General features: G+C 51.9%; 52 protein-coding genes, 2 tRNA genes, 1 pseudogene and 1 riboswitch (1 of these 56 running past the window's edge). Of the genes and pseudogenes, 35 read left to right on the top strand and 20 right to left on the bottom strand.

The genetic code is table 11. The features are described from left to right. Positions 1-89: 89 nt before the first annotated feature. Both ACSF8W_RS16140 and ACSF8W_RS16145 read left to right on the top strand, forming a co-directional pair. Positions 90-166: transfer RNA gene (locus ACSF8W_RS16140), tRNA-Trp, on the top strand. A 357-nt stretch (positions 167-523) separates the two neighbouring features. Next, positions 524-600, top strand: a tRNA-Trp gene (locus tag ACSF8W_RS16145). 104 nt (positions 601-704) lie between these two features. Here the strand turns inward: ACSF8W_RS16145 and crcB are convergent. Continuing rightward, positions 705-1088: a fluoride efflux transporter CrcB gene (gene crcB / locus ACSF8W_RS16150; RefSeq protein ID WP_047873683.1), complete on the bottom strand. Its 384-nt coding sequence runs from the start codon at positions 1086-1088 to the stop codon at positions 705-707. A gap of 187 nt (positions 1089-1275) precedes the next feature. On the opposite strand from crcB, the gene ACSF8W_RS16155 reads away from it, so the two are divergent. From ACSF8W_RS16155 to thiH, 7 genes are all read left to right on the top strand, one after another. After that, positions 1276-1698 (top strand): universal stress protein, encoded by a 423-nt coding sequence (locus tag ACSF8W_RS16155; protein ID WP_500848244.1) that lies wholly within the window; start codon positions 1276-1278, stop codon positions 1696-1698. A 98-nt stretch (positions 1699-1796) separates the two neighbouring features. After that, positions 1797-1894: riboswitch (TPP riboswitch) on the top strand. A gap of 135 nt (positions 1895-2029) precedes the next feature. Beyond that, entirely contained in the window at positions 2030-3973 is a 1944-nt protein-coding gene (gene thiC / locus ACSF8W_RS16160; RefSeq protein WP_500848245.1) for a phosphomethylpyrimidine synthase ThiC, read from the top strand. Then, complete coding sequence (thiE, locus tag ACSF8W_RS16165; RefSeq protein WP_500848246.1) at positions 3973-5232, top strand: thiamine phosphate synthase; 1260 nt, start codon at positions 3973-3975, stop codon at positions 5230-5232. The genes thiC and thiE overlap by 1 nt, the downstream gene beginning before the upstream one ends. Further along, positions 5222-6004, top strand: a complete 783-nt coding sequence (locus tag ACSF8W_RS16170; RefSeq protein WP_500848247.1) for a HesA/MoeB/ThiF family protein — start codon at positions 5222-5224, stop codon at positions 6002-6004. The genes thiE and ACSF8W_RS16170 overlap by 11 nt, the downstream gene beginning before the upstream one ends. Next, positions 6004-6213: a sulfur carrier protein ThiS gene (gene thiS / locus ACSF8W_RS16175; protein ID WP_500848248.1), complete on the top strand. Its 210-nt coding sequence runs from the start codon at positions 6004-6006 to the stop codon at positions 6211-6213. Before ACSF8W_RS16170 ends, thiS begins: the two co-directional genes overlap by 1 nt. A gap of 1 nt (position 6214) precedes the next feature. Further along, positions 6215-6985, top strand: a complete 771-nt coding sequence (locus ACSF8W_RS16180; protein ID WP_047873689.1) for a thiazole synthase — start codon at positions 6215-6217, stop codon at positions 6983-6985. 11 nt (positions 6986-6996) lie between these two features. Next, the gene (gene thiH, locus ACSF8W_RS16185) at positions 6997-8109 is read left to right on the top strand and encodes a 2-iminoacetate synthase ThiH (protein ID WP_500848249.1); all 1113 of its coding nucleotides are present in this window, start codon (positions 6997-6999) and stop codon (positions 8107-8109) included. Positions 8110-8225: 116 nt separating this feature from the next. Here thiH and ACSF8W_RS16190 read toward each other — a convergent pair whose 3' ends face one another. Beyond that, positions 8226-10013, bottom strand: coding sequence for an aminopeptidase P family protein (locus ACSF8W_RS16190; RefSeq protein ID WP_500848250.1), 1788 nt, complete (start codon positions 10011-10013; stop codon positions 8226-8228). 488 nt (positions 10014-10501) lie between these two features. Beyond that, a complete protein-coding gene (locus ACSF8W_RS16195; RefSeq protein ID WP_500845256.1) occupies positions 10502-11539 on the bottom strand; it encodes an IS110 family RNA-guided transposase in 1038 nt (345 codons plus the stop codon). Between the two features lie 213 nt (positions 11540-11752). Between ACSF8W_RS16195 and ACSF8W_RS16200 the strand changes: the two genes are divergently transcribed. Then, the gene (locus ACSF8W_RS16200; RefSeq protein ID WP_500848251.1) at positions 11753-12958 is read left to right on the top strand and encodes a multidrug effflux MFS transporter; all 1206 of its coding nucleotides are present in this window, start codon (positions 11753-11755) and stop codon (positions 12956-12958) included. A 135-nt stretch (positions 12959-13093) separates the two neighbouring features. On the opposite strand, the gene ACSF8W_RS16205 is transcribed toward ACSF8W_RS16200, so the two are convergent. Next, a complete protein-coding gene (locus tag ACSF8W_RS16205) occupies positions 13094-14020 on the bottom strand; it encodes a DMT family transporter (protein ID WP_500848252.1) in 927 nt (308 codons plus the stop codon). Positions 14021-14263: 243 nt separating this feature from the next. Here ACSF8W_RS16205 and rmuC point away from each other — a divergent pair. From rmuC to tatC, 7 genes and pseudogenes are all read left to right on the top strand, one after another. Continuing rightward, positions 14264-15784 (top strand): annotated as a pseudogene (gene rmuC / locus ACSF8W_RS16210) (DNA recombination protein RmuC); the annotation flags it as partial. Between the two features lie 300 nt (positions 15785-16084). Beyond that, on the top strand, positions 16085-16840 hold the full coding sequence (gene ubiE, locus ACSF8W_RS16215; protein WP_500848253.1) for a bifunctional demethylmenaquinone methyltransferase/2-methoxy-6-polyprenyl-1,4-benzoquinol methylase UbiE: 756 nt from the start codon (positions 16085-16087) through the stop codon (positions 16838-16840). A gap of 7 nt (positions 16841-16847) precedes the next feature. After that, a complete protein-coding gene (locus ACSF8W_RS16220) occupies positions 16848-17459 on the top strand; it encodes a ubiquinone biosynthesis accessory factor UbiJ (RefSeq protein ID WP_428475835.1) in 612 nt (203 codons plus the stop codon). Continuing rightward, entirely contained in the window at positions 17456-19093 is a 1638-nt protein-coding gene (ubiB, locus tag ACSF8W_RS16225; RefSeq protein ID WP_500848254.1) for a ubiquinone biosynthesis regulatory protein kinase UbiB, read from the top strand. Before ACSF8W_RS16220 ends, ubiB begins: the two co-directional genes overlap by 4 nt. A 69-nt stretch (positions 19094-19162) precedes the next feature. Beyond that, a complete protein-coding gene (gene tatA / locus ACSF8W_RS16230) occupies positions 19163-19417 on the top strand; it encodes a Sec-independent protein translocase subunit TatA (protein WP_428475837.1) in 255 nt (84 codons plus the stop codon). A 3-nt stretch (positions 19418-19420) separates the two neighbouring features. Continuing rightward, a complete protein-coding gene (gene tatB / locus ACSF8W_RS16235; protein WP_500848255.1) occupies positions 19421-19762 on the top strand; it encodes a Sec-independent protein translocase protein TatB in 342 nt (113 codons plus the stop codon). 11 nt (positions 19763-19773) lie between these two features. Further along, complete coding sequence (tatC, locus tag ACSF8W_RS16240; protein ID WP_500848256.1) at positions 19774-20526, top strand: Sec-independent protein translocase subunit TatC; 753 nt, start codon at positions 19774-19776, stop codon at positions 20524-20526. A 403-nt stretch (positions 20527-20929) separates the two neighbouring features. Here the strand turns inward: tatC and ACSF8W_RS16245 are convergent, their stop codons facing one another. Next, a complete protein-coding gene (locus tag ACSF8W_RS16245; protein ID WP_500848257.1) occupies positions 20930-22297 on the bottom strand; it encodes a YjiH family protein in 1368 nt (455 codons plus the stop codon). Between the two features lie 486 nt (positions 22298-22783). Between ACSF8W_RS16245 and ACSF8W_RS16250 the strand changes: the two genes are divergently transcribed. Genes ACSF8W_RS16250 through ACSF8W_RS16265 form a run of 4 tightly spaced genes read left to right on the top strand, consistent with a single transcriptional unit; the run spans position 22784 to position 25920 of the window. Next, positions 22784-23473 carry a hypothetical protein gene (locus ACSF8W_RS16250; RefSeq protein WP_500848258.1) on the top strand — a complete coding sequence of 230 codons (690 nt, stop codon included), beginning with the start codon at positions 22784-22786 and terminating at the stop codon, positions 23471-23473. Next, positions 23454-24179: a leucine-rich repeat domain-containing protein gene (locus ACSF8W_RS16255; protein ID WP_500848259.1), complete on the top strand. Its 726-nt coding sequence runs from the start codon at positions 23454-23456 to the stop codon at positions 24177-24179. Before ACSF8W_RS16250 ends, ACSF8W_RS16255 begins: the two co-directional genes overlap by 20 nt. Positions 24180-24207: 28 nt before the next feature. Continuing rightward, the gene (locus tag ACSF8W_RS16260) at positions 24208-24495 is read left to right on the top strand and encodes a hypothetical protein (protein ID WP_500848260.1); all 288 of its coding nucleotides are present in this window, start codon (positions 24208-24210) and stop codon (positions 24493-24495) included. 21 nt (positions 24496-24516) lie between these two features. Then, positions 24517-25920 (top strand): leucine-rich repeat domain-containing protein, encoded by a 1404-nt coding sequence (locus tag ACSF8W_RS16265; RefSeq protein ID WP_500848261.1) that lies wholly within the window; start codon positions 24517-24519, stop codon positions 25918-25920. Positions 25921-26049: 129 nt separating this feature from the next. On the opposite strand, the gene gorA is transcribed toward ACSF8W_RS16265, so the two are convergent. Beyond that, a complete protein-coding gene (gene gorA / locus ACSF8W_RS16270; RefSeq protein WP_500848262.1) occupies positions 26050-27405 on the bottom strand; it encodes a glutathione-disulfide reductase in 1356 nt (451 codons plus the stop codon). 228 nt (positions 27406-27633) lie between these two features. Continuing rightward, the gene (locus ACSF8W_RS16275) at positions 27634-28473 is read right to left on the bottom strand and encodes a 23S rRNA (adenine(2030)-N(6))-methyltransferase RlmJ (RefSeq protein WP_428475844.1); all 840 of its coding nucleotides are present in this window, start codon (positions 28471-28473) and stop codon (positions 27634-27636) included. Between the two features lie 213 nt (positions 28474-28686). Here ACSF8W_RS16275 and prlC point away from each other — a divergent pair, with 213 nt between their 5' ends. Continuing rightward, complete coding sequence (gene prlC, locus ACSF8W_RS16280) at positions 28687-30729, top strand: oligopeptidase A (RefSeq protein ID WP_500848263.1); 2043 nt, start codon at positions 28687-28689, stop codon at positions 30727-30729. Between the two features lie 263 nt (positions 30730-30992). Here prlC and gppA read toward each other — a convergent pair whose 3' ends face one another. Together gppA and rhlB are read right to left on the bottom strand one after the other, a co-directional pair. Continuing rightward, entirely contained in the window at positions 30993-32483 is a 1491-nt protein-coding gene (gene gppA / locus ACSF8W_RS16285) for a guanosine-5'-triphosphate,3'-diphosphate diphosphatase (RefSeq protein WP_500848264.1), read from the bottom strand. Positions 32484-32501: 18 nt separating this feature from the next. Then, entirely contained in the window at positions 32502-33812 is a 1311-nt protein-coding gene (gene rhlB, locus ACSF8W_RS16290) for an ATP-dependent RNA helicase RhlB (RefSeq protein ID WP_500848265.1), read from the bottom strand. Between the two features lie 113 nt (positions 33813-33925). Between rhlB and trxA the strand changes: the two genes are divergently transcribed. The 6 genes from trxA (at position 33926) to fre (ending at position 39990) form a co-directional block, all read left to right on the top strand. After that, entirely contained in the window at positions 33926-34252 is a 327-nt protein-coding gene (trxA, locus tag ACSF8W_RS16295; RefSeq protein ID WP_500848266.1) for a thioredoxin TrxA, read from the top strand. Positions 34253-34449: 197 nt separating this feature from the next. Next, positions 34450-35712 (top strand): transcription termination factor Rho, encoded by a 1263-nt coding sequence (gene rho, locus ACSF8W_RS16300; RefSeq protein ID WP_500848267.1) that lies wholly within the window; start codon positions 34450-34452, stop codon positions 35710-35712. Between the two features lie 174 nt (positions 35713-35886). Next, complete coding sequence (locus ACSF8W_RS16305) at positions 35887-36927, top strand: hypothetical protein (RefSeq protein ID WP_500848268.1); 1041 nt, start codon at positions 35887-35889, stop codon at positions 36925-36927. Positions 36928-37059: 132 nt separating this feature from the next. Beyond that, a complete protein-coding gene (gene ubiD / locus ACSF8W_RS16310) occupies positions 37060-38943 on the top strand; it encodes a 4-hydroxy-3-polyprenylbenzoate decarboxylase (RefSeq protein WP_500848269.1) in 1884 nt (627 codons plus the stop codon). A 39-nt stretch (positions 38944-38982) separates the two neighbouring features. Then, positions 38983-39270, top strand: coding sequence for a 2Fe-2S iron-sulfur cluster-binding protein (locus ACSF8W_RS16315; protein WP_500848270.1), 288 nt, complete (start codon positions 38983-38985; stop codon positions 39268-39270). A gap of 9 nt (positions 39271-39279) precedes the next feature. Next, positions 39280-39990 (top strand): NAD(P)H-flavin reductase, encoded by a 711-nt coding sequence (gene fre / locus ACSF8W_RS16320; RefSeq protein WP_500848271.1) that lies wholly within the window; start codon positions 39280-39282, stop codon positions 39988-39990. 210 nt (positions 39991-40200) lie between these two features. On the opposite strand, the gene ACSF8W_RS16325 is transcribed toward fre, so the two are convergent. Then, positions 40201-41076, bottom strand: a complete 876-nt coding sequence (locus ACSF8W_RS16325) for a carboxylate/amino acid/amine transporter (RefSeq protein WP_500848272.1) — start codon at positions 41074-41076, stop codon at positions 40201-40203. Between the two features lie 268 nt (positions 41077-41344). Next, positions 41345-41767, bottom strand: coding sequence for a universal stress protein (locus ACSF8W_RS16330; RefSeq protein ID WP_428475856.1), 423 nt, complete (start codon positions 41765-41767; stop codon positions 41345-41347). 295 nt (positions 41768-42062) lie between these two features. On the opposite strand from ACSF8W_RS16330, the gene ftnA reads away from it, so the two are divergent. The 4 genes from ftnA to ACSF8W_RS16350 all read left to right on the top strand — a co-directional run bounded on the left by ftnA (position 42063) and on the right by ACSF8W_RS16350 (position 45548). Then, positions 42063-42590, top strand: a complete 528-nt coding sequence (ftnA, locus tag ACSF8W_RS16335) for a non-heme ferritin (RefSeq protein ID WP_500848273.1) — start codon at positions 42063-42065, stop codon at positions 42588-42590. 77 nt (positions 42591-42667) lie between these two features. Further along, positions 42668-43006, top strand: coding sequence for a universal stress protein UspB (gene uspB, locus ACSF8W_RS16340; RefSeq protein ID WP_500848274.1), 339 nt, complete (start codon positions 42668-42670; stop codon positions 43004-43006). 84 nt (positions 43007-43090) lie between these two features. Then, positions 43091-44176, top strand: a complete 1086-nt coding sequence (locus ACSF8W_RS16345; protein ID WP_500848275.1) for a mechanosensitive ion channel family protein — start codon at positions 43091-43093, stop codon at positions 44174-44176. Positions 44177-44360: 184 nt separating this feature from the next. Next, on the top strand, positions 44361-45548 hold the full coding sequence (locus tag ACSF8W_RS16350; RefSeq protein ID WP_500848434.1) for a BaiN/RdsA family NAD(P)/FAD-dependent oxidoreductase: 1188 nt from the start codon (positions 44361-44363) through the stop codon (positions 45546-45548). Positions 45549-45679: 131 nt separating this feature from the next. Here ACSF8W_RS16350 and ACSF8W_RS16355 read toward each other — a convergent pair whose 3' ends face one another. The 4 genes from ACSF8W_RS16355 to ACSF8W_RS16370 all read right to left on the bottom strand — a co-directional run bounded on the left by ACSF8W_RS16355 (position 45680) and on the right by ACSF8W_RS16370 (position 49829). Beyond that, positions 45680-46696 (bottom strand): substrate-binding domain-containing protein, encoded by a 1017-nt coding sequence (locus tag ACSF8W_RS16355; protein WP_500848435.1) that lies wholly within the window; start codon positions 46694-46696, stop codon positions 45680-45682. A 184-nt stretch (positions 46697-46880) separates the two neighbouring features. Next, positions 46881-47516, bottom strand: a complete 636-nt coding sequence (locus tag ACSF8W_RS16360) for a bifunctional 4-hydroxy-2-oxoglutarate aldolase/2-dehydro-3-deoxy-phosphogluconate aldolase (protein WP_500848276.1) — start codon at positions 47514-47516, stop codon at positions 46881-46883. 10 nt (positions 47517-47526) lie between these two features. Beyond that, the gene (edd, locus tag ACSF8W_RS16365) at positions 47527-49323 is read right to left on the bottom strand and encodes a phosphogluconate dehydratase (RefSeq protein ID WP_500848277.1); all 1797 of its coding nucleotides are present in this window, start codon (positions 49321-49323) and stop codon (positions 47527-47529) included. Beyond that, the gene (locus ACSF8W_RS16370; protein WP_500848278.1) at positions 49320-49829 is read right to left on the bottom strand and encodes a gluconokinase; all 510 of its coding nucleotides are present in this window, start codon (positions 49827-49829) and stop codon (positions 49320-49322) included. The genes edd and ACSF8W_RS16370 overlap by 4 nt, the downstream gene beginning before the upstream one ends. 156 nt (positions 49830-49985) lie before the next feature. On the opposite strand from ACSF8W_RS16370, the gene ACSF8W_RS16375 reads away from it, so the two are divergent. Both ACSF8W_RS16375 and ACSF8W_RS16380 read left to right on the top strand, forming a co-directional pair. Then, complete coding sequence (locus tag ACSF8W_RS16375) at positions 49986-51362, top strand: GntP family permease (RefSeq protein WP_500848279.1); 1377 nt, start codon at positions 49986-49988, stop codon at positions 51360-51362. A gap of 340 nt (positions 51363-51702) precedes the next feature. Further along, positions 51703-52242, top strand: coding sequence for a DUF3332 domain-containing protein (locus ACSF8W_RS16380; RefSeq protein ID WP_500848280.1), 540 nt, complete (start codon positions 51703-51705; stop codon positions 52240-52242). Between the two features lie 72 nt (positions 52243-52314). Here the strand turns inward: ACSF8W_RS16380 and ACSF8W_RS16385 are convergent, their stop codons facing one another. The 3 genes from ACSF8W_RS16385 to ACSF8W_RS16395 all read right to left on the bottom strand — a co-directional run bounded on the left by ACSF8W_RS16385 (position 52315) and on the right by ACSF8W_RS16395 (position 54911). Continuing rightward, a complete protein-coding gene (locus tag ACSF8W_RS16385) occupies positions 52315-52929 on the bottom strand; it encodes a tRNA-uridine aminocarboxypropyltransferase (RefSeq protein ID WP_500848281.1) in 615 nt (204 codons plus the stop codon). 82 nt (positions 52930-53011) lie between these two features. Next, positions 53012-53812: a Cof-type HAD-IIB family hydrolase gene (locus ACSF8W_RS16390; protein WP_428475864.1), complete on the bottom strand. Its 801-nt coding sequence runs from the start codon at positions 53810-53812 to the stop codon at positions 53012-53014. Between the two features lie 97 nt (positions 53813-53909). After that, positions 53910-54911, bottom strand: a complete 1002-nt coding sequence (locus ACSF8W_RS16395; protein WP_500848282.1) for an alpha/beta fold hydrolase — start codon at positions 54909-54911, stop codon at positions 53910-53912. A gap of 348 nt (positions 54912-55259) precedes the next feature. Between ACSF8W_RS16395 and ACSF8W_RS16400 the strand changes: the two genes are divergently transcribed. Then, on the top strand, positions 55260-56480 hold the full coding sequence (locus ACSF8W_RS16400) for an EAL and HDOD domain-containing protein (protein WP_500848283.1): 1221 nt from the start codon (positions 55260-55262) through the stop codon (positions 56478-56480). On the opposite strand, the gene ACSF8W_RS16405 is transcribed toward ACSF8W_RS16400, so the two are convergent. Both ACSF8W_RS16405 and ACSF8W_RS16410 read right to left on the bottom strand, forming a co-directional pair. Further along, on the bottom strand, positions 56477-57331 hold the full coding sequence (locus tag ACSF8W_RS16405) for a LysR family transcriptional regulator (RefSeq protein WP_500848284.1): 855 nt from the start codon (positions 57329-57331) through the stop codon (positions 56477-56479). The genes ACSF8W_RS16400 and ACSF8W_RS16405 overlap by 4 nt on opposite strands. Positions 57332-57431: 100 nt before the next feature. Beyond that, on the bottom strand, positions 57432-57671 hold the 3' end of the coding sequence (locus ACSF8W_RS16410; protein ID WP_500848285.1) for an AbgT family transporter. It continues 1362 nt past the right edge of the window; only the last 240 of its 1602 coding nucleotides appear in the window; its start codon lies beyond the right edge, outside the window; its stop codon occupies positions 57432-57434.

Here is a 57671-nt window from a genome sequence, read left to right on the forward strand (position 1 = left end):
TACCGGCCTGTCACGCCGGGGGTCGCGGGTTCGAGTCCCGTCCGCTCCGCCACTTTATTCAGACAAAGTTAAGTCTTTAAAACAACTACAGGGGTGTAGCTCCAATTGGCAGAGCAGCGGATTCCAAATCCGCGTGTTGGGAGTTCGAATCTCTCCACCCCTGCCACATTTAAAGCCTCAGCAGAAATGCTGGGGCTTTTTTACGTTTGGTGTTTTGTGGTGGCGAATATTTCAGAAATTGGCAGAGCCGAGGATTCCGCCATACCAAACATCAGCGCGTGTTGGGAGTTCGAATCTCTCCACCCCTGCCACCTTCGAAAGCTTCGATAGAAATTTTAAATCGGCGGTTGGGAAAAATCGCGCCCTTGGTTACTCGCCTCGTTCTTTCTGCCTATTTCAATGCTATGGGTGGTACCTGCATCAGTACGTTGTCTATATTGCGACTTTCTACAGATACTGTGAGTGAGCCCTCGAATTTTCATTTGCAGTTTGAGTGTGGATCCGTAAGATACACTCATACATTAGGGGTGTAGCTCCAATTGGCAGAGCAGCGGATTCCAAATCCGCGTGTTGGGAGTTCGAATCTCTCCACCCCTGCCAGATTTTAAAGCCTCAGCAGAAATGCTGAGGTTTTTTTATACCTAAACAAAAGGCTCTCGTCGTAAGACGAGAGCCTTTTGTTGTTTCTAAGCATACAGTGTGGGTTAGCTTTTCATCATCAGTTGGTAACCGATAAAGCAGGCGGTAATGCTGAGTGTAACGTTGAGCAGGATATTGAGGCCGGCTTTAATGAAGTCACCTTGTTGCATCAAAATCACATTGTCCATGGAAAAGGTGGAGAACGTAGTGAGGGCGCCAAGAAAGCCTAAGCCAATCAGTGGGCGGGCAGGGACGGCTCCTATCATGCCCTGGTTGAGGGCTGACATCATCAAGCCCATGATCATCGAGCCTACCACGTTGACCACCAGTGTGCCGTACGGAAAACCGCGTCCGAACAGGGACACACAAAGTTCAGAAATTAAATAACGGGAGCAAGCACCGAATGCCCCGCCCAGGGCGATCAGCCCCAGAAAAATGAACTGGTTCATTGGGATCTCATTGGGTAAGTAAAGAATGCCATACTAATACCATGTTCTGGCCGTCACGATTACCTTCAGACGGTGATATTTTTGCAATCATTGATTGAGCTGTATATTGCTATGCCGTCTCGGGTGTACGCTGCCTGTTAGGTATAGCATGGTGTTAAGCATATTGTTGAGATTAAAGGAGAGAATCATGGCACTTTATCCCACAGTCTTAGTGGCGGTTAATCCTGATGATAACGAAGCCCATCGGTTAGTGGTGAAAGCGGCTGTGGTCGCCGAGCAAAACAATGCCGAATTGCATTTGGCCTTTGTGGAGCCGGGTATGGGGAATGTGAGTTTTGCGGATGCAGAATTAGAGCTGGATGCCGTGCACGACACTTTGGCGAAACAACGCCGACAACAACTTATGGCGCTGGCATCACAGTCACCGTATCACGTGAGTGGTATTCATTTAGCTAACGGGGATGTGATCAAGCATTTGGTCGCCTTGACTGACACACTGGAAGCCAGCTTGGTGATCATTGGATGCCGTAAATCTGGCATTCATTGGTTGGGAGATGTGGGTCATGCCCTGTCTCAGCATATTCGTGGTGATGTGCTGATGTGTCAGTGATCACAAACAAAGTGCGAATGTCGTAGGGTTTGTGACTGAGAGTCGGTGAAACGGGTCTTTCCGGTTGATGATGCTGATTGGCTTACTTATACTCGAGACTCAACTTGTCGGAGTGCCACTTGGCTGAGACCGCATTGCGGGATCCGTAGAACCTGATCAGGCTAATACCTGCGAAGGGAACAAGAGAATGTTATCTGTATTGCCATGTAATTTTACTTACCCGATCAACATGGCTGCAGTTTCAGATGATGCTACACCCCCTACGTGTAGCCTCTTGTTTACGCACCCATCCGTCAAGCAACTTTCCCTAATGGATTAACAGGAAATTGCTATGTCGAATCGCAAACAAGCGAGACTGGAAGCGAAACAATTTATTGAATCATTAACGATTCAGCCTTACCCCAATTCGCACAAAGTGTATGTCACCGGTAGCCGTGACGATATTCGTGTGCCGATGCGTGAAATCTGCTTGGCCGACAGTTTGGTCGGCGGCACGAAAGATGTCCCCCTGTTTGAACCGAATGAACCGGTGCGGGTGTACGACACCTCTGGTTTTTATACCGATCCTAACCATGAGATCGATATTTATACCGGTTTACCTCAAATCCGTGAAGCCTGGATTGCGATGCGGGGTGATACCGAGTTTTTGGATGAGCAGAGCTCGGCGTATTCCAAAGAACGTTTAGCCGACAAAACCTTGGATGACTTACGCTTTGGTGAACAAGCCCGTATTCGTCGCGCCAAACCCGGTGCCAATGTCACCCAGCTACACTACGCCCGCCAAGGCGTGATCACCCCAGAGATGGAATACATTGCGATTCGGGAAAACATGGGGCGGGCCAAATACCGCGATGAAGTCCTGAATCAGCAACACCCGGGCATGGCATTTGGTGCCACTCTGCCGGCAGAGATCACCCCTGAGTTTGTCCGTCAGGAAGTGGCCGAAGGCCGCGCCATTATCCCCGCGAATATCAATCACCCTGAATCGGAGCCAATGATCATTGGCCGTAACTTCCTGGTTAAAGTGAATGCCAATATCGGCAATTCCTCCGTCAGCTCCTCCATTGAGGAAGAGGTGGAAAAACTGGTGTGGTCGACCCGCTGGGGCGGCGATACGGTGATGGATCTGTCGACCGGCCGTAATATCCACGAAACCCGTGAATGGATCATCCGTAACAGCCCTGTGCCAATCGGGACGGTGCCGATGTATCAGGCGCTGGAAAAAGTGAACGGAATTGCGGAGAACCTCAATTGGGACGTGTTCCGGGATACCTTGCTCGAGCAAGCTGAGCAAGGGGTGGATTACTTCACTATTCATGCCGGTGTGTTACTGCGTTATGTGCCGATGACCGCGAAACGGGTGACCGGCATTGTGTCACGAGGCGGCTCTATCATGGCCAAGTGGTGCTTAGCCCATCATAAAGAAAGCTTCCTCTATGAGCACTTCCGTGAGATCTGTGAGATCTGTGCCCAATACGATATCTCCCTGTCATTGGGTGATGGGCTGCGTCCCGGCTCGGTGGCTGATGCCAATGATGAAGCCCAGTTCAGTGAATTGCGTACCTTGGGTGAGCTGACCAAAATTGCCTGGGAATACGATGTGCAGGTGATGATTGAAGGCCCTGGCCACGTACCGATGCACATGATCAAAGAAAACATGGAAGAGCAACTCAAGCACTGCCATGAAGCCCCTTTCTATACCCTCGGCCCTCTGACCACGGACATTGCACCGGGTTATGATCACATTACGTCCGGGATTGGCGCCGCCATGATTGGTTGGTACGGCTGTGCCATGTTGTGCTACGTCACCCCGAAAGAACATTTAGGCCTACCGAATAAAGAAGACGTCAAAGTCGGGCTTATCACGTACAAGCTGTGTGCCCATGCGGCTGACTTAGCCAAAGGGCACCCCGGTGCACAGGTCCGTGACAATGCCTTGTCCAAAGCGCGCTTTGAATTTCGGTGGGAAGATCAATTTAACCTCGGCTTGGATCCGGAAACCGCGCGTGCTTACCACGATGAAACCCTGCCGCAAGAGTCCGGCAAAATCGCCCATTTCTGTTCAATGTGTGGCCCGAAATTCTGCTCAATGAAAATTTCGCAGGAAGTGCGTGAATACGCCAAAGATTTGGATCAACAAGCCGCCCAAGCGGTGGCCATTGAGGTGATGGACGATTCGGCGGTGGCGATTCAGCAGGCTGGTATGCAGCAGATGTCGGCAGAATTCAAAGCCCGAGGGAGTGAACTTTATCACCCTGCTAAAGAGGATAGTTAATGAACGCAGTCTGTTTACCCGATCATCTGACGCCGCTATTGATGCACTTAGAGCCGCTGCTGGCAGCGGCGGAGCATTATGCACTGGGCGAGCCTGTGCAACTGGCGTGGAGCGAATCGGCAGTGGTAGACATGGATGTGGACGGGCGACGTTTTACGGTGGCGTTTGATGCGCCAGAGCCCGTCAATCAAGAGGATGACGTGACGGGTTATGTGGTGCATGACCAGTGGTTAGCCCCGTATCCGACGTTAACGGACATCCAGCAGCAGGTCGCAGTGACCCCTTCGATGGTGGTGTGTGGCCTGCCGACCGAGCAAGGGTGCGTCGATGTGTGGCATCACGACGGCGAAGCCCGTGCGGTGTATTGCCACCATACCGGTGCGTGTGATGCGCAGCGGGCCATGCTGCTCGCGGCATTAGCATTAGATTACCCGTTGGAAGATGCGGTGACGTTGGCGCGTGCCTATGCCCGTCGCTATGTGTTTGCGACCGATGGCGATGCGGGGCCGACATGGCCGGTTGACCACCGTTTGTTCCCGCGTCCGCTGACCGCCAATCATCCGGAAGTGGCCGACTTGGGCTGGCAGTGCAAAACAACAGCGGTTACTGCGTTTGCCTCGGTTGATCGCACCAAACTGGCGCTGTATCCGGTGGTGGACTCGGCCGAGTGGGTGGAAAAGGTGCTGGCAAGTGGCGTGATGACGACCCAGCTTCGGATCAAAGATCCCCAAGCGCCGACCTTATCGGCGCAAATTGCCCGTATTGTGGCAGCCGGAGAAGCCCATCAGGCGCAGGTGTTTGTGAATGATTACTGGCAACTGGCGATCGAGCACGGCGCGTACGGTGTGCACTTGGGGCAAGAAGATCTGGAAACCGCCGACTTGGCAGCGATTGCCGAGGCCGGTCTGCGTTTGGGGCTCTCAACGCACGGTTACTATGAAATCCTGCGTGCGGCCGAGTTCTCGCCGAGCTACATCGCGTTGGGCCATATCTTCCCGACCACCACCAAAAACATGCCGTCCAAACCGCAGGGGGTGAACCGTTTGGCGTTGTACCAAAAGTTGATTGGTGATGCGTTTCCGACCGTCGCGATCGGCGGGATTGATTTGAGTCGTGCCGAAAAAGTGTGGCGTACCGGAGTCAGCAGTGTGGCAGTGGTTCGGGCGATCACCGAAGCCGAAGATACCGCTCAAGCCGTGGCAGATTTTCAGCAGGTGTTGGTGCGCGAGGTCAAAGGAGTGCCCGACCATGATCAGTGATCAGGCGTTTTTACGCTATAGCCGGCAGATCATGCTGCCGGAGATCGGCGAGCAGGGGCAGACGGATCTGGCCAATGCGCAGGTGCTGATCGTGGGCGCGGGCGGACTGGGCTCTGCCGCCGCCTTGTATTTGGCTGGTGCTGGTGTGGGGCAGGTTGTGATCGCGGATGACGATCGGCTGGAAGTGTCTAATTTACCGCGTCAGGTGCTTTACCGGGAGGCCGATATTGGTCAACCGAAAGCGGTGCAGGCGGCGGCGCAATTGCAGGCGCTTAACCCGTTGGTGCGGGTGCGAGCGGTGAATGCCCGTTTGGCGGGCGAACGTCTGGCGCTGGAAGTGGCACAAGCGGATGTGGTACTGGATTGTTCGGATAATCTGGCTACCCGCCATGCGGTCAATCAGGCGTGTTATCGCGCCCGTAAACCGCTCATTGCCGGGGCGGCGATCCGCTGGCACGGACAGCTCATGGCGTTTGATTTTCGCCAAGGGCAGGGGCCGTGTTACCACTGCCTGTTTCCCCTGCCTGATGCGTCCTCATCCGCCGGGCCACAAAATTGCAGTACCGGCGGCGTGGCAGGCCCCGTGGTTGGCAACATCGGTACCCTGCAAGCGCTGGAAGCCCTGAAAGTATTAACCGGAGCGGGGAGTGTTGCGTTTTCCCGTCTGCAAAATTTTGATGGCCTGACCCTACAGTGGCAATCATTTCATTTCACACAAGACACATCGTGCCCGGTTTGTGGCCCGTCCGTGTCACAACGAGAGCAATGTTGATGTCGACAATAGCGTTAATGGTGAATGACAAGGCAATGGACGTCCCGCAAGGGATCTCGTTACATGCCTTATTGGAGCAACTGGCGATGCCGCTTCAGGCAACCGCTGTGGCTGTGAATGAAGAGATTGTCTCGCGCCCGTCGTGGGAGACAACCGTGCTGAGTGACGGGGATCGTATTGCCCTGTTCCAAGCGATAGCAGGAGGCTGAGATGCTCACGATTGCAGATAAGACGTTTTCCTCCCGCCTGTTTACCGGGACGGGTAAATACGCCAACCGCCAGACCATGGCCTCGTCCATTATTGCCTCGGGATCAGAATTGGTCACCATGGCACTCAAGCGCGTTGATATCGACAAGCGGGACGATGACATTCTGGCGCCGTTGATGGAAGCGGGCGTGAATTTACTGCCTAACACATCGGGTGCGAAAAATGCCAAAGAAGCGGTGTTTGCTGCGCAGTTGGCCCGCTCGGCGCTCGGCACAAATTGGCTGAAATTGGAAATCCATCCGGATCCGAAATACTTGATGCCCGATCCGATCGAAACGCTGAAAGCGGCAGAGAAGCTGGTACAGGAAGGCTTTATTGTCCTGCCTTACTGCCATGCTGATCCGGTGTTGTGTAAACGCTTGGAAGAAGTCGGCTGTGCGGCGGTGATGCCCTTGGGGGCGCCGATTGGCACCAATAAAGGGCTGGCATCGCGTGATTTTCTTGAAATCATCATCGATCAGGCGCGGGTACCGGTGATTGTGGATGCCGGGATCGGGGCACCGTCCCATGCGGCAGAAGCGATGGAAATGGGCGCCGATGCGGTCTTGGTGAATACCGCCATTGCGGCCGCCGCCGATCCGATTGCCATGGGCCGTGCGTTCAAGCTGGCGGTGGAAGGCGGGCGTATGGCGTATGAGGCCGGGCTGGCTGGAACGGTGAATCATGCCATTGCCTCGAGTCCGTTGACGGCGTTTTTGGCTCAGCCTGCATAAAGGAGCGTGCGATGAGTTTTGTTGATGTGTGGCAGCGTCTGGAATGGGATGATATTCGTTTGTCGATCTACAGCAAGACGGCGGCAGATGTGGAGCGGGCGCTGCGCAAACCCAAGCGCGATCTGGAGGATTTCAAAGCCCTGATCTCGCCAGCGGCGGAGCCGTATCTGGAGCAAATGGCCCAGCAATCGGCCGCCCTGACCCGCAAGCGGTTCGGTCATACCATGTCTTTTTATGTCCCGCTTTATTTGTCGAACCTGTGTGCCAATGCGTGTACCTACTGCGGGTTTTCCATGGAGAACCGGATCAAGCGACGCACACTGAATGTGGCGGAAATTGAGCGTGAATGCGCCGCCATCAAAGCGATGCACTTTGACAATATTCTGCTGGTCACTGGCGAGCATGAGCGCAAGGTGGGGATGGACTATTTCCGTCAGGCCCTGCCGGCGATCAAGGCGCAGTTCAACTATTTGGCGATGGAAGTGCAACCGCTGGATCAGGCTGAGTACGCTGAACTTAAAACGCTGGGGCTGGATGCGGTGATGGTGTATCAGGAAACCTATCATGCTGCGACCTATGCTGAGCATCACTTGCGCGGTAATAAGATGGACTTCCACTACCGTCTAGAAACACCGGATCGGCTAGCCCGTGCCGGTATTGATAAAATCGGTATCGGCGCGTTGATCGGCTTGGATGAGTGGCGCACCGATTGTTTTTTTGTGGCAGCCCATCTGGATTATCTGGAGCGCACCTATTGGCAGACCCGCTATTCCATCTCGTTCCCGCGTTTGCGCCCGTGTGAAGGGGGGCTGCAGCCCAAATCCATCATGACGGATAGCCAGTTGGTACAGCTGATCTGTGCGTATCGTTTGTTGAATCCGGAAGTAGAGTTGTCGTTGTCGACCCGTGAGTCCGCCCATTTTCGCGATAACGTGTTGCCACTGGGGATCACCTCGATGTCGGCGGGGTCGAAAACCCAACCGGGTGGCTATGCCGATGGTGAACCGGAGCTGGAGCAGTTTGCGATCAGTGACGAGCGTTCGGCAGCGCAGGTGGCAGAATCCGTAAAGCGCCATGGTTTTGAAGTGGTGTGGAAGGACTGGCATCGCGCCTATTCGGGCTAGTGTTTACCCCGATATACATGCCACCATAAAAAGAAAAACGCCCGTGCAAGACGGGCGTTTTTTTATCTGTTTCTGTGTGACGTGCTGTGCTGCTTTTGGCTTAGCGGCTTAGCGGCTTAGCGGCTTAGCGGTGCAGTGGCTTGCTCAAGCCATGCCAAGTCGTCGCCTTCAAGAGCTGGACTGATCGCGGCAAACACGGTTTCGTGGTAGCGGTTCAGCCAAGCCAGCTCGCTGTCTGTCATCAGTGAGACATCCACCAAACGGCGATCGATAGGCGCACGGGTCAGTGATTCAAAGCCCAGTACGTGCATATCGCCAGCGGTTTCGATTTCCACCACTAACTCCAGGTTTTCGATACGGATACCGAACGCATCGGCGCGGTAGTAGCCCGGCTCGTTAGACAGCACCATACCCGGGAGGAGTGCAGTTGGGTTGTACACTTTCGCGATACGCTGCGGGCCTTCATGCACACTCAGGAAGTGGCCGACACCGTGACCGGTACCGTGGTCGTAATCAAAGCCGTATGCCCACAGATGCTGGCGAGCCAGTGAATCCAGTTGTGAGCCGGTCGTGCCTTTCGGGAAGCGCGCTGATGCCAAACCAATGTGACCTTTCAGTACCAAGGTAAAGGTTTGCTTCACCTCATCGCTTGGGGTGCCGACAGCAATGGTACGGGTGATATCGGTGGTGCCGTCTGGGTATTGACCGCCTGAATCCACCAGGTACACATTGTCCATTTCCAGCACACTTGGCGCAGGCTGGTTCAGGTGGTTGTAGTGACACATGGCCGCATTGGCGCCTGCGGCGGAAATGGTATCAAAGCTCACATCGGTACAGCTGCTGTCTTGGGCACGGAACTGCCACAGTTGATCCGACAAGGTGCCTTCATCAAGTAGGTTACCTTGTGCGACTTGGCGATCGACCCATGCCAAAAATTTTGATACCGCGACGCCATCACGCACGTGACAGGCTTTCATGCCCGCGATTTCCGTCGCGTTCTTGGCCGCTTTTGGTAGCAAGCACGGATCCGCCGCTTCAATCAATGTCGCGTTGGCAGCACGCAGAACCTGACTGGCCCACGCATTACTGGTGGCGGGATCAACCAAGACGGCGTTGCCGCCGAGTTGTTGCAGGGCGGCTTCTAGTGCTTCCGGCGCATGTACGCGCACGCCTTCACCGACATGGTTGGCAAATTCAGCGGGTAGGCGGGCTGGATCGATAAAGAAATCGACGCTGGCATCGGCATGAATGATCGCGGTTGAGAGCAGAACGGGCAGGCTAGGCACATCGCTGCCACGTACGTTCAATAGCCAAGCAATGCTATCCAATTGGGTCAGTAGCGCGGCATCGGCTTTTTGCTTGGTGACGTTCGCAGCGATTTGCTGGCGTTTGTCAGCACTGCTTTGGCCGACAAAATCCAAGCCCATCAATTTGGCATTAGACAAGGTCGCGGCAGGGCGATCGTGCCAGAACAGCTCGATAGGGTTCTCGTCAATGCAGACCAGCTCCAGTTCACCGGCGACCATTGTTGTGTGGCGGGCCAGCCACGCACTGCTGTGCAGGCGGGCATCAATGGCCACTTTGCTGCCGGTTGGCAGGTGATCCAACGCCCATTGCATTGGCGGCTCTTCAATCAGGTGGCGGTATTCGTAGATGTCGCCTGGGACTTGCTTGCGCACTTGTACCACGTAGCGGCCATCGACGAACATCGCGGCGCTGTCGCGCGCGATTACCGCCATACCCGCAGAGCCGGTAAAGCCCGTTGCCCAGTGCAGGCGCTCGTTATGGTCGGGAATGTATTCACCGAGGTATTCATCTTCGTGGGGGATCAGCAGGGCATCCAGCTGGTTGTCAGTCAACCACTGGCGGATCTGCGCGACGCGTTGTGCGATATTGGTTTGCATGTGCTTTATTCCTTTCACTTGTCACCGTCCCTGTGACGGCATGGATGCCAGCCTGAAGAGTTAACCGTTCCCGCACGCTGTGTAGCCGCATGAAAAGGCTTAACTGTTCAGGCTGATCGTACTACGTTAGCGTGTTTGCTGTGTGGCTGCAATTGGTGGGCAGTGAAATCCTGTTCACGGCGTCGCAACGGCAACGGAACGGGCTGGATTTACTCACTATGGCCTTGATGGGATGCCAAAAGGGACACCGAACAGAGAAGGACATGCTGTGGTTCTTATATGGACTCCTAGAGAAAATCAACAAACAGCATGAAAGCAGGAATTGATACGCGCTTATATACGGGCTACTTTGAGGAGCGACCTCGCCCTACTATGTATTCGCACCAACAAGCTTATTCTATGGGGCGGTATAACTTACCATGAACCACAACGAGCTTTTGTTGGTCGGTCTGACCTGTTTCACATCGTAATTTGTTGATTACTCATATTCATAAAGCCAAACAAACAGGCTTATATTCTGAGTCATGTTTTAGTAGTGCGTACGCGGTACGCACTGTTTTGTTAGCTAACGCTATAGCTGCAATTTTCTTACCTCGACGCTCGATTAAGGATTTCAGCCAAGCTTCTTTTTGAGTTCGTGGTTGGATATGAACCACCTTACACACTACGGCAAGCGCACCTTGAAAAAGGATACTACGGAGTCGCTTGTCTGCATTACGTTTAGAGATCCGCCCTAAGCGCTCTTTCTCACCCGAACTATACTGCTTGGGGGTTAAACCGATACTGGCTGCTGCATCTTTGCCATTAACAAAATTTTCGCCTTTACCCAAGCGGATAGCTAATCCAAGCGCCCCAATTGGGCCGACGCCCTCTAACGCCATCAACTTTTGACAAGGAGCATGAGCTGCTACCAAAGCTTCCAATTGCACATTTAAACTATCTACATACTCAAGCTGCACTAATAATCTTTGCCAGGCCTGAAATAATGTCTCTCTGAAACTATGAGGTAAGCCGTTCTCGGCATCTTCTAAAATCAAAGGTAGGCTACGTTTTAACGCTGATAGACCTTGAGGAAAAATGATACCGAACTCACTGAGTAACCCCCTTAGTTGGTTACTTAATTCAACTTGTTGAGCAATCGCTAACTCACGCACTCGAGATATAGATTGTAGGCCTTGCTCCTCTTCAGATAACACCCTCACACTATGAATGTGTAATTGCGTAGCCGCTACGGCTATTGCAAGCGCATCATTTCGATCTGTTTTCTGCTTATGTTGGAATGGCTTAACAGCCCTAGCACTCATCATCTTTACTGAATGCCCGGCCGACTTTGCAAGTCTTGACCAATAATGCGCGCTGGCGCACGCTTCCATTGCGACCAGCGAAGGCTTTTCTTTCCATATCAATTCAATGAGCTTTTGTCTGGACAACTTTCGGTTGTATAGCACGTTGCCTAACGGGCCAACTTTGCAAACTTGAAAAACATTTTTTGCCAAATCGATGGCAAGCACATTATGGTTACTCATGTATGGGCTCCTCTTTGGCTAATTCTTGCTTGAATTAATACCGTACTCCCCTTGGTGGGAAGGAGTCCATACATCTGTGAGGGGGCACCACAGAAGGGTGATATTCCAAAAAGGAAATCGTGACTTGAATATAAACCATTTCTATTCATATCAGCTTCGACGTAGACTGCCGCCATTCTTCGGACACTCCCAGCACATTAATAAGCAACGATTATGCAATCCAATCCAGTTTCTCCGCCTGCGGGCGCCAAACTTGTCACCCTGATGGTGATATTGGTGCTCTTTAGCCCGCTCGCTATCGATATTTACCTGCCCGCTTTCCCTGCGATGGCAGGCACCTTTGCCGTGGATACCACCCGCGTGCAAGACACCATTACTTGGTTTATGTTCAGCCTTGGCTTGGGCCAACTGTTAGCCGGGCCGTTAGCTGATCGCTTTGGTCGTCGTCCGATCGCCCTTGGTGGGATCCTGATTTATGGCGTGAGTGCCACGTTGGCGTATATGGCACAAAGCCTTGATATGTTGCTGGTGGCGCGTTTACTGCAAGGCTTCGGCGCCTGTGCGACGTCGGTTGCAGCGTTCTCTGCCGTGCGTGACAGTTTCGGTCCAGAGAAAAGCGGGCGCATGATCAGCTACCTGAACGGTGCGATCTGCTTTATTCCGGCCTTGGCGCCGCTATTGGGCACGTGGCTGACGCATCACTTTGGCTGGCGTTCTAACTTCAGCTTCATGGCGGGTTTTGCCATTGTCGCGGGTCTGTTGATTGTGCTGCAGTTCAAAGAGACGCGTCCAGCGACCACCGATGTCTCCGGTTCGACGATCAGCTTGTCCCGTTACCTGTCTGTCCTGCGTGAGCCTACGTTCCTGTTCCATGCCACCTTGTGTATGTTGGCGATGTCCGTGATTTTGGCGTACGTCACCTCAGCCCCTGTGTGGTTGATGATGGAACTGGGCCAAGACATGAACCAATTTACCGTGTGGTTTGGCGTGAATGCCGCCTTGAACATTCTGGCGTGTATGGTCGCGCCGAAATACATGGACCGCTTTGGTTCGCGCACGACGTTGAGCACCGGCTTGCTGATCTTGTTGGTGGCGGGCGGTTTGATGCTGGTGATGAGCCAGTTTCACGCCGCGTGGGCGTTCATGGTACCGATCTTCCTGTCATCGTTTGGTTTTGCCTTTGTGTTGGGCTCCTCAGCCGGTAAAGCCTTAGCGCCGTTTGGTGACCGCGCGGGTACTGCGGCGGCGTTACTGGGTTTATTCCAGATGAGTGGAGCAGGGGTGATGGTTAGCTTGACCCAACGCTTGGATCTGACGCCGCCGAATTTGATGGTGTTGCAAATGTGGCTACTGATCCCGGGGCTGATTTTGCTGTGGAGCCGTTTGGGGCGCCGCTGGCATGCACCGGTTGCCGCATAAGGCCTTCCGGCATCGATAAGTTTTGATAATAAGACGCCTCAGCTCAAAAGGCGCTGGGTCTCGACAACCCGGATACATTTTTGCCTGCCACCGATGTGGCAGGCTTTTTTTGTTTTTGGATAAGTGAGAGGAATATTACGCAGCAGAAGAGGGATCGGCGGTGGCGTCTTTCTTGTTTTTCCCTTTTCCTTTTCCTTTCCATTGCTGGATCACTAAGCCACAGATGATCAGGGCCAAGCCAATCAGCGTCGACGGGTAGATCTGCTCGCCGATGATGGTGGCCAGTAGCATCAATGAAATGAACGGCGAGATGAAAATCAGATTGCTGATCCGTGCCGTGTTGCGGGTCAGTTTGAGCGCATTGATCCACAGCACGAACGTGATCCCCATTTCAAACAGACCCACATAACTCACCGCTGCCCAGCCTTGCCAAGGCACGTCCCCCCAGCCGCCGTGATACAGGCTCAGACCGATCGAAAAGGGTAACGAGACCAAGAACCCCAGCAATACACCGAGTACCGGATCCGCCTGATTTTTGGTATTCAAAATCCAATACATCGCCCACAGCAAGGTAGACAGCAACGCCAGCGCTACGCCCATCGGGCTATCAAACTGCAATGCCATGACATCGCCTTTGGTGGCAATCACGACCACGCCCAGATACCCCAGCAAACAGGCCATCCAATCTTGCTTACGGATTTTCTGCCCAAGGAACACCGCCGCCATCAAGGTTAAGGTGATCGCCCAGCTGTAATTCAACGGTTGGGCTTGTGAGGCGGGCAGCAGCTCATAGGATTTGAACAGTACCAAGTAGTAAGCAAACGGATTAATGAGCCCAAGCAGTAAGTAATACAGTGGACGTGCCACAAAGGTGCGGCTGAGTTGATGGAGTTTGCCTTGATACAAGGCGATCGCCCCCAGCGCAATTGCGGAAACCACACTGGCGGCAACCAGCATTTGTACTGGCGAGAAATAGTTCAGGGTAATTTTAAATGCAGTGGCCACCGTCGACCACAAGAGGACGGCCGATAAGCCGTACCCGAGCGCATAACGTTCGTTCATTGTTCATCCATAATCAAGTGCGACCGGGGCAGCGATGCCACGGGGTGGGATCGGTTAGAAAGTCAGTGTATGCGATTGTCTAAAGGGCGGCTAGCACCTCACAGAGTCAATGTAATATTTTGCAGAACAGCGACTGTTATCCCATGGATTGCGACTGGACATTCATCCAGTATCCCCTTAGCCTTGAGAGATGAAAATACGGCGTGATCGCGCCTGAAAAAACAATGAGTCAGGATAAAAAACATGATCAATGAGTGGCTGTCCGGATATGGATGGGCGGTGGTGGCTGGGGTGTCGTGCACGGCACTGGCCAGTGCGATCACCGCATGGGTGATCAACACCCGATGGCAGCAGCAGATCCAACTGTTACAGCAGCAGGCAGACGCCGATGTGCGTCTGTCCCAGAGCCGCGAGCAGCACAGTCAAAGCCAATTGCATGAACGCAATCAAGAACTCGATGACATGGACGTGGAGCGCGATCGCCTGACGGCAGAATTGCGCCAGATGCACGGGCGTTTAGCCGCTGCACTCGAAAAAATGCGCCATTTCGAGGCGCTGAAAAATGAAAAAACCTACCTGACCGAGCAACTCGAGAATGCCCGTATGGCTAACGCTGGGTTGGAAGCGGATTTGCGTGAACAAGAAGCCCGCCACTTTGAAGAGCAAAAAGCCGCCGACGAGAAAATCGCCCTGCTGGAAAATGCCGAGGAGCGCCTGCGCATTCAGTTTGAAAGTTTAGCCAACCGCTTGTTTGAGCAGAAAACCCGCACTGTCGATGAGCAGAACCGGATCAGCATGCATGGCTTGTTGGGTCCCTTGCGTGAACAGTTGGAAGGGTTCCGCAAACAAGTGAATGACAACTTCAGTCAGGAAGCACGTGAGCGTCATACGTTGGTGCATGAGATCAACAACCTCAAACAACTCAATGAACAGATGGCTCGTGAAGCCGTAAACCTGACCCAAGCCCTGAAAGGCGACAACAAAGCGCAGGGGAACTGGGGCGAAGTGGTGTTGGCGCGGGTGCTGAGTGAATCCGGCCTGCGAGAAGGCCACGAATACCAGACGCAGGTCAGCTTGGAAAACGAAGACGGTAAACGCTACCAACCGGATGTGGTGGTCCACCTGCCGCAAAACAAAGACGTGGTGGTGGATGCCAAAATGTCACTGGTGGCTTACGAGCGTTACTTCAATGCCGATACCCTGGCCGAGCAAGAGTTGGCGCTGGGCGAGCACATCGCCTCGGTGCGCAGCCACATTCGCGGCCTGAGCCGTAAGGACTATCACCAGCTGCACGGGGTCGAAAGCCTCGATTACGTCTTGATGTTCATTCCGGTTGAGCCCGCGTTTCAGTCGGCTGTTGCTGCCGATCCGCGTTTGATCCGTGATGCGATGGATCAAAACATCATGCTGGTCAGCCCGACCACCTTGCTGGTGGCATTGCGTACCATCAGTAACCTGTGGCGCAACGAGCGCCAGAATCAGAACGCCAAGCAAATCGCCGAACGTGCCAGTAAGCTCTATGACAAGCTGCGCCTGTTTGTGACGGACATGGAAGGCGTGGGCGCCTCGTTAGAGAAAGCCAATCAGAACTACCAAGGGGCGATGAACAAGCTGGTCACCGGTCGTGGCAACGTGATCCGCCAAGCGGAAGGTTTCCGTCAATTGGGGGTGGAAGTGAAACGCGATATCACGCCACTGCTGGTGGAACGGGCCATGCTAGGCGCGGCAGATGTGCCAGAGCGCGATATACAAAAGCACAGCATACGACAGGGCGATGCGGCCAATATCGATGTACCCAAGAATGACGTACCGGTGAGCGGTGCGCCGGATCACCTTGCCGCCCTGTCTGCGACGCGTCCGAAGCCCGAAGCTGCCGTGCACAGTCAAGTCTTGCATCACACCTTGCGCCATGCGGCACATTATGGTGACAGCCAGCGTCCCGCGACGCTGACGGATCGTACTGACGAGGCCGATAATTGATTGAGGGTTGTGCTTTGAGCAAAGGACAACCATCAAGTACACTAGGCCAGTAATTGACAAATAGTTAACCATGACGGAATGAACATGACGGACACCACACAAGATACGACCCATTTTGGCTATCGTACCGTAGCCAAGGAACAAAAGGCTGAGCTGGTCGCGGAAGTTTTTCACTCTGTTGCCGCCAAATACGACATTATGAACGACTTGATGTCGATGGGGGTTCACCGGGTCTGGAAACGATTTACCATCGATTGCAGTGGTGTACGCCGCGGTCATAAAGTGCTGGATTTAGGTGGCGGTACCGGCGATCTCACCGCGAAATTTTCCCGTATTGTGGGTGATAGCGGACAAGTGATCTTGGCCGATATCAACAACTCCATGCTGAAAGTCGGCCGCAGTAAACTGCGTGACTTGGGCGTGGTCGGCAATGTGGGTTACGTGCAGGCCAATGCCGAAGAGTTACCGTTCCCGGATGACTTTTTTGACTGTATTACCATCAGTTTCTGTTTACGTAACGTGACCGATAAAGACAAAGCCTTACGTTCCATGTACCGCGTACTGAAGCCGGGCGGCCGCTTACTCGTGCTGGAATTTTCCAAGCCGATCCTCGAGCCATTGTCGAAAGTGTACGATGCGTACTCGTTCCACCTGTTGCCAAAAATGGGTGAAATCATTGCCAACGACAGCGAAAGCTACCGTTACCTGGCGGAATCCATTCGCATGCATCCGGATCAAAATACGCTGGAAAGCATGATGCAAGAGGCCGGTTTCGAGCAAACCAATTATTACAACCTGACGGGCGGCATTGTTGCCTTGCACCGTGGTTATAAGTTCTGAGGATCCTATGCCGGTTGATGCGTTAGTCACGGGGGCGATTGAGACCTCACTCAACACCCTGATCAAAGAAGACGAAGACAGCCAACGCCGTCTCGCCCGTCTGCGTGGCAAGATCATCCGCGTCAAACTCAATGAGTTTGGCAAGCAGTTGGTGTTTGTTTTCAGCCAGCAGATCGATGTGCTGGGGGCGTACGAAGGGGAGGCCGATTGCGAATTGGCCTTAAACCTCTCCGTACTGCCCGAATTGCGTCAGCAAGCCAACCTGACTCAGCTGATCAAAGCCGATAAGTTATCGATTGACGGTGATGTACAGCTGGCGCAGCAGTTTTCGACCTTGCTGAGTGGCTTGAAGCCCGATGTAGAAGAAAAATTGTCTCACTACACTGGTGATATCGTCGCCCATACGCTGGTCAGTGGCGCCAAACAAGGCGTGCGCTGGGTACAAAAAGGGGTTGAGCGTCATCAGCGTTACGTGGCCGAGGTGATCACTGAAGAGTGGAAACTGGCGCCGCAAGCGTTGGAAATCGCCTATTTTGCCGATCAAGTGGATGACTTGAAGAGTGATGTGGCCCGCTGTGAAGCCCGTTTGAACCGTTTACTTGAGCAGAGCGCCTCATGATTGCGTATGCCGAATTGAAACGGCTTTACCAGATCACCGCCGTGCAATTGCGCTACGGGCTGGATGAACTGCTGCCGGACGACCCACGCCTGCGTTTGCCGAAAACGGCGCGCCGTGGCTTGTACTGGCTCAAGAACCAACATCCCGAGAAACCCTTGGGTGAGCGCCTGCGTTTAGCCCTGCAAGAGCTCGGGCCGGTGTGGATCAAATTCGGTCAGATGATGTCGACCCGTCGGGATCTGTTCCCGCCGCACATCGCCGACCAATTGGCCTTGTTGCAAGATCAGGTTGCACCGTTTGACGGCAAGCTGGCCAAGCAGCAGATGGAAGCCGCGTTAGGCGGGCCGTTGGAAACCTGGTTTGATGACTTTGATGAAACACCGTTAGCGTCTGCCTCCATTGCGCAGGTGCACACTGCCACCTTGCGTGAAAACGGTGCCGAAATTGTCCTCAAGGTGATCCGTCCTGACATTTTGCCGGTGATCCAAGCCGACATTAAGCTGATGTACCGCATGGCCGGTTTACTGGCCAAAATGCTACCCGAGGCGCGCCGCTTGCGTCCGATGGAAGTGGTGCGCGAGTATGAGAAAACCCTGCTCGATGAGCTGAACCTGATGCGTGAAGCCGCTAACGGGATCCAGCTGCGCCGCAACTTTGAAGACAACCCGATGCTCTACGTGCCAGAGGTTTACACCGACTTAAGTCGAGAAAACCTATTGGTGATGGAGCGCATCTACGGGATTCAAGTGTCGGATGTCGAGGCGTTGATCGCCAACGGCACGGATATGAAACTGCTGTCTGAAAATGCCGTCACTATCTTCTTCACTCAGGTGTTCCGTGACAGCTTCTTCCATGCCGATATGCACCCGGGGAATATTTTTGTTGCGCGGGAAAATCCACAAAATCCGCAGTGGATTGCATTAGATTGTGGTATTGTCGGCACGCTGAACCGGGAAGATAAGCGTTATTTGGCCGAAAATCTGCTCGCGTTTTTCAATCGCGACTACCGCAAAGTGGCGGAATTGCATGTCGATTCAGGCTGGGTACCGAAAGATACCAACGTCGATGAATTCGAGTTTGCCATTCGCACGGTGTGTGAGCCGATCTTTGAAAAGCCACTGGCAGAAATCTCTTTTGGGCATGTATTGCTGAATCTGTTTAACACCGCGCGTCGCTTCAATATGGAAGTGCAACCGCAACTGGTGTTACTGCAGAAAACCCTGTTGTACGTAGAAGGGCTTGGGCGTCAGTTGTATCCGCAGCTTGATCTGTGGGACACCGCCAAACCTTTCTTGGAAGACTGGATGTCGCGTCAGGTCGGCCCGCAAGCCGTGATCGATGGAGTTAAAAGCCGTGCACCGTTCTGGGCTGAAAAGCTGCCGGAATTGCCGGAATTACTTTATGACAGCTTGCGTCAGGGCAATACGCTGAATCAGCGGATTGATACCCTCTATGATCATTTCATGGAGAATCGCCGCCAGCAGGGCCAGGCACGGTTCCACTTTGGCATTGGTGCAACGTTGGTTGTATGTTCTGCCATACTTTTAAGTAATCATATGGACACTTATGCAGCCGGCTGTGCTGTAACGGGTATCACGTTTTGGTTACTTGGGTGGCGAGCTTGCCGTAAATAGGCGGTAAAGTGAACACCCGACACAAAAAACGTTTTGTTATCAACCACAATAAGCTGAGGTAAAACAAGCATGGGTGGTATTAGTATTTGGCAATTGCTAATCATTGCACTGATCATTGTGCTTCTATTCGGAACCAAGAAACTACGCAGCATGGGTGGTGATTTGGGTTCGGCGGTTAAAGGCTTCAAAAAAGCGATCAGCGATGATGAGCCAGCCGCGAAGAAAGACGCCGAAGCTGACGCAGACTTCGATCAGAAGAAACTGACTGAACAGCAGCAAACTGAGCAGGCTCAAAAGAGCCAAAAAGACAAAGAGCAGGTTTAACGCGTGTTTGATATCGGGTTCTGGGAATTAGTACTGATCTCCGTGGTGGGATTGGTGGTACTGGGGCCGGAACGCCTGCCCGTCGCGATCCGTTCGGTATCGCGTTGGGTAGGAGCTGCTCGGAATATGGCGAACTCAGTGAAGGATGAACTGTCGCAGGAGCTAAAACTCCAAGAGCTGCAGGAAAACCTGAAAAAAGCTGAGCAAATGGGGATGAAAGATCTCTCGCCTGAGCTAAAGGATTCTGTCGACGAGCTGAGAAAAGCAGCGGCGGAAGTACAGCGTCCTTATGCGGAAAAAAAAGATGAGCAGCCCTCGGTGACGACCTCTCACAAGCAGGATTAAATTACATCACTATGTCTACCGTTGAAGATACGCAACCGTTATTCAGCCATTTGATTGAGCTGCGTAACCGTTTATTGCGTGCGATACTGAGTGTCATTGTGGTCTTTCTTGGTCTGGTTTGGTTTGCCAACGACATCTATACTTTCTTGTCCGCACCTTTGGTAGAACGTCTACCGGAAGGCGCGACCATGATTGCGACAGATGTGGCTTCGCCATTCTTCACACCCATTAAGCTCACCTTGGTCACCTCGGTTTTTGTGGCTGTACCCATGATTTTGTATCAGGTCTGGGGCTTTATCGCGCCGGGTTTATACAAGCATGAGCGCAAGCTGATCATGCCGTTGCTGATCTCTAGCTCGCTATTGTTCTATGCCGGTGTGTCGTTTGCTTATTTCGTGGTTTTCCCGTTAGTCTTTGGCTTCTTTACCAGTATTGCCCCGGAAGGGGTCGAAGTGGCCACGGATATCGCGAGTTACCTCGATTTTGTTCTCGCATTGTTTATGGCATTCGGTATTGCGTTTGAAATTCCGGTGGCCATTCTGTTGCTATGTTGGACTGGTGCAACCGATCCACAGAGCCTGCGAGAAAAGCGACCTTACATCATTGTCGGCGCGTTTGTTGTCGGTATGCTGTTGACCCCGCCTGATATCATTTCGCAAACCCTGTTGGCGGTGCCAATGTGTTTGCTGTTTGAGGTGGGTCTGTTCTTCTCGAAATTCTACGTGCGCGATCACGAAGAAGAGGAAGACGAAGACATCGACTAACACACGATGCAGAACGATAAAAAAACCGGCTACGGCCGGTTTTTTTGTGCCTGCTATTTGCCGCCAGCAAGCGAAGACACAGCCTGCGTCGTCTCGTCTGTACTTGATGGAAAAGGAAGAGGGAAAAGAGAGAAGAGATAAGTGGGAATATGGGCATGAGCATCATAGGCGATTGCTATGGCACGTAGAGATGGCACGCAGAGAAGGCGTGTAAAGATGCGCGTAGAGACGGATGTAGACAGGGCGTGCGGTTGCTTTTGGGTGAGAGACGTAGTGAGGGTGAGGGGAAAAGAAAGAGACAGAGACGGAAATAGAGACAAAAAAGCCAGCGTCTTTACGCTGGCTTTTCTTTCATCGTCACTGCCTTGCTGATAGACAAGGCGGGAACGGATCATCGTCTCTATCAGAAGAAGAGATGACCCATCAGCGCAATCACAGGCAGTGTCACCAAAGTACGCAGGATGAAGATCATGAACAGCTCCCACGGTTTTACCGGGATTTTACTGCCGATCAAAAGCGCACCAATTTCCGACATGTAGATCAGCTGAGTCACTGACATCGCTGCAATCACAAAGCGGGTTAAATCGCTCTCAATGCCCGAGGCCAGAATCGACGGCAGGAACATATCCGCAAAACCCACCACAATGGTTTCAGACGCCGCAGCAGCATCCGGGATCTGTAGCAATTCCAGGTACGGAATGAATGGTAGACCCATCAGGCTGAAGATCGGCGTATTCTCTGCAATCATCAATGCGGTAGTACCGATCGCCATGACTACCGGCAGCACACCGAAGATCATGTCAGCGGCATTTTTGATGCCATCGACCATCACGGCACGCAGGCTAGTGACTTCATTGGCTTTCGCCAACGCTTGTTCCAAACCAAAGCTCACCACCGTGTGGCCAGCAGGTACCGCTTCAAGATCTTCTTCTAATAGCGTGCCATCAATGAAGCGATCTTTTTTCCAAGACAGTGGCGGTAAACGCGGCACGATCACCGCAGCAGCCAAACCCGCCAGACACACCGTCAGATAGAAGGGGGCAAACATGTGCTCCAAGTTCACCTGTGCAATCACCACCAAGCTAAAGGTGATCGACACGGCTGTAAACGTGGTACCAATCACCGCCGCTTCACGCTCGGTGTAGATCTTGCTTTCATACTGCTTGCTGGTCATCAGCACGCCCACACTGCCGTCACCCAACCAAGAGGCGATACAATTCACCGCAGAGCGGCCAGGCAGGTTAAACAGCGGACGCATAATGCGAGTAAACAGTGCGCCAACAAACTCCAGCAGACCGAAGTTCAATAGCAAAGGCAGTAGCAAACCCGCGAACAGGAACACCGAGAACAGCACTGGCAATAGGTCATTTAAGACCAAGCCGCCCGTTGCGCCATCGCGGATCATCTCTGGGCCCACGCCGAAATACGTCAACAGCACGAACAACGCGCCCAGCTGCTGGACAATGAACCAAGGCAGTGACGGGTTCAGTAGGCCACTGAAAAAATGACTCTTCAAAATAGCCTGTGGCTTGACGATCTTGGTCACAATGGTCGCCGCCGCCGTCAGGCTGATCATGACCGTGACCATCGTGGTCAGCGAGCCTTCAAACAACGCCTGCACCGATTTGGCCAGTATCGCGATAGGAATGGTTAACGAGTCTTGATAGTTGATGGGCGCCATAAACAAGAACACACCCAACAAAGAAGGGAGCACGAACATGAGCCAATTGGCAGGTGTAGGGCGCTTAACAGCGAGGGTTTGCTCTTGCATAGATCATCCAGTCAGTAGCAGCATAATAAATTGACTATTCAACAAGTTTTATAACCATTCACTACTAAAGGAGGAATGGAAGGCGGATATTACAGGGAAAACCCTAGGGGTGGAATAGTAAATCGCGGAATGTGCTTTTTTATGCGAAATGAGTGCAAGAATACCCGTGATTGAGACTAATCATTCACTATTGACGCTCTTTTGAGCGTGTTTCCCTTATGAGAAAGGCCGAGAGAGAGGGGGTGATGAGGTTGTCAGTTACAGTAAGGCTCTCCATTTTCTGGGAAATGTGCCGGAGGAATGCCAGTTAGTCGGCCTACTGTTGCGCTCAGGCGCTTATATCTGTTTATTACTCGTTATAATCATGCCTTTATCTAGTTAGCTGTTTTTTATCGTCGAGTTACTGTCATTTATCAAGACGATTGGAAAGATTATCAATGAATAAATCGCATTTTATTGATGTTATATAAATAAAAGGGTTGAAAGATGTTATTACCTTTAAGTGGTGTTTTATCATGCGATTTAAAATGGTATTACCTATTAATAATCATTTCGATATTTTATATTGTTGATGCCAATGCTAAATCATATGCGCATCAACAGGCTTTAAAATCTTCACAGGTTAGAGCTGTATTCAAGTACCTAAATGAGCAAGGTGAAGGTAATCATGAACTTGGTGTTTTTATTGAAGGTGAGGGCATCGACATTCTGCCAAGAGAGTTAACGCAAGATATTCACGATTTAGATCGTTTCACTTTAATGCGTTTAACTGATGGTAAAAAGATAAGACCAATGAATCGTTATTTTAATCGTGGAAACTTTGCTGTTGTAAATAAATATGATGAAGTTGTCTATCTGAAAATAAGAATTTCTTCAAATAAAAGTGAGGTTTTATTTAAATCATTGAAGGAGTTAGAGTTCTTATCATTAAATGTTGATGGTGAGTATGTTGATATTGATTTATCAGAAAACAATAAACTGAAAGAGGTACAGTTGAATTCTGGTAGGATAAATAATTTAACATTGCCACTTGATAGTAATGTTGAAATAATATCTACGATAATGGGAATGTTTCGTAAGTTTACCAATTTATCCAGTCAAAATGAACTGATTTATTTCATGGCAAATGGAGATGCTGTTAATTTAAATGAAATAAATGGAAATAAATGGAAATAAATCAATTCAAAGACTGAAACTATTTTCTAGGAAAGTAAAACCCAAAGGGTTGAAAGTTTCAACTTTGAGTGGATTAAAGTTTTTATCGTATAGTGATGATAATGAAAATGATATTGAAAAAATACATAACCTTAAAAAATTAAAGGTCTTGCGGTTGTTTAATATGGATGTGAAAAAAGTTTCTTTACCTTCCTCGCTTGAATATTTTAGCTTTAGTGGTAAGTTAAATCATGAAATTCCAACTTTTTCTGATGATTCCATTCTTTTAAAATTAAACATTAGTAATACTTCGATTGAAGATATATCAAATTTAAAGCGAGTGAAAAAAATAAAAGAAATAAACATTCATAACTCGCCTATTAAAAATTTAAGTGTTCTTGGTGAAATGTCAACGATAGAGAACATGAAAATTGAGTTTACAGATGTAGAGGATGTATCTGTTATCACTAAATTACCTAATTTAAAAAATGTAAGTTTTGATGATAATAAAATAAGGAACATTGATAGCCTATCAAGTTTGAAATCATGCGAATTGATTACTTTTCACTTTAATATGATTGAGAGTATTGACCTTAATGCTCTTAAACAATTGGATGGTTGTAGGATGTCTTTGGCTTATAACCCTGTTTATGAAAATGCAAAACTTGACCTGTTAAAAAAGCTAAAAAGTTTAGCAATAAAGGGAAATTTAAGCGGTGAGTATTGATGGTTAAAATAAAGGATGAAATTGAATTATGAGTTTATGGAGTAAATTATTTGTATTTATCGTTGTTTTACTTTCTTTCATCAATACGATGTCGAAGAGTCCAAGGGTAAATGCATGGTTAAACGGTGAGTCGCTTGATTTTAGTTTAGGTCGTATCTCATTGATTATAATCATTATCATCGGGGTATTCATCACCCTGTTTGGTTTGGCGGTTTGGTTATCAAAAATCTTTAAGCCTGCGCAGGATGAAATCAATAAAAAGAAAGAACTTATTCGATCTTATCAGCAAAACGATTCCGATCAGACAAAGAAATAGCACAATATGAAATGGAAAAGAATGAAAACTGGGAAGCGGCTTGAAGGAATGAAAGATACCATCTCTGTTGTAGCAGTAAATCTGCGAGATCAATACAGCTCACTCTGGTGTAGATGGAATTATTGGTTAGCCATTATATATCTCATTTTTTCATCTTCAATGGTACGGGCTAACTCAACTTTACCTGATGATATATTTAAATCCAATGATGTTAAACATGTTTTGGGTTTTTTTAGTTCACAAGGATTAACTGAAAATCCAGAAATTTTTATTGAAGGAATAAATGCTAATTCTATACCTAGATTGCCATTCTATAATGTAAATAGAAAACATAAATTAGTTACATCAAGAGTGGAGCTTTCAGGAAAAGGAGAATATTACTTTTCTAGGTACAGATATTATATGATTCTGAACCAATCATATGAAATAACACATTTAAATTTACCAATTAACAAGTCATTTCATGCAAGTTTTTTTTCAAAATTAAATAGCTTGAAGTTTTTAGGTTTGGATGTCACGACGGAGCAGGATGTAATTATTGACTTAGCTAATAACAGTAATCTGAAAGAATTATATTTATCACGAGGTGTAATATCTAATTTAATACTTCCTGTAGATAGTAACCTCGAGTTGATAGGGACACTATCTGGCGATTATAAATCTATGTCAAATGTTGAAAAGCAAAGTAAGTTAAAAGTGTTGGCAGTGAATTCCGATGTGAAAAACATTGAGAGATTAAGTGTTAATAATCCGATAGAATATTTAAGTTTTTCTGGGGGAGGTGTTTTGGATATAGACCCATCAAAGTTCACTAGTTTGTATTATCTATATATTTCAGATGGGGTGACTGTGGGTGAATTTAACCCATATAATCTCAGGAAGCTAAAATCATTAATACTTGGTGATAAGGTTTATGTCGGAAACATCAATGTTCCTCCTTCTTTAGAGTTGTTCGAATTTTCTGGACAGGTTAATTATAAAATACCTAACTTGTCTAAACTAACAAAACTCAAAGATCTTATAATAGAGCGAACACGAATTGATGAAATTTCTGGTCTAGATAACCTTGTTAATCTTGAGCGTTTGTATTTTTCACGAAATCCTATTAAGAAAATGAGTGGGTTGGGAAATTTGAAAAATTTGATTGAACTAACTATTGAACAAGGTGAAATTAGTTACATTGAAAATGTTGATAAATTAAATAAATTAGAAAAGTTATCATTGGATATGAATAATATTGAGCGAATAGAAACCTTATATTTACCTTCTTCACTAAAATCCATTAGCCTTTACGGAAACGATATTAAAGTTGTTGATATGTCATTGTTAGATGATCTTCCAAATGATAGTTTCTGGATGGGGTCTGATGCTGTATTCAAGAATAGCACTCCAGAGAGGATGAAAAAAATAGATAACCTTTACTAATGTATTGACTTGTTGAATTCATGAGAGTCTTTTGTCTATTTTATATCGAACGAAAAAAGGGAAGCCATTGCTTCCCTTTTGTGTATTTGATACTTGAATGCTCAGTGCATTCACTTATCTAGGCTGCGATCAACGCATTGTCACGAACTCTTCTGAGCCCGTTGGATGGATAGCGACAACGGAATCGAAGTCTGCTTTGGTTGCGCCCATCTTCATAGCGACACCAAAACCTTGGATCATTTCATCGACGGTGTAGCCGATGCCGTGTAAGCCTACGACTTTCTCGTCGTCACCCGCACAGACCAGCTTCATTTTGCATGGCTGACGGTGCGCAGTTACCGCGGTGTACATCGCGGTAAAGCCCGATTGGTACACTTTCACGTTCTCTTCGCCGTACTGGGCAATGGCATCTTGCTCAGTCAGGCCGATGGTGCCGATCGGTGGGTGGCTGAATACCACGGTAGGGACGAGGTTGTAGTCCATCTTCGCGGTGGTTTTGCCGTTGAACAGACGCTCAGACAACTGACGACCCGCTTTAACGGCGACTGGCGTTAACTCAATACCGCCTTCCATGATGTCGCCGACACAGTAGATGCCTTCAACGTTGGTCTGCTGGTATTCATCGACCTTGATGTAGCCACGCGCGTTGGTTTCAACACCGGTCGCGGCAAGGTTGATTTTGTGCGTGCTTGGGTGACGACCGATCGCCCAGATCAACACGTCAGTGTTGTGGCTCTCGCCGTTTTCAAAGTGCAGAGTGATAGAGCCGTCAGCTTCTTTTACCACTTCTTTAGGGACAGAGTGGGTGTGCAGTGTTGGGCCTTCTGCATTCATCACTTCCACCAAGGTATCGATGATCATCGGATCAAAGCTACGCAGTGGGGATTCTTTACGCACGAACAGGTGGGTGTCAGTACCCAGTGCGCTCAGTACGCCTGCGATTTCTACCGCGATGTAACCGGCACCCACAACGGCGGTGCGTTTTGGCTGCGCGGTCAGTTCAAAGAAACCGTTCGAGTCGATACCGTGCTCAGCACCCGGTACGTTCGGGATCGTTGGCTCACCGCCGACGGCGATCAGGATGTGATCCGCGGTGTAGTGCTCGCCGTTTACTTCAATGGTTTTCGCATCCACGAAGGTCGCAAAGCCGTTGATCACTTCAATTTTGTTGTTGCCCAGTACGTTGTCGTACGCGGTGTGGATGCGGCTGATGTAGGCTTCACGGCTTTCCACCAACTTGCTCCAATCAAAGCCTTTTACATCGACATCAAAGCCGTAGTCTTTGGCATACAGGTGCATCGCTTCTGCGATTTGCGCGCCGTGCCACATCACTTTCTTCGGCACACAACCGACGTTGACACAGGTACCGCCAAGGGCTTTGGCTTCCACCAATGCCACTTTTGCACCATACATAGCCGCACGGTTAGCTGAGGCAATCCCGCCGCTGCCACCACCGATACAGATGTAATCAAAATGCTTCGCCATGACTTTACTCCAATAATTGTTATTAATTTGGCTGTTGTACCTAAGTAACCTCAAGATGCTGGATTCATCGTGAGCACAGCATCTTGAGGTAGCTTGGGTCTAGTAGTGTAATCAAGAACGGGGTGAGTTACGAGTGGGGCTGATCGAGAAAATACGAATATAAAAAAGGCGAGGAAATCCCCGCCGTTATCATGCTTTTGAGCGATTGGCTCTGGTGTGTCTCCCGTATTACTCCGGGACGATCCATTCCACTTTGTGATGGCCGTGCGTCGGTGCAATGGCTTGCTGCAGCCAAGGCAGAATGGTCTGCATCTGGCTTTCCAGTGTCCACGGTGGGTTGATCACAATCATGCCCGAGGCGGTCATACCACGCTCTTCCGTGTCTGGCTCAACACCCAATTCGATTTGCAAAATCTTGCGAATGCCCAAATCTTTCAGGCCTTTTAGCATCTTGTCGATGGTCTCGCGGTATACCACTGGGTACCAAATCGCGTACGTGCCAGTCGCCCAACGCTTGTAGCTTTCATTGATGGCTTTTACCACGTCCATGTACTCATGTTTGAGTTCATACGGCGGGTCAATCAACACCACGCCACGGCGCTCTTTCGGTGGCAGGCTAGCTTTCAGACGCGCAAAGGCATCTTCTTTGTAGATTTTTACTTGGCGATCGCCACGAAATTCTTGCAGCAACAACGGGAAATCACTTGGGTGCAATTCCGTGAGTACCATGCGGTCTTGCTCACGGATCTGTGCGCGGGCGACTTTCGGTGAGCCCGGGTAGTAACGCAGCTCGTCGCTGTCGTTCAGTACCGTGATGGCGTCAAGGTAGCTTTTGAGATCTGCCGGAATGTCATCGCGGCCCCAAATACGGGCAATACCTTGTTTGAACTCACCGGTTTTCTCGCTGCGTTCGTCTTGCAAATCGTAGCGGCCGACCCCGGAGTGAGTATCGTGGTAAACAAAGGGTTTATCCTTTTGCTTGAGGGCATCAAGGATCAGGCTCTGGACAATGTGCTTGACCACATCGGCATGGTTGCCGGCGTGAAAACTATGGCGGTAGCTCAGCATGGCTGGGATCTCGACAGAAAGAAGTAATGAATAAGCCCCGTATTATGGCGAATTGGCGGGGAATAGCTAGGGGCGGTGACGACATCTACTGCGCCAGATGTTAATGTTAGGTTAAAATGGTAAGATGTTTTTGCGCTTTAGGGCGAGTAAAGGATTGATTTTTCGCCGTTGAAGACGCATGTATTAAGGGATAACAGAATAAAGGAATCGCGCATGTCTAACCCATTACTTACGATGACAGGTTTACCCCCGTTTTCACAGATCCAACCGGAACACGTGAAACCGGCCGTTGAGCAAGCCATTGCCGATTGCCGTGCCGCCGTTGAAGCCGTACTGGCCAGTGGCGAGGCGCCAAGCTGGACGTCGATTTGTGTGCCATTGGCAGAAACCGATGATCGCCTAAACCGTATCTGGTCGCCGATCGGCCACTTGAACGGGGTGAAAAACAGCAATGAGCTGCGCGACGCGTATGAAAGCTGTTTGCCAATCCTGTCGGATTACAGCACCTGGGTCGGTCAGCACAAAGGGCTGTATGACGCGTATAAAGCGATCAAAGCTGATGCCAGCTTCGCGAGCCTGACACTGGCACAGAAAAAGTCGGTGACCGATGCGCTGAAAGATTTTGAACTGTCCGGGATCGGCTTGCCAGCCAAAGAGCAGCACCGCTACGGTGAGATCAGCAAGCGTTTGTCTGAGCTGTCGTCGACGTTCAGCAATAACGTGCTGGATGCGACCATGGGCTGGAGCAAGTTGGTGACGGACGAGGCTGAGTTAGCAGGTTTGCCTGAATCGGCGTTGCTGGCCGCCAAAGCCAATGCGGAAGATAAAGAGCAAGACGGCTACTTGTTCACGTTAGATATTCCGTCGTACCTGCCGGTAATGACGTACTGTGAAAATGGCGCTTTGCGTCAGGAAATGTACGAAGCGTTCGTGACTCGCGCCTCTGATCGCGGTCCGAATGCCGGTAAGTGGGACAACAGCGACATCATTGCTGAGAAGCTGAAACTGAACCACGAAATTGCACGTCTGCTGGGCTTTAACAGCTACAGTGAGAAGTCGTTGGCCACCAAAATGGCGGAAACCCCAGCACAAGTTTTGGGCTTCTTGAATGACTTGGCGAGCCGTGCCAAGCCACAAGGTGATCGTGAAATCGCCGAGCTGCGTGAGTACGCCCAAAGCGAGTTTGGTGCCACCGATCTGTCGCCGTGGGATCTGGCGTTCTACAGTGAGAAACTTAAGCAACACCGTTACAGCATTTCCGATGAGCAGCTGCGTCCGTATTTCCCAGAGAAAAAAGTCGTGGCCGGTTTGTTTGAAGTGCTTAAACGTGTGTTTGGCATGGACGTGAAACCACGTGATGGCGTCGATGTGTGGCACGAGTCCGTGACCTTCTATGACATCTTTGATGCGCACGGTGAGCTACGCGGCAGCTTCTATCTGGATCTGTATGCCCGTGAACACAAGCGTGGCGGTGCCTGGATGGATGAGTGCTTGGTGCGTCGTACTCGTGAAGACGGCACCCTGCAAGCGCCGGTGGCGTACCTGACCTGTAACTTCAACAAGCCGGTGGGCGACAAGCCTGCACTGTTTACCCACGATGAAGTGGTGACCTTGTTCCACGAAACCGGTCACGGTATTCACCACATGCTAACCCAAGTGGATGTGCCGGCGGTCTCGGGCATCAACGGTGTGCCATGGGATGCGGTGGAGTTGCCAAGTCAGTTCCTTGAGAACTGGTGTTGGGAAGAAGAGGCCTTGGCCTTTATCTCCGGTCACTTTGAAACCGGCGAGCCACTGCCAAAAGAAATGCTCGATAAGATGCTGGCGGCGAAAAACTTCCAGTCTGCGATGGGCATTTTGCGTCAGTTAGAGTTTGGTTTGTTCGATTTCACCTTGTACACCGAGTACGATCCTGAAGTCGGCGCCAAAGTGCTCGACACACTGGCTGACATCAAGTCACGTGTCTCTGTGGTACAAAGCCCAGAATGGGGCCGTTTCCCACACAGCTTCAGCCACATTTTTGCGGGTGGTTACAGCGCGGGTTACTACAGCTACTTGTGGGCCGAAGTGCTATCGTCAGATGCGTTCTCACGTTTTGAAGAAGACGGTATTTTCAACCCACAGACCGGTGCAGATTTCTTGGATTGCATCCTAGAGCGTGGCGGCAGTGAAGAGCCGATGGCGTTGTTCAAGCGTTTCCGTGGTCGTGAGCCGCAGATTGATGCGTTGCTTCGCCACAGCGGTATCACGGGTTAATGCACTGATTGGGCTGGCTCTTTCACCCCAGCCCAGCATCGGACATGCTCATTGATGGTTATCAACTGCGCGTGTCCTCTTTATGCTGAGGCGAAATTTCTGCGCCGAATCAGGCATTAACAGAGTGAGGGGTAGGACAGCGTTCTAGCCAAATTCCGGCGTTTGTTCTGCCAATGAGAACGTGGAACGGACCGATAATAAAAAAGCACCCACTGGGTGCTTTTTTTGTTTGGGGTATCCCATCGGATCATAGAGGGGATGTGTTACTCGCTAGCGATAAGTGTCAGCGGCCAGCCCATGTCGGTTTGACGTTCGGCTTCTTGTTGTAGCTCTGCATGGGTCAGTGGGTGCGCGGCGAGCCAAGCGGCTGGTAGCGTGAGCACTAGCTCATTGTGTTCTACGTGCAGGCTAAACGGTGGTTGCTGAGTCTTGTCACGACGGTGGCACAACAGCACGGCTAAGCGGAAAAGGCGTAGCAGGCGAGTGGCACTGTCGGTCGGCAAGGCATGCTGAGTCGGCAAGTTGCTGAGCTGCTCACGGAAGCGACGCAGTAACTCGGCGATCAGGAATTTTTGTGCGCGGGTAAAGCCCGGCAAGTCACTGTGATTGATCAAGTACGCGGCATGATCCCCGCTTTGCTTAAATTCAATCATGGTGCCAATTTCATGCAGCGCCGCACAGGCTTGCAACAGGTTAGCCGCGTGCGGCTCCGGTTGCCAAGTCGATGTGGTGGCGGCTAATAAGGCATTGGCCGTGTCAGCGACGTAGTCCGCATGCGCTTTATCGAGCTGAAAGCGCGATTGTAAGCTGTGCAGCGTACGGGTTTGCACGTCATGATGACGCATTTGGCGCATCATTTCGTACACCATGCCTTCACGCAGGGCGCCGCCAGCCAGTGTCATGGTGGCAATATTCAGCGATTCAAAAATGGCGATCAAAATAGACAGACCGCTTGGGAAGACCAGAGCACGCTCAAGCGTCAGTCCTTCGATATCCAAATCTTCTAATCGCTCGTATTGCATCGCCTGGCGTTGCAAACGCTTGAGTTTTGCCAAGGTGATGATTTCATCCATCCCTTGTGCCAGCATGATTTCCTGCAGGGCTTGCACGGTACCACTGGCACCGACACAGGTATTCCAACCCAGCGCCTGATAGTGCGCCACAATCGGGGCAATATCGGCTTTGGCTGCCTGAATGGCGGCGTCAAAGTTGGCCGCGGTCAGGGCGCGATCTTTAAAGTAACGCTCTAACCAGGTGACACAGCCGATCTTTAAGCTGGTCAGGGCGCTGGCATCAAAGCCTTCGCCAATCACCACTTCGGTACTGGCACCGCCAATATCGACCACCAGGCGTTTGCTGCTGCCGCCAGAGGTATGGGCTACCCCTTGATAGATAATGCGCGCTTCTTCTTCGCCCGGAATGATATCGACCGGGTAACCGAGGATCGCTTCTGCTTTGGCAAGAAAGGTATCAGCGTTGACTGCAGTGCGTAAGGCGGCGGTGCCGACAATACGAATGTTGTCTGCCGGAATGTCTTGCAGACGTTCGGCAAACAAGCTGAGGCAGTCCCAGCCCCGTTGCATGGCTTCATCGCTCAGCACGTTGTGGGTATTTAACCCTGCGGCTAAGCGGACTTTACGTTTGATCTTGGCCAGTGTCTGCACGTTGCCGGCAAACTCTCGCACAATCCACATGTGGAAGCTGTTCGAGCCAAGGTCAATGGCGGCATACAAAGGGGATACGTTTCTTTCCATGGGCATATCTATCTGTAATTAAGCTTTATTTTGCGGCGGACGGCGGCGATTACGTTGGCGCGGCTGTCCTTGACGCGATGAACCACCATTATTGTTGTTGCGGCGGTTGCCACCCTGACGAGGGGCGCGCGGCACGAACAGTGGCTCTGGCAAATCGTCAAGCAGGGCGTCAGCATTGTATTTCGACAATGGGATCGCGTGCTCGATGTACGTTTCAATCGCCGGCAAGTTAATGGCGTATTCTTCACAGGCAAAGCTGATGGAGTGGCCACTTGCGCCAGCACGACCGGTACGGCCGATACGGTGTACGTAGTCTTCGGCATCATCAGGCAAGTCGTAGTTGAACACGTGTGTTACCTGCGGAATGTGCAGGCCACGCGCGGCTACGTCGGTTGCCACAAGGATGTCGACTTCACCTTGAGTGAATTGCTCCAGAATGCGCGTACGCTTCTTCTGTGGCACATCACCGGTTAGCAGACCCACGCGGTGTTTATCCGCGGCAAGGTGTGCCCAGATATCTTCACAGCGGTGCTTAGTGTTGGCGAATACGATGGCGCGATCCGGCCATTCTTCTTCAATCAGCGTCTGTAGCAGGCGCATCTTGTCTTGGTTAGACGGGTAGAAGAGCTCTTCTTGAATACGGTGACCGGTTTTTTGCTCAGGCTCAACCACGACACTTTCCGGGCTGTTCATGTGCTCAAAAGCCAGTTCTTTCACACGGTAAGACAAGGTCGCAGAGAACAGCATGTTCAGACGTTCAGCCGGTACCGGCATACGACGGAACAAGAAACGGATATCTTTGATAAAGCCCAAATCGAACATACGATCGGCTTCATCCAATACCACGGCTTGAATCGAACGCAAGTCGATCACACGCTGCTTATAGAAGTCGATAATACGGCCACAGGTGCCGATCAGAATATCAACGCCATCTTCCAGTATTTTTTGTTGCTTCTCATACGCTTCACCGCCGTAGGCAAGGCCTGCGGTCAGGCCAGTGCTTTCAAGCAATGGCTGGGCATCGTTATAAATCTGGATGGCCAGTTCACGCGTCGGTGCCATAATAATGGCACGAGGATGGTTCTGTTTACGATCCTCTTTTGCTGGCGTTAGCAGCAGGTGGTTAAAAGTCGCGGTCAGGAAAGCCAGGGTTTTCCCTGTGCCTGTTTGAGCCTGACCCGCAATGTCATGGCCGGAGAGCACTACCGGCAATGCCAGCGCCTGGATCGGCGTACAATTATGGAAACCTTTGGCTTCCAATCCTTGTAAAACCCGAGGATCTAACCCCAGGTCGGCAAATTTTTGCTCTGTGATATGAGTCGTCTTCATTCGTATAGAATATCAGCTTAGGGTTGCAATACGAAACGGATTCCATTCAAATAGAGCAACGATTTGCTGGTTAAAATCAAATCAGCTAAGAAAATCAACCATTGGAGTGGAAGATGAGCGACAAGATTGTGCAGCTGACAGACGCAAGTTTCGACAGCGATGTAATTACTGCTGCAGGCCCTGTGCTAGTCGATTTTTGGGCAGAGTGGTGTGGTCCTTGTAAAATGATCGCCCCAATTCTTGATGAAATTGCCGACGAGTACGAAGGTAAGCTGACTATCGGTAAACTTAATATCGATCAGAATGCAGCCACACCACCAAAGTTCGGTATTCGTGGTATCCCAACGCTATTGTTGTTCAAAGACGGCAGTGTAGCAGCCACCAAAGTGGGTGCACTGTCTAAGAGTCAGCTGAAAGAGTTCCTTGACGCGAACCTGTAAGCGATTCAAATTCAAGCCATGCGCAATTTCTCAGTTGTGCATGGTTTGACAACCGTCTATGCTAGACGGAAGAGATCTTTAGTGCTAACTTATTGCACGTAAACTGCACATTCGTTCATTCCTTGACCTGCCCCATTGGTCTACCTTCTCTCAATTAATATAGAACCCCGATTTTGACTGACAAGAAACCCACCACTATGAATCTTACTGAATTGAAGAGCCAACCTATTCCACAGTTGGTTGCGCTTGGCGAAAGCTTAGGGCTTGAGAACCTAGCCCGTTTGAGAAAACAAGACATCATCTTTGCCATTCTCAAACAGCATGCGAAAAGTGGTGAGGACATTTTTGGCGATGGTGTTCTAGAAATTCTTCAAGATGGCTTCGGCTTCCTCCGCTCAGCAGACAGTTCTTACCTTGCCGGCCCTGACGATATCTACGTCTCTCCAAGCCAAATCCGCCGCTTCAACCTTCGCACTGGTGACACCATTTCAGGTAAAATTCGTCCGCCGAAAGATGGCGAGCGCTACTTTGCTCTGTTGAAGGTTAACGAAGTTAACTACGATAAGCCGGATAACGCACGTAACAAGATCCTGTTTGAAAACCTGACCCCATTGCACGCGAACGAGCGTATGCGTATGGAGCGTGGTAACGGTTCAACCGAAGACATCACCGCCCGTGTTCTGGATTTGGCTTCGCCAATCGGTAAAGGTCAACGTGGTCTGATCGTGGCACCGCCAAAAGCGGGTAAAACCATGCTGCTGCAGAACATTGCACAGAGCATTGCTTACAACCACCCTGAGTGTGAGTTGATGGTACTTCTTATCGACGAACGTCCAGAAGAAGTGACCGAAATGCAGCGTCTGGTAAAAGGCGAAGTGATTGCCTCTACGTTCGATGAGCCAGCGTCTCGTCACGTACAGGTGGCTGAAATGGTGATTGAGAAAGCCAAGCGTTTGGTTGAGCACAAGAAAGACGTGGTTATCCTACTGGATTCCATCACTCGTCTAGCGCGTGCGTACAACACCGTGATCCCATCATCAGGTAAAGTATTGACCGGTGGTGTCGACGCTAACGCCCTACACCGTCCAAAGCGTTTCTTCGGTGCAGCACGTAACGTTGAAGAGGGCGGCAGCCTGACTATCATCGCAACCGCACTGGTTGATACCGGTTCGAAGATGGATGAAGTGATCTACGAAGAATTTAAAGGTACAGGTAACATGGAACTGCACCTGTCTCGCAAGATTGCTGAGAAGCGTGTTTTCCCTGCGATTGATTTCAACCGTTCGGGTACCCGTCGTGAAGAGCTATTGGCGAAAGCGGATGAGCTACAGAAGATGTGGATCCTGCGTAAAATCGTTCACCCAATGGGCGAAACAGACAGCATGGAATTCTTGATCGACAAACTGTCGATGACCAAGACCAATGATGAGTTCTTTGACGCGATGCGCCGTCAAAAATAATATTTTTACTGTCTGACTCACAGTTTCCTAAACGCCACCTCGTGTGGCGTTTTTTATTGCTTAAATTCGGGCATACTCCTATTGTGCGCTGTTCAATTTTGAATGCGAATCCACAGGGCACCTGATACCAGGATGGATCAGTTCACTCAATTTCCTGTTCACCAAGGAGGTGACATGCGACTAGGACAGTGCATGCTAATAGGATGGTTAGCCACACACATGGCCGTGGCCAGTGCGGCCGGTATTATCGCTTCTGGCGTACCGACGAGCAACGCTCCCGCCGTGCACATCGCCGCGCAGGCCGTGACCGAGGTGCTGACGTCTCCGCACAGCCAATCCCGCGCGACCGCGCTGGCGACCCTCTATAACAACAATGACTTTCGCGAATTGGAGTTTAACCTTTCTCTTATACCGCCGCTAAAGCAAGAGGCGGTTCGGTCATTGCTGGTGGATCATGCCGCGGCTCATGCCGTATTGGATCAATACAAAGCCAACTGGCTGCAGTCACAGGCACTGCGCAAACCGGCGTTTACCGTGGTGGAGCAGGGAGATGGCTATACCGTGACGCAAACGGCGTTCCATTATGCGACCAAAGCCCGTGCGCAGGTCACCCGTTGGGCGCAGATGCTCAAAGCTCAAGCCATGCATGCGCAGGCCGAACGGGGCGAGTTGATACTGTCACAATGGTTAACGGGCGATCTAGCCTCACAAACGGTGCAACGTGATATTTTGTTGGCGCAGTTACCGAGTTTATCGGCTACCGCCATCGCGCAGCTTGCGGCTCAATTCGCGACCGATAAAGCCCTGTTGTGGTTGCCGGATAATGCGGTGATTGCCGCGTTAGCCGCGGCCTCGGGCGATGAGGCGGTGTACCATTTGTTGTGGCGTCGCCGCAGCGATCAGTACAGTTTGACCGAACTCAACCGCTTAGCGCAGTTGGCACCGGAGCCCATGGCCACGGCACAATTGATGGCGGCGACCATCAATCCCTCTTTGAAAACCTCGGCTTACCGCGCATTGATTGCGCTGCAGCCGCTGCCTGTCAGCACGCAAGATTTCCTCAGTGGCCGTCTGGCCGATGTCGCCGATGGTCAGTTGGTGGCTGCAGAATTGCTGAGTCAGGGATACCTGAGCTGGTTAGAGCAACTGGTGACGGGCAGTCGTAATCAAGTGCTACAGAGAAACATCAAAACCGCGATCGCACGCCGGCTTTAGGGCGGCGATCCGACACGATTTTCCGCTATTCAGACGTTAACAAGTCGTTATAATAACCCGAGAATGATTTTTTTTACGCAGGTGCCCACGGCACCTGCGTGTCAGCGTATGTAGGATAGGTCACGGCAAACAATGAAATTCAAGGATCTACGAGAGTTTATTGATTACCTGGAACAACAGGGACAGTTGCTGCGCATCACGCAGCCGGTCGATCCGGATCAGGAAATCACCGAGATCTGCGATCGCACCTTGCGCGCAGGTGGCCCGGCGTTGTTATTCGAAAATCCAGTGGGGTATGACATTCCTGTACTGGCCAACCTGTTTGGCACTCCAGAGCGCGTCGCCATGGGTATGGGGCGCGAGGATGTCCGTGATCTGCGCGAGGTCGGCAAGCTACTGGCTTACTTGAAAGAGCCGGAACCGCCACGGGGCTTCCGCGATGCGATCGATAAGCTGCCGCTGTTTAAACAAGTGTTGAACATGCCAGTGAAACGCCTGCGTCAGGCCCCTTGCCAAGATATCGTGTGGCAAGGTGACGAGGTGGACTTGGACAAGATCCCGGTGATGAGTTGTTGGCCGGGGGATGTCGCGCCGCTACTGACCTGGGGGCTGACCATCACCCAAGGGCCGCACAAAAAGCGCCAGAACTTGGGGATCTACCGTCAGCAGAAAATCGGCAAGAACAAGATCATCATGCGTTGGCTGGCTCACCGAGGTGGTGCGCTCGATCTGCGTGATTGGATGGAAACCCATCCGGGTAAGCCGTTCCCTGTTACGGTCGCCTTTGGCGCCGATCCGGCCACTATTTTGGGGGCGGTGACCCCCGTGCCGGATACGCTGTCTGAATATGCCTTTGCCGGTTTGCTGCGTGGCCGCAAGACCGAAGTGGTCAAAAGCCTGAGCAATGATTTGGACGTGCCAGCCAGTGCGGAAATCGTGCTGGAAGGCTACATTGATCCCAATGAGTTTGCCGATGAAGGCCCGTACGGTGATCATACCGGGTATTACAATGAGGTGGAACGTCACCACGTGTTCACCATTACCCATGTCACCATGCGCAACAACCCGATTTATCACAGCACCTATACCGGTCGTCCGCCGGATGAACCGGCGGTGTTAGGTGTCGCGCTGAACGAGGTGTTCGTCCCGATTTTGCAAAAGCAATTTCCGGAGATCACCGATTTCTATCTGCCGCCGGAAGGGTGTTCTTACCGCATGGCGGTGGTGACCATGAAGAAACAATACCCGGGTCATGCCAAGCGCGTGATGATGGGGGTGTGGTCGTTCTTGCGCCAGTTCATGTACACCAAGTTTGTGCTGGTGTGTGATGACGATGTCAATGCCCGCGACTGGGGCAGTGTGGTGCAGGCGATGACCAGCCATATGGCACCGGCGCGCGACACGTTGATCATCGACAGCACGCCGATAGATTCCCTCGACTTTGCTTCGCCAGTGGTGGGGTTAGGGTCGAAAATGGGGCTGGATGCGACCCGTAAATGGGACGCAGAAATCGCCTTGGGCGGTCATGTGATGCCGACCGCCACGATCGCGCCTGAGGCATTAATGGCTGCGGTGCGTGAAGCGTGTCCGGAAATTGTCGATCTGCATCTGCCGGACGGTGAAGGCAAGCTGGCCATTGCCACGCTCAATAAAACGGAAGCCGGGTTAGGACCGGATGTGCTGACCCGGATGTGGGTGGCAGCCGGTGACACCGCCGCATTGGGCATGGTGATCCTGTGCGATGCGGACGATGTGAATGGCCGTGACTGGAACGACGTGATTTGGGCCGTGACCACGCGCATGGATCCCGGTCGTGACAGCCTGATTGTGCGTGATGCGCAGGGCGGATCACGCATGGGGTGGGATGCGACCAATAAGTGGCCGAGTGAAACCGGCGGCACCGCGCACGGCAACCCATGCGATAAACCGCGCGAATGGGGTACGCCCATCAGCAAAGATCCGGCGGTGGTGGCCCGCGTAGACGCGTTGTGGCCCGCCTTAGGCCTCAAACTGTAATAACGAATAGCATCATGACGGTTGGTCATGTGATCAACAATGAGAATAACCATGAATCAAGAACGGTATCAAGTGCGCCTGTTGCCTCGCGACGTGACGTTCACCACCGACGGTGAACACACGGTGTTAGAGGCTGCGCTCAACGCAGGTATCGCTTTTCCGAACCGCTGTCAGGTTGGGGTCTGTGCCATGTGCCTGTGCCGCAAACTGTCGGGGGAGATCCATTATCAGCTTGACCCCATGCTCACAGAGAAAGAGCAAGAAGAGGGCTGGATCTTCGCCTGTCAGGCGGTGGCGGACAGCGACTTGGTGCTCGCGCTAGCGTAGAGGAAAGAAATGTCGATTAAATGTGAAGTAAAGTCAGTGACCCCCTTGGCGTGCAATACCTTCCGTATTTTGCTGACGCCGACCCAGCCGGTGGATTTCAAAGCCGGCCAATATTTGTTAGCGGTGATGGGCGAGAAAGACAAACGTCCGTTCTCCATCGCCAGCAGTCCGTGCCGTGGCGGCGAGTTAGAGCTGCACATTGGTGCGGCGGAACATAACCCGTATGCGATGGAAGTGGTCGAGACGATGAAAGCGGCATTGGCCAGTGGCGACACGGTCGAGGTGGAAGCGCCGCACGGTGACGCATGGGTCCGTGATGACAGCGACAAGCCGTTGTTGTTGATTGCGGGGGGCACCGGCTTCTCGTATGTACGCAGTATTTTGGACAACTGCCTAGGCCGTGGCGTGTCTCAGCCGATCTTCGTCTACTGGGGTGGCCGTGATCTGTGTCAGTTGTACGCCAATGATGAACTGCAAGCCTTGGCTGCGGCGCACAAAAACCTGACCTATGTGCCGGTGGTAGAAAGTGCGTCCGCCGATTGGCAGGGCAAAGTGGGTAACGTGCTGGATGCGGTGAACAGCGATTTTATCAGCTTGTCTGCGTACGACATTTACATCTGTGGTCGTTTCGAAATGGCTGGCGCGGCGCGTGAACAATTCTCTGCCGAGAAAGGCGCGGATCGTGAACGTATGTTTGCGGATGCGTTCTCGTTTATTTAGATTTTAGTAGCGAGTAGCGAGTAGCGAGTAGCGAGTAGCTAGGGACTAGGAAAAGCGATGAGAGCGGATCGATAACCCTAAGATCCTGTGGGGATTCTGCGGCGACCTGATGTTCCGGGAGATACTCAGCTTACAGAAGTAAAACAAGAGGCGAGATCGTTGATCTCGCCTTTTTTATTGCGTGCGGTTTAGCCGTACCAATGAGCGGTATCAGTGGGCTCTGACTTGTTCAACCTTACGTTTTACCCAGTGTTCGTTAAACCACAAGGAGAACAAAATGATCAACCCGCCAACGATCAGGCGCGGGTAATCGACATCCCGGTTCCAAATCACGATATTCACAATCAGTCCCGCCGGCACCAAGGCGTTGTTCATGATCGCCAGTGCACCCGCATTCACCAGTGTCGCGCCTTTGTTCCACAGGTAATAACCCACGCCTGAAGCAATGGTGCCTAAGTAGATCAAAATGCCCCATTGCGTGCTGGTGGTCGGCAGTTGCTCGGTATTGCCAAACAACAAGAACATCGGCAGGGCGACACACATCGCGCCTAAATAGAACAGGCCAAACACCGTGTGTTGTGGCAGATCTACGTTTTCTAACTCCATGATGCGCTTATAGCCGACCTGCCCGATGGCAAAGCACAGGTTTGCCCCTTGCACGATGAAAAAGCCCAGAATGAAATTTTCGTCGATCCCTTCAAACTTGATCACCGCCGCGCCCAGTACCGCGATGGCCGCCGTGGCCAAATACCACGCCGAGAATTGGCGGTGCAGCAAATCGTAAATCAAGGTGACGTAAATCGGGGTGAAAATGGTGAACAGCAACACTTCCGGCACGCTTAAATACAGGAAGGACTGATAATAGAAGCAGTACATGATCCCGAGTTGGAACGCGCCCACCACCATCAATTTGAGCGACAACCGCCAATGCAGGTGTTGGCGACGCAGAAACGGCAGAAAAACCAAGGCCGCGAGCGTAACGCGGGTCAGTACCGAGAACCACGCATCGACTTGGCCGGCAAGATAGACCCCGATCAGGCTAAAGGAAAACGCCCAAAGCAGGGTGACAGCAGAAAGATATCCCATCGTGTTAACCGAGATTGAAAAAGAGACCGAGAGTGTAACGGAATTTGCAGGGTGTCCCTACGTGGAATCGTCAGGAGCGTGATAGCTCTCGAGGACGTAACGTGATCGCATGCTGGTGGCACGACGTAATGGATGACGATGCATGAAGGGCAAATGGGGGACGTGATGAAGTATGTGGTGCAACGAGCGGGGAGGAGATACCGCCAAGGCCGAGGCCTTGGCGATGGACATCTTACTTCAGTGGAACCATTTACTTCAGTGGCGCTATTTACTTCAAAGGCACCATCAGCATGTCGACCGGAGAGCGGTTAATGAGCTGACGGGCAGAGCTGAGGATTTTGCTCCAGAAATCTTGGTGATGACCACACACCACCAACTCGATGTCCAAGTCATCAATCGCATGGCAGATTTCATCACTGAGATCGCCACTACCGACCAAGGTGTGGGACACCGGATACTGGGCGTATTCCGCCAGTACATGAAGCTGCTTCTGTGCATCGTCGGCCATGCGGTGTTGGGCTTCCGACAAGTTAATGTCGATCAGGCCGGTGTACAGCTCGGCGTAATTGACATCAATGTGGATCAACGACAATTTGGCATCCAAGGCCTTGGCGAGTGCCGCCGCTTTGCTGACAATGAGCTGGCTATCTTGAGAGAGGTCGATGGCGACCAAAATATGTTTGTAAGCCATGATAATGCACTCCTTCACCGTGCGGGTTTTATTTTATGCTAGCACTGAAGGGCCAGAAAAAATATTACCGCGATCGCATCTTGATGGCGGGTAATGGTGTGCTGCAGTGAAGAAAACAAATTGAATTTCTTCCCTTTTTTCTACTCTCCTCGCTGTTCACGCAAAATGCCAAGTGCGTAGGCGGTTGAGGCGGCTGTTGAGTTGCATTCTCATAAGTGCAGGGTAACAATGGGGATCGCCGATTTCATCCCTGTCGTTGAGATTGGTATACACTAGAATAAATAGGAGTAGTACGATGTTAGCGCAAGCAATGGTTGAGAAACTCAACGAGCAAATCAACTTGGAATTCTTTTCTTCTAACTTGTACCTGCAAATGAGTGCGTGGTGTGAAGACAAAGGGTTTGAAGGGGCGGCAGAATTTTTGCGTGTTCACGCCGCAGAAGAAATGCAGCACATGCAGCGCCTGTTTACGTATGTGAGCGAAACCGGTTCACTGCCGATTTTAGGTGCGATTGAAGCCCCTAAGCATGAGTTTGCCTCTCTGGGTGATGTATTCCGTGAGACGTACGAGCATGAGCAGTTGATCACAGAGAAGATCAACAAGTTAGCCCATGCAGCGTTCACCACCCAAGACTACTCAACGTTTAACTTCTTACAGTGGTATGTCGCAGAGCAGCACGAAGAAGAAAAACTGTTTAAAAGCGTTCTTGATAAGATCGAGTTAGTGGGTGAAGATGGTAAGGCACTGTTCTTTATCGATAAAGACCTTTCTGCGATGGCGAAGGCTGACTCTTCATCTGTTATGGACTCAACCGCTGGCTGATCCGTCTTATGGGCATGGTGACATGCCCTTCTCTCCACGGTCTGCCGGCTCACCTGTCACGTTGTTCGGGGGCTCATATGATTAGTGGTGATGCACTACTTCTTGCACTGTTTTTGGTCGCGGTCGTGAATGTTTCACGGTATGTCAGCACGTTGCGTACGTTGTTGGCCGTGATGCGCGAATGTGATCCATTGTTGTACCAGCAGGTCGATGGACGCGGTTTTTTCTCGTCACAAGGCAACGTCAGTAAACAAATCCGCCTTTTCCACTATATCCGCAGTGAGCAATACCAAAATCATCACGATCCGGTGTTCATGCAAAAATGCGTCAAAGTGCGCAAGCTGTTCATTTTGGCCAGCGCCTACCTCATGTTATTTCTGGTGTCTATTTTTGTTGTGGCTTATCTCGGCATATAAGCGTTTCTTGCCGAGTCAGGCTTGCTATCTGACGGACTCCGCACTACCTTAAGCGGCCTTGTGTGACTTACCCATAGGGTTGCTATGACTCATTTTTATCTCTGGTGGGATGCCCTGCAGCAAGGGGTCAGCCAGAATTGGATCACGAATATCGGCGTGTTGCTGCTGTTTAGCGCCGTGTTGTGGGCAGCGTGGTTGCTGCTCACCCGTCACCTGTTACAGGTCACCCAGAAAACCCGTTTAATTTGGGACGATGCCTTCGTGCAAGCGGTACGTCGCCCAATCAGCTGGCTGATTTGGTTATGGCCGGCGGCGTTTTCGCTCGGGGTGGTGATCGAAAATACCTCGACCCATTCAGCGGCTTTTCTGGCCGTGTTGCGTCATCTGTTCCTTGTCTGGACCGTGATTTGGATATTGCTGCGTTTGATCAGCAATGCTGAAGTGGCGATCAGCCGCACGGCAAAAGACGTCACCACCATTACCGCTATCTCGAAAGTGCTGCGCCTGACCGTGTTTGTGATCGGGGGCTTGGCGGCAATGCAAAATCTTGGCCTGAGCTTGTCAGGGGTGCTGACCTTTGGTGGGGTGGGCGGCTTGATTGTCGGTATGGCCGCGAAAGATCTGTTGGCCAACTTCTTTGGCGCGGTGATGATTTATTTTGACCGCCCGTTCCAGCTCGGTGATTGGATCCGCAGCCCTGACCGCAACATTGAAGGCACGGTGGAGCAAATCGGCTTTCGAGTCACCATGATCCGCACCTTTGATAAGCGGCCATTGTATGTGCCGAACTCCGTATTCAGCTCGATTGTGGTGGAGAATGCCTCGCGCATGACAAACCGTCGGATCAAACAAACGGTGAGCTTGCGTTATCAGGATGCCGATAAAATTGCGGGGGTGGTGAAAGACATCAAAGCGATGCTGACGCTGCACGATGAGATCGATACCCTGCAAACCCTGATTGTCAGCTTCGATAACTACGGTCCGTCCTCGCTCGATATTTTGGTGTATACCTTCACCAAAACCATTGGGTGGGTGGAATATAAAGCCGTGCAGCAAGACGTGATGCTGAAAATTGTCGAGATCGTTAAAGAGCATGACGCGGATTTTGCCTTCCCGACCACCACGTTGCAGTTCGACGCGCCGGATCGGGTGTTGGCAAAAGCCGGATAGGCCGCACGGGCGCTCTACCACGATCACGATAATCCATTGGTATTCGACCCAGAGGGCGGTTAAAATTAGCGCGCTCTGGCGATGGTGAGCCAGAAAAAACCTTGAGAGGGATGCTGTCCACGTGGCAACGCATCCCTTTTTTGTTGATAAGCGTGGTCCAATTGAGACCAACAGCGGTGACGTAATGACAGAAAAATTTGATGTGGTAGTGATTGGTGCAGGTGCAGCCGGCCTTATGTGTGCAGCGGAAGCGGGTAAGCGCGGGCGTTCTGTGCTGGTGGTCGATAACGCCAAAAAACCCGGCCGTAAAATCCTGATCTCAGGCGGAGGCCGCTGTAATTTTACCAACTACGATGTCGCTGCGAATCATTACGTCTGCCGTAATCCCCATTTCGTGAAATCGGCGTTGTCGCAATACACCCAGTGGGATTTCATCGCGATGGTGGCCAAGCACGGTATCGCGTATGAAGAGCGCGAGCATGGTCAGTTGTTCTGCGAAGATTCCGCCAAAGACATCGTGAAGATGTTGCTGGCGGAGTGTGATTTACCGACCGTACAGCAGCGCTATCAGGTCGAGGTGCAGGATATTGCTCAGACGGAAACGGGATTCAGCTTGAAGTTGAATATGGACACGATTGAGTGTGAATCGTTGGTCGTGGCGACCGGTGGTTTGTCGATGCCGAAACTGGGCGCGACCCCGTTTGGCTATCACATTGCTGAGCAATTTGGCTTAAAACGCGTGCCGACCACGGCGGGTTTGGTGCCGTTTACCCTGCACACGGCCGACAAAGACGCCTTTGCGGAGCTGTCTGGCATCGCGATCCCCGCGGTGGTTGAAGCGGAAAATGGCACCAGCTTTAAAGAGAACTTGTTGTTTACCCACCGTGGCTTATCGGGTCCGGTGATCCTGCAAATCTCCTCTTACTGGAAACCGGGTCAAAAGGTGACGGTCGACTTGTTGCCGGAGTTGGACGTTGCAGAAACGCTGACCACCATGCGTGAGCAGAACCCGAACCAAAGCCTGAAGAATGCACTGGCGCGTTTGCTCCCTAAACGTTTGATTGAAGCGATGATGGCGCGTGGGGAAATGGTCGATCGACCACTGAAACAGCTCAACCCGAAAGACATCACGACGACGGCCTCGGCGTTCCACCAGTGGGTGGTTGCCCCGAATGGCACGGAAGGCTACCGCACGGCGGAAGTCACATTGGGTGGGGTCGATACCGATGAGCTGTCATCAAAAACCTTGGAAGCGAAAAAGGTCAAAGGCCTGTATTTCGCCGGTGAAGTGATGGACGTGAGCGGTTGGCTGGGCGGCTATAATTTCCAGTGGGCGTGGAGCTCAGGTTTCGTGGTGGGTCAACACGCCTGATCCTGTGTTAACACGGGCACAAGAATAAGAAAAAAGCGGTGATCTAATATCACCGCTTTTTTTGTGTCTGCATCATGATGTTGATGTTGATGTTGATGTTGATGTTGATGTTGATGTTGATGTGGCGTGCCTTATGGCTCGCCCAAGCTGCCGTCGGTGATCAGGGTGAAGCCTAAATCTCGGCTGGTAGGTTCCACGGTTTCACCCGCAAGGCGGGCGAGTAGCATTCTGGCGGCTTCGACGCCGATCTCTTCTCGGGGCGTTTTCACACTGGCCAGTGGCGGATAAAGCGAGCGGCCGATATCCAGTGCGTTGTAACCAGCGATACACATGTGATCGGGGACGTTGAGTCCGCGTTGTTGGCAACGCAGTTGGGCACCGACCGCAATGTCATCGTTGGTACAAAAAATACCGTCAGCATCCGGGTAGGTATCTAAAGCTTTATCCAGTAACTGACTACCGAGTGTAAAGCTGGAGTGTTCTTCGGTGAGCACGGTGATCGGGATCAGGCCGTGTGCGATCATTGCCTGCTGATAACCTTCCATGCGCAATTGGGTACGCACGTCCATGCGGGCGCCGAGGTATAAAATGTTGCGTCTGCCACGATTGATCATGGTTTCAACCATGGCATAAGCGGCCGCATGGTGATCGAGCCCAACCGCCATATCGATCGGCTGTTGCGGCAGATCCATGGTTTCGACAACCGGTATGCCGGCCGTTTGGATCATTTTGTGGGCTTTGTCGGTGTGACGACTTTCAGACAGGATCAACCCGTCGACATGGAATGACAACAGCGAGGCAATCTTGTCTTCTTCTTCTTCCGGACTGTAACCATAGTGCGCTAGCAAGGTCTGGTAGCCGGCGGCTTGCGTGACCGATTCGATCCCTCTCACGAGATCGGAAAACACCTGATTTGACAGGGAAGGGATCAAAATACCGATCGCTTTGCTGGTCGAGTTCGACAAAATGTCGGGCGCACGGCTGGGGATATACCCCAGATCAGACACGACGGCTTCTATTTTGGCGCGGGTCGCTTGGGCAACGGATTCCGGATCGCGCAAATAACGGCTCACCGTCATCTTGGTGACACCGACTTTTTCTGCAATATCTTTTAATGTCGGCCGGCGTTTGCGCGGTTCACTCATTATCTCTTTCCCTATGGTTATGATCGTGGCTACCTTACTGTTTAGCGTGTGGAATGTCAGCAAAATTTCTATGCATCAAGGTTATCTTCATGGTCGGCAGTGCGCGTGTGATAGGGGATAAATAGCAAAAGGGAGGCACGATGGCCTCCCTTTACATGGGGTTTCTTTATTCGCGTGATGGTAGCGGTTAGCTCACCAGTGCCACGGCTTCTTGTGACAGACGAGTCACTTCCGCCCAATCACCCGCATCGATAGCGGCTTTAGGCAGCATCCATGAGCCACCCACGGTCGCCACACAATTCAGGCTGGTGTACTGATCCACATTGGCTGGGCTAATGCCGCCGGTTGGGCAGAAACGCACTTGTGGCAGTGGCGCGGCGATCGCTGCCAGTGCTTTGGCGCCGCCATTGGCTTCTGCCGGGAAGAATTTCAATTGGGTATAACCCAACTCTAGCGCCTGCATCACTTCAGAGGCAGTGCCCACACCTGGGATCAACGGTGCGGTACCGTTTTTCGCGTGCGCCAGCAGCGTTGGGGTCATTCCCGGAGAGATCACAAAACGGGAACCCGCCGCGACGGCCGCATCATACTGCTCACAGTTCAGCACCGTACCGGCACCAACCATCGCATCCGGCATCGCGTTAGCGATCGCGGCAATGGCGTCCAAGGCACACTCAGTACGCAGGGTGATTTCAAACACAGAAATACCGCCCGCTAACAGCGCTTCCGCCATCGGAATCGCGTCTTCCAGTTTTTCAATCACCATCACAGGAACAACCGGCGATGCGGCAAAAACGTCTTTAGGATCGATAGTCCAGTTCATTATGCTTTCCTCAATATAAGATCGTGGCACCGCATTCGGCGCTTGAAACGCTGTTGCGCATCACTTTAAAGAATTCGCGTCCCCAGCCTTGCTGAAGGGATTCGCTGTCAAAGTCGGCGGAATCACGTTGGGTGAGATCCACCAAGCATTCTAATGTGCCGGTATGGGCATCAAGGCGGATCATGTCACCGTCTTGTACGCGACCAATCATCCCGCCTTGTTTGGCTTCTGGGGTGATATGGATGGCCGCCGGGATTTTACCTGACGCTCCAGAAAGACGGCCATCGGTCACTAACGCGACTTGGTAACCGGCTTTTTGAATATTACCCAAAATAGGCATCAGTTTGTGCAGTTCAGGCATGCCGTTTGCGGCAGGGCCGTTGTAGCGTACCACGATGATGGCATCTTGGTTGAGTTCGCCGCGCTGGTAAGCGGCTTCAACGGCGTGCTGGCAAGAGAACACACGCGCCGGCGCTTCAACAAAACGGTGCGCTTCGGCAACCGCCGAGACTTTGATCACTGAGCGACCCAAGTTGCCGTTCAGCACTTTCATGCCGCCAGAGGCTTGGAATTCGCAATCGGTGTCAGCCAATACCGCAGGGTTACGGGTTTGGCGGTAGGTGTCCCAACACAGAGTGCCGTCTTTTAGTGAGGGCGCTTTGAAGTAGTCGGTTAAGTCACCAAAGACCGGGATCGCATCCAGGTTCAACAAACCGGATTCGGCCAATCGGCTCATCAAGCCCGGTACGCCACCGGCGTGTTGGAAGGCATTGATGTCTTCTGGGCCATTCGGGTACATGCGGACAAGCAACGGCACAACGGCAGACAGATCGCTCAGATCATCCCATGTCAGGATCAGGCCGGCAGCACGGGCAATCGCTACCATGTGGATACTGTGGTTAGTGCTGCCGCCCGAGGCCAACAAAGCGACCACGCCGTTCACCAAACTTTTCGCATTAACCACTTGGCTCAGTGGGCGATACGCGGGGGCACCTGCGCTCATGGCGGCGATGCGGCGCGCGGTTTCGTCCGTTAACGCCTGACGCAGTGCGGAATCCGGGTGAACAAACGCCGAGCCCGGTAGCATCAAGCCCATGGCTTCAAACACCAACTGGTTGGTGTTCGCGGTGCCGTAAAAGGTACAGGTGCCCGGCGAGTGGTAAGCGCTGCATTCCATGTTGAGCAGGGCATCGCGGCCGACTTCACCGGCGGTGTATTTCTGGCGTACGCTGACTTTTTCTTCGTTGGTGATCCCGCTGCGCATTGGGCCGGCAGGGACAAACGCGGTAGGCAGGTGAGCAAAGGCCAGTGCGCCCATCAATTGCCCCGGGGCAATTTTATCGCAGATCCCCAGTAGTAGCGTGGCATCAAAGGCATTGTGGCTGAGCGAAAATGCCGTTGATTGGGCAATCAAATCACGGGAGAACAGGGACATATCCATGCCCGGTTGCCCTTGGGTCACGCCATCACACATGGCAGGTACACAGCCAGCCACTTGGGCGGTATGGCCGCTGTCTGCCAGAACGTGTTTGATTTGATCGGGGTAGTCTTTGTATGGCTGGTGCGCGCTGAGCATGTCATTGTAGGCACTGATAATGGCCACATTGACACGGGTTAAATCGAGAATATGGTCTTTTTCTTGTGCGCAACTGGCGGCCACGGTGTGGGCGAGGTTACCGCAAGACAGGGTAGAACGGCCTTTGCCTTCCGCGGCTTGGCGTGACATTTGGGCTTCCCATGCGCTGCGCAAGCTGGCGCTGCGGGCTTCAATGCGAGCAGTAACGTCTTTGATCACGGAATGGGTCATGCGATCTCTCCCAGTGCCACAACAGCACGCTCAACCACTTCGTCAATGGTGCAATCGATAGACACGATGGCAACACCGGCTTCATTTTCCGGGCGTTCCAGCGCTTCGAACTGGCTATTGACCATGGTTTCACGCATGAAGTGGCCTGAGCGGGCTTTCATGCGCGCCAGGATCAACTCATAATCGCCGTCGAGGAAGAGGAATTGGACAGAGGTATTGCCTTCACGGATCTGTTCGCGGTATTTGAGCTTCAACGCTGAGCAGACAATGATGCCCACTTCGTTTTTGCTCTCTAGGCTATAAGCCGCATCACGGATTCGTTCGAGCCATGGGGCGCGATCATCGTCATTCAGAGGGTTGCCGCTGGCCATCTTTTGAATATTGGCGCGCGGATGCAGATCATCACCATCAATGAACTTCGCACCCATCGCAGTGGCAACGCGTTCACCGATGGTGGACTTGCCGCTGCCGCATACACCCATAACGATAATGCACTTACCTGCCATTTTTTCTACCTCTATCTCATTTTTGGAATTTAGCTGCGTTCTTGGCTTGTAACCTAACATGTTACCGGTAACATGTTACCGGTAACGTAAAGACATGTGAAGTTAATCACAAGAATATTTTTGCCGCTAACGTGCGGGTTTTTCCAAGGAAATAGTATGAATACGGTCGCTAACACGCCAGATGCAGCATACCTGCTGATGGTTGCAGTTGCTTCAATAGCATTGCTTCTCGTCCTTATTATGCGCTTTAAAGTGCATGCCTTTGCTTCACTGACTTTGGTGAGTGTGGTCACGGCAGTGGCAACGGGTGTGACACCCGATAAAGTCGTACCCACCATGATGACAGGCTTTGGTGGCACGCTGGCGTCTGTGGCTTTGCTGGTGGGTCTGGGCTCGATGATTGGCCGGATCCTTGAAGTCACTGGCGGGGCAAAAGTGCTGGCCGATACCCTGATTGGCCGTTTCGGTAGCGACAAAGCGCCGTTGGCACTGGGTATTGCTTCCATGTTGTTCGGTTTCCCTATTTTCTTCGATGCGGGCTTGATCGTGATGATGCCGATCATCTTCAGCGTCGCGAAGCAGTTTGGTGGGTCAACCATTAAATATGCGCTGCCGGCTGCCGGTGCGTTTGCCGTGATGCACTCATTCCTTCCGCCACACCCGGGGCCGGTTGCTGCGAGTGAGTTGCTGGGCGCGAACATCGGTTTGTTGACCGTTGTGGGCCTATTGGTGGCGATCCCAACGTGGTACTTCGGTGCGTACCTTTACGGTTTATGGGCGGGCGAGCGTTTTGTGCTGCCGTTGCCAAAAGCGTTTCTTGCTGCGCAAGAAGTGATTGATGAAGCGAACAAGCCCGCTTTTACCACGGTACTGGGCATTCTGCTGCTGCCGTTGGTGCTGATTTTCATGGACACGGGCCTGCACACACTGACTGTGATGGGCGTGGTGGATGGCAACTCGGGTTGGGTGAACTTCCTGCGTATGCTGGGTAAAACGCCGGTTGCCTTGCTGATCACCCTGATGGTGTGTTTGGCGGTCTTTGCGAAAGATCACGGCATGGCTAAATTGGAAAAATTGTGTGGCGATTCTCTGGCCCCTATCTGTGCGGTGATTTTGGTGACCGGTGCGGGTGGCATGTTCGGTGGCGTATTGCGTGCCAGCGGTATTGGTGATGCATTGGCTGATTTGTTGGCAGACACCGGTATGCCAGTGATTTTGGCGGCATTCTTGATTTCAACCGCCCTGCGTGTGGCACAAGGTTCTGCGACCGTGGCACTGACCACGACCGCTGCGCTGATCGCCCCGACCGTAGCGGCGACCGTTGGCCTGAGCGAGTTTGACCTGTGCTTCATCGTGATTGCCATTGCCTCTGGTGCCACGGTGCTGTCTCACTTTAACGATTCAGGTTTCTGGCTGGTTGGCCGTCTGTTGGATATGGATGAGAAGACCACGCTGAAAACATGGACCGTCATGGAAACACTCTTGGGGTCGATTGCGTTTGTTATCGTTGCCGTATTAAGCGTGTTTTTGTAAAGCACCAATAAGAATTAATAAGAAGAGGAAAGCGCATGATAGCGCTTAGCGTGAACCGTCAGGTGAACGTGTAAAGAGGGTGATCGGCTCCAGCCACAGGTTGGAGCCGATTTTTTATTAGTGGGTCTATAAACGGGTATCAATCGGATAGCTGTTATTGATGGCCAGCGTGGTGTTTTCTGTTAACGCCCTCATCACAGCATCGTTACCCTTTCTTGATGTTAGTGAAATTCCATCCAATTTACGCGGATTTCACTAGCGGAGACGCAAAAAAAGCCTATAATTCGCGCGCTTTTTTACGTGTTTTACGCCTCTCTATATTTCCGGAGTTACCCCCCAGATGAAAAAAATCGCACTCAAAGCCGTAGCGATGACTATCCTTGCCACATCATTGACTGGTTGTATCGGTCAGATGGGCACCTCTCAGCTTGTGACAAAAGTAAACCTGAGTGTGGTTGATAACCGCTACGCACGTGCGGGTCTTTACGTGCTGCTAGGCCCTGTTTACGGCATTGCAGCGACCGCTGACTTGTTCATTTTCAACACCATTGAATTCTGGACTGGTCGCAACCCAATCACCGGCAAATCACCGGCATTGGCTGATACGCCGATGAATGCGGTGATCAAAGTAAACGGTCAGCTAGGCAGCGATCTGTCTACGCCGCCATTGGCAAGCGTTCGCAATAGCGATATTGAAGCCGCAAGCTTCAACCAGTTGGATGACAGCACACTAGAAATGAACGTGTCTTACACCAACGGTGAGACAGCGGTATTGCGCGGCGAGAAAGCCGGCGATAACGTGAACTTCTACCTAGACGGTGAGTTCATCACTGCGGTAAGCGTTGACGAGCTAAGCCAGTACGCGCGTAACCAAGCGTAATACGGCGCAACGAAAACAGAGAACGGCAGCCTTGGCTGCCGTTTTTTTATGTCTGTTTGCTGATGAAAATCGCTATTTCGCGGACAGGGTGTGACCGCTTTGTTCAGCATGAAACACGGCCATGAAGGTGTCGAAATACTGCTGCAGTTGCTGACCATCGTGCGTTTCACCGAGCATGTCGAGCAAGGCAATACCGGCTTCACAGGTACACAGGTTACCGTCTTGCTGATTACGGCGCAGGGCATAGTGCGACGTGCTGGTGGGTTGGAGTGCCAAGCGCGGTAAGGCGGCCAACCAAGGACTGCGTCGCACCATTTTGCGGGCTTCCTGCCACGTGGCATCGAGCACAATGAACAGCGGGATCTTACCGTCTTGGGGATGATACGGTTGGGCGGGTGTCGCGTCATCGCCGGGAAACAGCAGCCAAGGCTGAAAACGGGGATCGGCCAGTTGCGCCAAGAGTTCCGTCGGCGGATTGACCCTGTCCCAAATCGGCCGCTGGCAATGGGGCAGGCTGCGCAGCATCAGTTGGCCGGTATTGGTGGCTTTGCCGACCTCACGGGGGTGGGTGAGCAGCACAAAGTGACTTTGGCTGTGCAACTGCGGCTCGGCATGGCAAATACAGTTGTGTCGTAAGCCACAGCGTGGGCAAGCGGCAATGGGCGGTGTAGGAGGAGATGACATCATAAGGGGTGCCCTTTCACGTTGACGAAAAACACAAAGCGGCCGAGGGCCGCTTTGATGGGGGTGCTGTGGGCAGAACGGCTGCTTATTTCAGACAGTGTTCAACCAAGTAGTGCGCGACCGCTTCATCGGCACAGCTGCCGATCACTTCATTATCAGGCAGGGCTTTTTTGACTTTTTCGTGTGCGGTTTCCATCACTAAGCCTTTGCCTGCCATGCGTAGCATTTCGGCATCATTCATGCCATCACCGAACGCAATACAGTCTGCCAGCGTGTAGCCTTTGGCTTTCGCAACGGCGTCCAGCGCGTGGCCTTTCGACACATTGGCATCCATGACTTCCAAGCACCACGGGGTGGAGAACGCGATGTTAGCGCGATCGCCGCACAGCGCATTCAGTTTGTCTTCCCACACCACCAGTTTGTCATGGTCGCGGTCGTCATTGGTGAAGAAAATTTTCGCCACGCCTTCTACTGGTGGGTTCTCGACATCAAACACCTGGTAGGTGAAGGTGTCGTGGAAATCACGCAGGGCTTCGTCTTCTTGGTTCAGCAACCAATCTTCATTGCGGTAGATATGGATGCGCAGTGCCGGATCGTGCTTGGTCAGCGCGATGATGTCGCGGATCACGTCAGGTTGAACGTCTTGCTTGAAAATCACTTCATTTTGGCAGTTGTGCACGCGTGCGCCGTTCGAGGTGATCATGTAGGCCGGGATCCCCAATTGCTCACGCATACCAGCGACATCCACGTGGTGGCGGCCGGTAGCAAAGACAAAGTCCTTCTCTTGTTGATGAAGTTGGTTGAGGACGTCTTTGGTGAAGGGGGCAATCTTATGATCAGGCGTTAGCAGGGTACCATCCAGATCCGACGCAATAATTTTGTACATGCAACCTCTCGCGATAAAAACAGAGCCCCATGACCGTCACGGGATGGGGAGACTGCCCGCAGTGTAAACCAGAAACCGGAAGAAAAAAGAGGCTAATTTATCGCACGTGGATTTCCGCTTTCCGAAAGTGATCCAGCGCAGCTTTTAGCGCCGGATTGCGGAAGTCATCGCGTTCAAATAGCAGTTCATGGAACGCCCCGTCAATGATTTGAAGCTGACCGTCGCGTCCGGCTTGCTGCATGGTGTGGCAGAAACGTTGTTGCGCGACGTTGTCGACAATGCTGTCCAATCCGGCCTGCAACACCAGGGTGGGCGCGGTAATGTCACCGGCTTGTGCCACACTGCGGTTAGCGGCGGCTAAGCTTTGCCATACCCAGCGGGCACTGGGCCCACCGATGCGCAGTTCCGGGTGATCATGGTAGAGCTGGCGGAACCATTGATAGCGCACCGCACTGTGGCTGAGCGGATTATCGGCAAAAGGTTTCGGGTAATACGGCACTTGGCCGGGGGCGTAACTCGGTTGACGCTGAAATTGTTCGACCACACGCGCCAATGGTGAAGCGATTGGCCGCATCCAGTTTTTGATCGCAATGCCGTGCATCGGTGCACTCAGTACCGCACTGGTGATCGTGTGAGGGTGTTGCGCCAAAAACAGGCTGGCAATGGTCCCGCCCATGGAATGGGCCAGTATATGGCGGTGGTGATAGCCTTTGGGTGCCACCACGGTCTGGTAGAAGGTCGCCAAGTCTGCCACATAGTCATCAAACTGGTCGACATGGCCCAGCTCGGTATCCGTCGCCAAGCGATCGGATACCCCTTGTCCCCGGTGATCCAACGCGTACACATCGTAGCCTTGGCGAGTGAGATCATAAAACAGCTCTTGGTATTTCCAATAGCTCTCGATGCGCCCGTTCACTACGAGGATGGCTTTATCATGCTGCGCCGCCGTGAAGGCCACCCAACCAATACGCCGTTGACCGACACCCAGTATCTCGCCCTCTTGGCGTTGCTGCCACAATGCGGCGGCCGGCCCGGATAGGGTCTCAAGGTAGTGGGTTTCTTGGGTAAACTCATTTATTTGTGTGGCAGGGGCTGTCATGCGGGGTCTCTGTGAATCGTTACTGAGCCAAGTATATACCTAAGCGGGTTTGAGATCCGCGTTTGTCCTATCAGGAACGTGCACGACTTTCGGCCGGATTATCACAATAGGGGTGATCTGCGTGTGGCGTCGGGCGGATGGCGGGTTACATTGGTGCAACTGGATGTATATTCCATAAATAGGCGGGATTATTTTAATTTTGTGTTGTATGTGGCCATTTTGTGGTTTTTTCTGCGCGATAAAGCGTGGTTAATTAGGCGTAATACGGAATCGTGTGAAGAATGCAGCATGGCTCAGTGATATTATTCTCTGTTATTCCTTTCGTGTGCCATGAGGGTCACTCACACCATGTATGCTTACGTTGCGCGTCAGCCTATCTTTAACCGTCAACAGAAAACGGTCGGGTATGAGTTATTGTTTCGTGATGGCGAGAGCAATGCTTTTCCAAATATCGATGCCAACAAGGCCACATGCCGGTTGTTGGTGGAAAACTTTATTGCGATGGGGAGCGATGCGTGCGATCTCGGCAAACGCCGTTTCATTAATTTTCCCCAGCAGAGTTTAGTGCGTTTATTACCGACGTTACTGCCGAAAAAGCAGGTGGTGATCGAGGTACTGGAAACGTGTGAGCCCAATGATGAATTGTTTCTCGCGATCCGTCATTTGCACCGGATGGGGTACATGATTGCCCTCGATGATTTTGAAATGGATCCGCGTTGGGAACGTTTTTTGCCTTATGTACACATCATTAAAATCGACTTAATGACGTTGGGTTTACCTGCCGCGTGTGAATTTGTGGCCAATAACCGCCATCGAAAATTGATGTTTTTGGCGGAAAAGGTGGAAACCCAAGCTGACTTTGATCGTGCACTTGAGGGCGGATTTCATTTTTTCCAAGGCTACTTTTTTAGCCGCCCGCAAGTGATGAAGAATCGTCAAATCACCCCTGAGCGCGTGGCCACGTTGCGTTTATTGCAGGAAGTCTGTCGACCGGCGGTGGATTTTTCACGGGTCGAGCAGATCATCATTGCCGACGTGTCGCTCTCTTATTTATTGCTGCGTTACGTTAACAATGCGGCGCAACGGACGAAAGTGCCGATCCGTGATTTTCGCCAAGCCTTGGTCTATTTGGGGGAAGATCGCCTGCGCATGTTTGTCAGTGCGGTGGCGACCGCGCAAGCGACGGTCAATAAACCGCAAGAATTGTATGTGCTGTCATTGGTCCGTGGGCGCATGTGCGAAGTGTTGGCACAAAGCCGCTGTGTGCATGCCGACAGTAAAATGGCCTTTATGGCCGGGTTATTGTCATTACTGGATGCCTTACTCGACAGCCCGTTGCCAGACCTATTAGCACAATTGCCGCTGGAGCAGGACATTCGTACGGCATTATTAACGCGACAAGGGACGATGGGGCAGATGTTACAACTGGTGGAAGCCTTTGAACACGCCGACTGGCCCACGGTGAATCAGTATGGTCGCGCATTGGGCTTGAGCAGTGAGTTGATTGGAAGCAGTTACCATCAGGCGATGCAATGGGTGTCGCAATACCTGATGGTGACGTACCGCTAACGATCCGCGGGGGTGGAATGGGACCACTGGCTCAGTGCTTTTACCGCAGCGGCCAGTGCTGGATTCAGCGTTTTGTTGGCCGGATAACACAAACCTAAGCGACGAAACATCCGTGGCCCCTCTAGCGGCACAGTGATCAGTCGGTTCGCTGCTTCCAATACCCCCGTCGGTAAAAACGAGATCCCAAATCCCGCCTGCACCAAGTGCATCACCTGCGTTTTATGCTCGGCCTTGGCTACCAAATTCACCGCCAAGCCATCACAGGCTAACAAACCAATGGTCTGCTGGTGGGCCTCACACGGCGGGCACTCAATAAAGTCATGCTGATGCAATTGCTCTGGCCGTACGCTTTCGAGTGTGGCCAGCGGGTGATCCGGCAGCATGCACAACACATAATCCTCTTCCCATAACGGCAAAAAAATCTCGCCGTCCTGTTTGAACATATCCAGTGTAATGCGGGCCTCGGCCGGGGCATCGTGATCCACCAACTCCAACAATAAATGCGGGATCTGTGCGCCTAAGGTCGCCATGACGCTGGCCAAGGCGGCTTGACTGAGATCGGGGAAATGCCCCAGTTTGAGTGTCAGGCATTGGGTGCGAGTTTGGAACAGGCCGGGTAAGCGCTGTACATCCGCCAGCAGGCGAACGGCCAGCGGGTAGAGGTAATGGGCTTCATCGGTCAGCGTGACCCCTTTTTTGTGCCGTTCGAACAGCGGCGTATTGAGTTCATTCTCAAGTTGCTTAATCGCTGTCGAGATCGCCGGCTGTGAGACAAAGCAGCGCTCGGCGGCCAGCGTGATATTTTTTTCTTCATAGACTGCCACAAAGCAGCGGAGTAAACGTAGATCCATAATCGTGATGCGCTTGGGGAACCAGAGGGAAGGTGGGAGCGATCATAGCAGAAAAGCACAAGCCGGACAGAATGCCCGGCTTGTGCGGATGTCGATGGCATTAACCGGCGACGTTGTAATAGGTCGCGGCGCCCGGTCCGACAGGTAGCCCCAAGAGGAACACCCAGACGTAAAACATGATGCTCCAGCCCAGCACAAAGACCATGGAGTACGGCAGCATGGTGGAAATCAGCGTACCCAGTCCCAGATGCTTTTGGTAACGGGTCGCCACCGCGAGGATCATGCCGAAGTAGCTCATCATCGGGGTAATGATGTTGGTCACCGAGTCACCGATACGGTA

The sequence above is a fragment of the Photobacterium sp. 270122K genome (assembly GCF_059941365.1).

What these genes read in the sequence shown, in the direction of transcription:
- rho (WP_500848267.1), top strand. Translation starts at nt 34,450, where the DNA reads ATGAATCTTACTGAATTGAAGAGCCAACCTATTCCACAGTTGGTTGCG.
- ubiD (WP_500848269.1), top strand. Translation starts at nt 37,060, where the DNA reads ATGAAATTCAAGGATCTACGAGAGTTTATTGATTACCTGGAACAACAG.
- ACSF8W_RS16345 (WP_500848275.1), top strand. Translation starts at nt 43,091, where the DNA reads ATGACTCATTTTTATCTCTGGTGGGATGCCCTGCAGCAAGGGGTCAGC.
- ACSF8W_RS16360 (WP_500848276.1), bottom strand. Translation starts at nt 47,516, where the DNA reads ATGAACTGGACTATCGATCCTAAAGACGTTTTTGCCGCATCGCCGGTT.
- crcB (WP_047873683.1), bottom strand. Translation starts at nt 1,088, where the DNA reads ATGAACCAGTTCATTTTTCTGGGGCTGATCGCCCTGGGCGGGGCATTC.
- ACSF8W_RS16200 (WP_500848251.1), top strand. Translation starts at nt 11,753, where the DNA reads ATGCAATCCAATCCAGTTTCTCCGCCTGCGGGCGCCAAACTTGTCACC.
- ACSF8W_RS16350 (WP_500848434.1), top strand. Translation starts at nt 44,361, where the DNA reads ATGACAGAAAAATTTGATGTGGTAGTGATTGGTGCAGGTGCAGCCGGC.
- ACSF8W_RS16325 (WP_500848272.1), bottom strand. Translation starts at nt 41,076, where the DNA reads ATGGGATATCTTTCTGCTGTCACCCTGCTTTGGGCGTTTTCCTTTAGC.
- ACSF8W_RS16275 (WP_428475844.1), bottom strand. Translation starts at nt 28,473, where the DNA reads ATGCTGAGCTACCGCCATAGTTTTCACGCCGGCAACCATGCCGATGTG.
- trxA (WP_500848266.1), top strand. Translation starts at nt 33,926, where the DNA reads ATGAGCGACAAGATTGTGCAGCTGACAGACGCAAGTTTCGACAGCGAT.
- ACSF8W_RS16385 (WP_500848281.1), bottom strand. Translation starts at nt 52,929, where the DNA reads ATGATGTCATCTCCTCCTACACCGCCCATTGCCGCTTGCCCACGCTGT.
- gppA (WP_500848264.1), bottom strand. Translation starts at nt 32,483, where the DNA reads ATGGAAAGAAACGTATCCCCTTTGTATGCCGCCATTGACCTTGGCTCG.
- thiC (WP_500848245.1), top strand. Translation starts at nt 2,030, where the DNA reads ATGTCGAATCGCAAACAAGCGAGACTGGAAGCGAAACAATTTATTGAA.
- tatA (WP_428475837.1), top strand. Translation starts at nt 19,163, where the DNA reads ATGGGTGGTATTAGTATTTGGCAATTGCTAATCATTGCACTGATCATT.
- ACSF8W_RS16205 (WP_500848252.1), bottom strand. Translation starts at nt 14,020, where the DNA reads ATGAACGAACGTTATGCGCTCGGGTACGGCTTATCGGCCGTCCTCTTG.
- rhlB (WP_500848265.1), bottom strand. Translation starts at nt 33,812, where the DNA reads ATGAAGACGACTCATATCACAGAGCAAAAATTTGCCGACCTGGGGTTA.
- gorA (WP_500848262.1), bottom strand. Translation starts at nt 27,405, where the DNA reads ATGGCGAAGCATTTTGATTACATCTGTATCGGTGGTGGCAGCGGCGGG.
- ACSF8W_RS16190 (WP_500848250.1), bottom strand. Translation starts at nt 10,013, where the DNA reads ATGCAAACCAATATCGCACAACGCGTCGCGCAGATCCGCCAGTGGTTG.
- ACSF8W_RS16405 (WP_500848284.1), bottom strand. Translation starts at nt 57,331, where the DNA reads ATGGATCTACGTTTACTCCGCTGCTTTGTGGCAGTCTATGAAGAAAAA.
- ACSF8W_RS16330 (WP_428475856.1), bottom strand. Translation starts at nt 41,767, where the DNA reads ATGGCTTACAAACATATTTTGGTCGCCATCGACCTCTCTCAAGATAGC.
- ACSF8W_RS16265 (WP_500848261.1), top strand. Translation starts at nt 24,517, where the DNA reads ATGAAAACTGGGAAGCGGCTTGAAGGAATGAAAGATACCATCTCTGTT.
- ACSF8W_RS16395 (WP_500848282.1), bottom strand. Translation starts at nt 54,911, where the DNA reads ATGACAGCCCCTGCCACACAAATAAATGAGTTTACCCAAGAAACCCAC.
- ACSF8W_RS16255 (WP_500848259.1), top strand. Translation starts at nt 23,454, where the DNA reads ATGGAAATAAATGGAAATAAATCAATTCAAAGACTGAAACTATTTTCT.
- fre (WP_500848271.1), top strand. Translation starts at nt 39,280, where the DNA reads ATGTCGATTAAATGTGAAGTAAAGTCAGTGACCCCCTTGGCGTGCAAT.
- ACSF8W_RS16315 (WP_500848270.1), top strand. Translation starts at nt 38,983, where the DNA reads ATGAGAATAACCATGAATCAAGAACGGTATCAAGTGCGCCTGTTGCCT.
- ACSF8W_RS16170 (WP_500848247.1), top strand. Translation starts at nt 5,222, where the DNA reads ATGATCAGTGATCAGGCGTTTTTACGCTATAGCCGGCAGATCATGCTG.
- ACSF8W_RS16220 (WP_428475835.1), top strand. Translation starts at nt 16,848, where the DNA reads ATGCCGGTTGATGCGTTAGTCACGGGGGCGATTGAGACCTCACTCAAC.
- ACSF8W_RS16400 (WP_500848283.1), top strand. Translation starts at nt 55,260, where the DNA reads ATGTATGCTTACGTTGCGCGTCAGCCTATCTTTAACCGTCAACAGAAA.
- uspB (WP_500848274.1), top strand. Translation starts at nt 42,668, where the DNA reads ATGATTAGTGGTGATGCACTACTTCTTGCACTGTTTTTGGTCGCGGTC.
- ACSF8W_RS16390 (WP_428475864.1), bottom strand. Translation starts at nt 53,812, where the DNA reads ATGTACAAAATTATTGCGTCGGATCTGGATGGTACCCTGCTAACGCCT.
- ACSF8W_RS16260 (WP_500848260.1), top strand. Translation starts at nt 24,208, where the DNA reads ATGAGTTTATGGAGTAAATTATTTGTATTTATCGTTGTTTTACTTTCT.
- ACSF8W_RS16370 (WP_500848278.1), bottom strand. Translation starts at nt 49,829, where the DNA reads ATGGCAGGTAAGTGCATTATCGTTATGGGTGTATGCGGCAGCGGCAAG.
- ACSF8W_RS16380 (WP_500848280.1), top strand. Translation starts at nt 51,703, where the DNA reads ATGAAAAAAATCGCACTCAAAGCCGTAGCGATGACTATCCTTGCCACA.
- thiH (WP_500848249.1), top strand. Translation starts at nt 6,997, where the DNA reads ATGAGTTTTGTTGATGTGTGGCAGCGTCTGGAATGGGATGATATTCGT.
- ACSF8W_RS16195 (WP_500845256.1), bottom strand. Translation starts at nt 11,539, where the DNA reads ATGAGTAACCATAATGTGCTTGCCATCGATTTGGCAAAAAATGTTTTT.
- ACSF8W_RS16155 (WP_500848244.1), top strand. Translation starts at nt 1,276, where the DNA reads ATGGCACTTTATCCCACAGTCTTAGTGGCGGTTAATCCTGATGATAAC.
- ubiB (WP_500848254.1), top strand. Translation starts at nt 17,456, where the DNA reads ATGATTGCGTATGCCGAATTGAAACGGCTTTACCAGATCACCGCCGTG.
- ACSF8W_RS16250 (WP_500848258.1), top strand. Translation starts at nt 22,784, where the DNA reads ATGTTATTACCTTTAAGTGGTGTTTTATCATGCGATTTAAAATGGTAT.
- ftnA (WP_500848273.1), top strand. Translation starts at nt 42,063, where the DNA reads ATGTTAGCGCAAGCAATGGTTGAGAAACTCAACGAGCAAATCAACTTG.
- thiE (WP_500848246.1), top strand. Translation starts at nt 3,973, where the DNA reads ATGAACGCAGTCTGTTTACCCGATCATCTGACGCCGCTATTGATGCAC.
- ACSF8W_RS16375 (WP_500848279.1), top strand. Translation starts at nt 49,986, where the DNA reads ATGAATACGGTCGCTAACACGCCAGATGCAGCATACCTGCTGATGGTT.
- prlC (WP_500848263.1), top strand. Translation starts at nt 28,687, where the DNA reads ATGTCTAACCCATTACTTACGATGACAGGTTTACCCCCGTTTTCACAG.
- tatC (WP_500848256.1), top strand. Translation starts at nt 19,774, where the DNA reads ATGTCTACCGTTGAAGATACGCAACCGTTATTCAGCCATTTGATTGAG.
- edd (WP_500848277.1), bottom strand. Translation starts at nt 49,323, where the DNA reads ATGACCCATTCCGTGATCAAAGACGTTACTGCTCGCATTGAAGCCCGC.
- ubiE (WP_500848253.1), top strand. Translation starts at nt 16,085, where the DNA reads ATGACGGACACCACACAAGATACGACCCATTTTGGCTATCGTACCGTA.
- ACSF8W_RS16245 (WP_500848257.1), bottom strand. Translation starts at nt 22,297, where the DNA reads ATGCAAGAGCAAACCCTCGCTGTTAAGCGCCCTACACCTGCCAATTGG.
- thiS (WP_500848248.1), top strand. Translation starts at nt 6,004, where the DNA reads ATGTCGACAATAGCGTTAATGGTGAATGACAAGGCAATGGACGTCCCG.
- ACSF8W_RS16180 (WP_047873689.1), top strand. Translation starts at nt 6,215, where the DNA reads ATGCTCACGATTGCAGATAAGACGTTTTCCTCCCGCCTGTTTACCGGG.
- ACSF8W_RS16305 (WP_500848268.1), top strand. Translation starts at nt 35,887, where the DNA reads ATGCGACTAGGACAGTGCATGCTAATAGGATGGTTAGCCACACACATG.